The organism is Marinomonas foliarum (genome assembly GCF_003337275.1).
Classification (GTDB): Bacteria; Pseudomonadota; Gammaproteobacteria; order Pseudomonadales; family Marinomonadaceae; genus Marinomonas; species Marinomonas foliarum.
Window position 1 is genome coordinate 115,343 of sequence record NZ_QPJQ01000005.1, and the last position, 48,686, is coordinate 164,028.

The following is a 48,686-nucleotide window of genomic DNA, read 5'->3' on the forward strand; positions in this document are numbered from 1 at the left end:
GCTGACTCATGCCTTGCAGAGAAAAGTCCAAGCTCGCGTTTCAGATAAATTAACGCTTACTGGCTGCGCGGTGATTTGTCATGCCAGTCAAGTGCAATCTCATAGCAACAACATGAGTCGTGAAAATTATTTCGCCTTAACTCGAAACCCATTAACCAAAGACGGCAGTACGGCACCCTTTAATGAAGAAGGCAAAATGCGCATGGATGTATCGCTTTTGATCGAATTATCGGGCCCAACACCGCCTGATATAGAAGAGATGCTTGTCGAGTTTACTGAAGATGCTTTATTTACCTCAAGGGTTGCTGGTGGTGCGGTACACAGTATCGGTGATATTGAGCTTATTACAGACATTGGAGCCATTAATCGAGAGCGCACTACTCGAAAATCTTTCCTTCGCAAGTTACTTCCAGGATTCGCTTTAGTGAGTCGTGATGATGTTCTGCAAGATCATATGGATAAAAGTCAAAAATCGCCTTTGGATGCGTTTTTAGATTTTAGTATCCGCAAAATGTCATCTAAACCAAAAGGTGGCAAAGCAGAATGGACGACAGATCGCCTTGATTACACCGGATGGCTCAAACCTATTATGGTGGGTTATCAAGGCATATCCGATGTCTACGAAGCTGGACAAGTTGAGCATGTGCGAGATCGCTCTTGCCCAGTGCTATTTGTGGAATCGATTTATTCACTGGGTCAATGGATCAGTCCACATCGAATAGACGATTTGAAGCACCTTTTTTGGCATCAAGAACACCAAGCAGACAACGCACTTTATCTTTGTAAAAACGACTATAAACCAGAAGCACCTATCTTATTAAACGACGAAACAAACCAAACCATTGAGGAGAAATAGCATGGCAGCAGTAAAAACCGCATCAGTATTGGCATTCGAACGTAAACTGGCAAACTCAGATGGTTTGTTGTTCGCAGGGAATTGGGCTAAACCTGACGGAGAGTGGAAGCCGATAGCGTTACAAGAAAAATCGGTACGAGGCACTATCTCTAACCGACAAAAAAACGCCGTTTTGAATGATCCAGCAAAGTTAGACCAAGAAGTGAATAAAGCGAACTTACAAACCGTTGATACAGCGGCTTTACCATTTGACTGTGACACTTTGAAAGTCGTGTACAGTTTGCGAGTATTGGGAGACCTTCCAACGCCCTCTGCATGCAATAGCCCTGATTACCAAGAAGTATTGAGCACTACTATTAAATCCTATATTGAAGAACAATCTTTCGCTGTCTTGGCGCATCGTTATGCATCCAATATCGCGAGTGGTCGTTTTTTATGGCGCAACCGTGTCGGCGCAGAAGACATTTCTATTCGTGTGACGCAAAAGAATAAAGACGGCAACATCACTTGGGTTTTTAATGGGTACGATTTATCACTACGCGATTTTGATTATCAAAGTGATGATTTAACCGCCTTTGCCAATGAAATTCAAAAGGGACTGACTAGCGATACTTTTACCTATTTCCAAATAGAAGCCTTTGTAAAACTGGGAGAAGGGCAAGAAGTCTTTCCGTCTCAAGAGTTGGTATTAGATGGCAATTCCCGTAAGAGTAAAGTCTTGTATGACGTAGATGGCACAGCCGCATTACACTCGCAGAAAATCGGTAACGCCATCCGTACTGTGGACACTTGGTATCAAGGCTCGGAAGAGATAGGCCCAATTTCTGCTGAACCATTTGGCTCTGTTACTAGCCGCGGTAAGGCTTATCGTAGCAACAAAGACGATTTTTATACCTTATTTGATAAGTGGATGGAAAAAGGCCAAGCACCAGAGACAGAACAACAGCATTACGTAATGGCAAATTTGATCCGTGGTGGTGTATTTGGCGGAAAATCTGACGCTTAACAAGGAGTGGTTATGGACTATTATTTGGACATTACCCTATTGGAAGACCCAGAATTTACCAAGACTATCTTGATGAATGCCTTGTTTAGCAAGCTTCATCGCGCCTTGGTAGAAGTGTCTCAAAACGATATTGGCGTAAGTTTTCCAAGCGCAACCAAAAAAAGCCTAGGGGACAAACTCCGTCTACATGGTTCACAAGGTCGTTTAGAAGTACTGGAAGCCTTATCTTGGCGACGTGGTTTAGGGGATTTCACTGTGGTAACTAAGGTTACTCAAGTGCCGAGTACGAACGAGTTTTGTCTTGTTAAACGAGTTCATGTGAAAAGCAATGCTGACCGACTACGTCGTCGAGCAATGAAACGTCATGATCTCTCTTATGATGAAGCTGTGGAGCGCATTCCTGACGAGGTTGAAAAACAATTGGAGTTGCCTTTTGTCAGAATCAAGAGTCGATCAACAGGGGATCAACAGTTTCCCTTGTTTATTAAACAAACCTTGGGTGAAGCTAAAAAAGACGGAGTGAGTTTTTCCAAATACGGATTAAGTTCTACCAGTACCTTACCTTGGTTTTGACCCTTTTTTTTAGACCTAATGCCAAGCCCTTATAAATAGGGGCTTGGCATTTCTTGTTTAAAAAAGGGTATTTTCGTTAAAAAGATACAAAGCTCTTTAACAATCAGATACTTAATGCTAATTTTCTCTACTTCACCGCCGAATAGGCGGCTTAGAAAGACCTTTTCAGACTTGATTTCACTGACAGGAACTTCACCGCCGAATAGGCGGCTTAGAAATTCCTGCTGATAACGCGCCAACACTTCATACACTTCACCGCCGAATAGGCGGCTTAGAAAGTATAGGTGTTGTCAGACATAAGCACATTTGACTTCACCGCCGAATAGGCGGCTTAGAAAGAAAACTTCAACGAAATAAGCATTAATAAGGACTTCACCGCCGAATAGGCGGCTTAGAAAACTGATGGAACTTCACGTCCTCCGCTGCATTGCTTCACCGCCGAATAGGCGGCTTAGAAAGATATAGCTTAGGCTTAGTTAGCTTCTTATCTAGCTTCACCGCCGAATAGGCGGCTTAGAAATAAACCCTTATGTTTAAAGGGTTACATTGTTACTTCACCGCCGAATAGGCGGCTTAGAAATTGAAATACATCCTGACATTGCTTGGCAGTTACTTCACCGCCGAATAGGCGGCTTAGAAATCGCTCGTATTGGTCCCAACAAGGTAGGCACTCTTCACCGCCGAATAGGCGGCTTAGAAACAAGCCAAGAAGATATTCTGGGATGACCTAAACTTCACCGCCGAATAGGCGGCTTAGAAATGTGGGACGACTGGAGCGCCAAGGGGTCAAACCTTCACCGCCGAATAGGCGGCTTAGAAATTTGCAATACTCCTATGATTCTTCAATTGCAACTTCACCGCCGAATAGGCGGCTTAGAAAGAGCAGGGTAAACTAATGCGGGAAAACCCGACCTTCACCGCCGAATAGGCGGCTTAGAAACATTGCAATACATTTAAGATAAATAATTTAACCTTCACCGCCGAATAGGCGGCTTAGAAAAACACAAGCGGCCAAGTTATCAGCACAATCGCCTTCACCGCCGAATAGGCGGCTTAGAAAAGAACCTGACGCAGCAACGCCAAAGAAAATGGCTTCACCGCCGAATAGGCGGCTTAGAAAATGCTTTAGATTTCGTCCGCAGTGCTGACAGTCTTCACCGCCGAATAGGCGGCTTAGAAATAAATTCCGAGATAAAGAGGAGACCATTTCGACTTCACCGCCGAATAGGCGGCTTAGAAAAGATAGAACAAATGTTATGCGGTGGTTACTTGCTTCACCGCCGAATAGGCGGCTTAGAAATTTCGTAAATTTGGTTTCACTCATTTCTTTTCCTTCACCGCCGAATAGGCGGCTTAGAAATCGGCTTTTATATCCGCAAACTCGTCTATGCCCTTCACCGCCGAATAGGCGGCTTAGAAATTGTCGATCAAAGTATACCAGATTATACGACCCTTCACCGCCGAATAGGCGGCTTAGAAAATCTGGCACACCCAGACACCAGCACCAAGCTCCTTCACCGCCGAATAGGCGGCTTAGAAATGTCAGTCTGGCGAACTCGGCAAGACTCTTTACTTCACCGCCGAATAGGCGGCTTAGAAATTCCCCATCTATCTCAATGCCAATAGACTGCACTTCACCGCCGAATAGGCGGCTTAGAAACCAAAAGCACCACTACAGCCCAAAAAACCAACCTTCACCGCCGAATAGGCGGCTTAGAAAGCTTTCAGGCCGCAGGATATATTCGAGTACAACTTCACCGCCGAATAGGCGGCTTAGAAATAAACACGTACAACTATCAAGAATATAAAGGACTTCACCGCCGAATAGGCGGCTTAGAAATAGAGACGAAGACAGGAATAAGCAAGCCAGAGCTTCACCGCCGAATAGGCGGCTTAGAAATAAAAAAACAGCACTATAAAGCCTATTTACTCCTTCACCGCCGAATAGGCGGCTTAGAAACGTGCGGGGGCGCACGGTGGTTTATCTAGCAGGCTTCACCGCCGAATAGGCGGCTTAGAAACATGCCGCAGGAGATCACGCGCATAACATCCATCTTCACCGCCGAATAGGCGGCTTAGAAAATTAAACTTCAATGAACTAGCCTTACTTTCCTCTTCACCGCCGAATAGGCGGCTTAGAAAGTCGTGGAGAATTTCGCTTGCGAAACACCAAGCTTCACCGCCGAATAGGCGGCTTAGAAAGATCGCGCGATAAAAAAAACGATCCGGTGGCTCTTCACCGCCGAATAGGCGGCTTAGAAAAAGAGCCGAGGCTTTACGATCGTTACGCTTAGCTTCACCGCCGAATAGGCGGCTTAGAAAAACCACTTCGCCACTTAAAAAAGAACCGCCTGACTTCACCGCCGAATAGGCGGCTTAGAAAAAAGGCGTCGAAATGTACAACGCCAAAGCCAACTTCACCGCCGAATAGGCGGCTTAGAAAAAAGGCGTCGAAATGTACAACGCCAAAGCCAACTTCACCGCCGAATAGGCGGCTTAGAAAACACACCACACAACCAACCAGTATTTAAAATTCTTCACCGCCGAATAGGCGGCTTAGAAAAGTAGTGCGTCAACGCTTGAGCGGGATATCGTCTTCACCGCCGAATAGGCGGCTTAGAAAAGTGAAAGGGCAAATACATTCGCCAGTCACAACTTCACCGCCGAATAGGCGGCTTAGAAAGTGAAATGACCATGATGTCGTTGTTAACAGGCCTTCACCGCCGAATAGGCGGCTTAGAAATGGTCTAAATCATCTTTTTCAGCATAAGCAATCTTCACCGCCGAATAGGCGGCTTAGAAAAATTAATTGTCACATCACCGTCTTGTGGTTTTCTTCACCGCCGAATAGGCGGCTTAGAAAATGTACGTGGTGCGGTAACAGCCAGCGGTGAACTTCACCGCCGAATAGGCGGCTTAGAAAAAACTTAGTAGAACGGGTTTACATCATTACAGCTTCACCGCCGAATAGGCGGCTTAGAAAAAGCAGGAACACCAACAGCGATGAGCAAACCGCTTCACCGCCGAATAGGCGGCTTAGAAAAGAAATGGCGAATACTCGAAAGTAAGACAGTACTTCACCGCCGAATAGGCGGCTTAGAAAGCTGAGCTTGTCACCTTGCCGCTGATAATATCCTTCACCGCCGAATAGGCGGCTTAGAAAACTTCTTCCACGTCTTCGCGCGATACCTTTAGCTTCACCGCCGAATAGGCGGCTTAGAAAACCGCCCTAAAAACAATAAAAACTGTCAAATACTTCACCGCCGAATAGGCGGCTTAGAAATTATCGGCGGTTCAAGATTTTTACTGATAAATCTTCACCGCCGAATAGGCGGCTTAGAAAACGATGCCACGCCACATTGGCATATCATGGTTCTTCACCGCCGAATAGGCGGCTTAGAAATATAGCCCTAAAGATGGCGCGAATGCAAAAAACTTCACCGCCGAATAGGCGGCTTAGAAAAATAGCGGGTGTGGTAGATACGAACAATGTCACTTCACCGCCGAATAGGCGGCTTAGAAAGATGACGAGAAACGTGAATTCAAATTACAAGTCTTCACCGCCGAATAGGCGGCTTAGAAAGTGATGATTGAATGTACCCCTACCCCTTTATGCTTCACCGCCGAATAGGCGGCTTAGAAAGTATAGCATTGCGGCCACGTCGCGGCGCTTATCTTCACCGCCGAATAGGCGGCTTAGAAAACATACACCAATCAACCAGTATTTAAAATTTACTTCACCGCCGAATAGGCGGCTTAGAAAAATAAACAGACACCTTTGCACCTTCCATTTCTTCTTCACCGCCGAATAGGCGGCTTAGAAACATGCGTCGATGTTCTCCGCCGCGACCAAATTCTTCACCGCCGAATAGGCGGCTTAGAAAATAAAAGATCAACAAGCCAAGGATGATAAAGCCTTCACCGCCGAATAGGCGGCTTAGAAAATAGTCTGTACTGGTAACCGTGTTACCGTTTCCTTCACCGCCGAATAGGCGGCTTAGAAACCTTAGCCTAATAAGCCGTGAATTGTGACTTTCTTCACCGCCGAATAGGCGGCTTAGAAAACGTTCCCAGCGAACAAAGAGACGCTTATTAACTTCACCGCCGAATAGGCGGCTTAGAAATTTTCGGGATTACGAATTCATATAAACAGGAGCTTCACCGCCGAATAGGCGGCTTAGAAATAGAGATACGCCCTTGATAGACGCGCACAGCTCTTCACCGCCGAATAGGCGGCTTAGAAAAAGCATTACATGGAATAAGTACTGTTCGCGGACTTCACCGCCGAATAGGCGGCTTAGAAATCCAACTTAGCCGCCAACGAACAAGCGCGCTTCTTCACCGCCGAATAGGCGGCTTAGAAACGCTCGCCTGGAGACGGAAGCCCCGCCGCCGGCTTCACCGCCGAATAGGCGGCTTAGAAAGCAGAGGGCAAAGTTAAGTGATGCGATCAGTCCTTCACCGCCGAATAGGCGGCTTAGAAAGTTTTGCATCCAATAGTCGTTGGCAAGTTTACCTTCACCGCCGAATAGGCGGCTTAGAAAATCAGACCAGCCATGCCAGACATAAAGCCAATCTTCACCGCCGAATAGGCGGCTTAGAAAAATTACAACACCGCTAATCATTGCGAAATCGTCTTCACCGCCGAATAGGCGGCTTAGAAAGTATGAGTACGTTTTAAACGTCTCAAATGTCGCTTCACCGCCGAATAGGCGGCTTAGAAATAGTAAAAATGAGGCTTCCAGCGTTTCGGACGCTTCACCGCCGAATAGGCGGCTTAGAAACATCACCAACTGATCAGCCGCCAACGAATAAACTTCACCGCCGAATAGGCGGCTTAGAAATAGATAAAAAACTGACTAAACAACAACTTCAGCTTCACCGCCGAATAGGCGGCTTAGAAAAACCAGAAGTAGCGTTAATCGCTGAAATTTGTCTTCACCGCCGAATAGGCGGCTTAGAAAAACTATTAACCGTGAATGTAGCTACACCAATTCTTCACCGCCGAATAGGCGGCTTAGAAACAAATCCCCCTTATGCAATCTCGTCCCATCACCTTCACCGCCGAATAGGCGGCTTAGAAACTACGCCGCCAGCGACTAGGACAAGCTTGTTCCTTCACCGCCGAATAGGCGGCTTAGAAATGAAAAAAGCGCGTAAGGTGTCATCAGACAAGCTTCACCGCCGAATAGGCGGCTTAGAAATAAAGAGTGTCTATAACTGCCGAAACAACAGTCTTCACCGCCGAATAGGCGGCTTAGAAAACCAAGCGGAATTTTTAGTAAGTGGCGATGAGCTTCACCGCCGAATAGGCGGCTTAGAAAACTAATGAACCGTGTCCCGCGCTGGCTTCTATTCTTCACCGCCGAATAGGCGGCTTAGAAACTGCCCCCTTGCTTAGCGTGTATTCGATCCCTCTTCACCGCCGAATAGGCGGCTTAGAAATAGAGTTCTTGAAAATGAAGACCATTTATCCTACTTCACCGCCGAATAGGCGGCTTAGAAAGTTGCCGCGCTTCCAGTGGTAAAAATAAGAAACTTCACCGCCGAATAGGCGGCTTAGAAAAAGATTCTAAAAGACATTGAAACAAAGTATTCCTTCACCGCCGAATAGGCGGCTTAGAAAGCTGATAATATCTTCTCGATAGCGGCTTTCTTCTTCACCGCCGAATAGGCGGCTTAGAAATGTTTCATAGTGGCGCTTTTGTACTCGAATATCTTCACCGCCGAATAGGCGGCTTAGAAAATACATAAAAACACTAAAAAACACTAAAAAACCTTCACCGCCGAATAGGCGGCTTAGAAAGGGTACAAACATGGATGATCGTGAACGTAAAACTTCACCGCCGAATAGGCGGCTTAGAAACGTTGGGAATGAAAACGCCACAGCGCCGCCACCTTCACCGCCGAATAGGCGGCTTAGAAATATGATTGATCGCGGCATGAAAGTATCAGCAACTTCACCGCCGAATAGGCGGCTTAGAAATTGGTCAGATTCAAATCATTCGCGGTGTGCCACTTCACCGCCGAATAGGCGGCTTAGAAATGTTGTCATACGACGGCCGCTACAAAATCCAACTTCACCGCCGAATAGGCGGCTTAGAAATTATCACAAGAATAAAGCTTTCCTCTCCTTGCCTTCACCGCCGAATAGGCGGCTTAGAAATCCGTTTTCCAAATGTAGCCGCGACACTTGCACTTCACCGCCGAATAGGCGGCTTAGAAAATCATTGACAGCGTAGATTTTATAATCCGTCGCTTCACCGCCGAATAGGCGGCTTAGAAAATGCTGTTTAGCTTGGTGATTATCCCGTTGTCACTTCACCGCCGAATAGGCGGCTTAGAAAAGCAAGTTCAAAACTACTTAGCCGATAAAAAGCTTCACCGCCGAATAGGCGGCTTAGAAATGCCACGGGCTTGTCACGCATACCGCTTGGTACTTCACCGCCGAATAGGCGGCTTAGAAACTCTACGGAGGGTTTTTTATTGCCTAAAATTTCTTCACCGCCGAATAGGCGGCTTAGAAAATAACCACCCCCTAATAAACCATCTGCAAGCCCTTCACCGCCGAATAGGCGGCTTAGAAAAAACAGGCAAGCTAAACAAAGACGGCAAGCCGCTTCACCGCCGAATAGGCGGCTTAGAAATGAGTTTATCGAATTCCTGAAAGAACATAATGCTTCACCGCCGAATAGGCGGCTTAGAAACAAACATCGTGGCCGTGTGGGTCATGATTTGGCTTCACCGCCGAATAGGCGGCTTAGAAAGTCGATAATGGTTCGACGCCAAGTTCCTTCTTCTTCACCGCCGAATAGGCGGCTTAGAAATAAAGTGGCGCGCCTACGCACAGCAGAGGAATCTTCACCGCCGAATAGGCGGCTTAGAAAACCTCCTTAAAAAGTTACCGCTCACGCGATAACTTCACCGCCGAATAGGCGGCTTAGAAAGCTGACGATCCACGTCACCGAAACAATCTTGGCTTCACCGCCGAATAGGCGGCTTAGAAAAGCCTTGGAATCAGTTCTCAAGCCTTTGATAACTTCACCGCCGAATAGGCGGCTTAGAAAAACTATTGACCGTGAATGTAGCTACACCAATTCTTCACCGCCGAATAGGCGGCTTAGAAAAATCGGCTTAACGTATCACAATTTACTCGTTACTTCACCGCCGAATAGGCGGCTTAGAAAATCAGGGAGATGAGCATCATCGTAAGTAAGAGCTTCACCGCCGAATAGGCGGCTTAGAAAGGTAGCACCTGCATCACCGGTAGCACCTGCACTTCACCGCCGAATAGGCGGCTTAGAAACGCAACCCGCTGGCGGCGCTGTGAGCCCGGCCCTTCACCGCCGAATAGGCGGCTTAGAAATCACCTTTCTGATGATCAGTTAGATGACGAGTCTTCACCGCCGAATAGGCGGCTTAGAAATTAGACGCTTTTAGCTTTTGCCCTGCTTTAACCTTCACCGCCAAATAGGCGGCTTAGAAAACCATTCTGTGGTAATCATACGAGCCATAAAACTTCACCGCCGAATAGGCGGCTTAGAAAGTAAAAGATATTTTAGACGGCATAGAGCGTTACTTCACCGCCGAATAGGCGGCTTAGAAATATGGGAAGAAATGGGTTGTTCATCTGTTAACTCTTCACCGCCGAATAGGCGGCTTAGAAAGTAAGCCGTAGCACCCTGAGCGCCCTGAGTCGCTTCACCGCCGAATAGGCGGCTTAGAAAGTCCCCTCTTGGGGCTGATATAAATTGCTTTATCTTCACCGCCGAATAGGCGGCTTAGAAACTGTATCAAAAACTATGTATCAAAAAGGTGTCCTTCACCGCCGAATAGGCGGCTTAGAAATATACCAGCAAGCTAGATCATCATACAGCCCACTTCACCGCCGAATAGGCGGCTTAGAAAATCGAAACGGTCGGTGATCTTGTTGAGTTAACCTTCACCGCCGAATAGGCGGCTTAGAAAGCTTCCGGTTCGCTGATTTCCGAGGCCGAAACCTTCACCGCCGAATAGGCGGCTTAGAAAGTAGACATCACGATAAAACGCCCCGTCATAACCTTCACCGCCGAATAGGCGGCTTAGAAAGCATATTTTGCGGCTTTTCTTTATCTCTCAAACTTCACCGCCGAATAGGCGGCTTAGAAAACAATGGAAAAACCGAATAGTAGTACCAGTGTCTTCACCGCCGAATAGGCGGCTTAGAAATAGCGGTACAGCGCCTATTACCGGTGAATGGTCTTCACCGCCAAATAGGCGGCTTAGAAAGAACAAGGACACAGTGAAGACGGTATACTAAACTTCACCGCCGAATAGGCGGCTTAGAAATATCACCCAACCACATGATTGATGCGCTACAGCTTCACCGCCGAATAGGCGGCTTAGAAAGAGGACGACGTGATCGACATCATCCAAGTAATCTTCACCGCCGAATAGGCGGCTTAGAAATTTACCGCGATTTCCCGCGAGCTATCCATGTACTTCACCGCCGAATAGGCGGCTTAGAAAGTATGGAAACTTTCTTCTTTTTTGTTCCTAACCTTCACCGCCGAATAGGCGGCTTAGAAAGGGTATTGTTGTTTCTAAAGCTGGCGCAAACACTTCACCGCCGAATAGGCGGCTTAGAAAATGAAACCTGAACTAATAAGCGCGTTTCGTGACTTCACCGCCGAATAGGCGGCTTAGAAAAAAGGCGGTTGAATTAGCTTTTGAAACTAGAACTTCACCGCCGAATAGGCGGCTTAGAAACTTAGTGCCTTCGCGTTTGCGAGCAAGCTCTGGCTTCACCGCCGAATAGGCGGCTTAGAAATGCCAAACTTGGGTGTTTGTCGATGTATTCTTCTTCACCGCCGAATAGGCGGCTTAGAAAAAGAGGGTGAAGGTGTTTCAGTTGGGACGTATCTTCACCGCCGAATAGGCGGCTTAGAAATAATCGTAAAGCCTTACATCAATAAGCTCTTCCTTCACCGCCGAATAGGCGGCTTAGAAATAAACGCCTTCGCCACCATCAAGCGCAATGGACTTCACCACCGAATAGGCGGCTTAGAAAGATGAAGTCAGTTAACTGAGTCGTCAATGTATCTTCACCGCCGAATAGGCGGCTTAGAAAAACAACTCCTCAGGAACAGTCGCTAGGGTTGGCTTCACCGCCGAATAGGCGGCTTAGAAAGCTAAGCTGCTTTTCTTGATTGCTATGTATTGCTTCACCGCCGAATAGGCGGCTTAGAAAAATAAAAACCTACGCGCAAGAGCTGGCGGAATCTTCACCGCCGAATAGGCGGCTTAGAAACAGCCACACAAGAGCTTCTTGAGTTGGTTGCTCTTCACCGCCGAATAGGCGGCTTAGAAAAGAAGAAGCGGTAACAAATTCATCGGTTCTAGCTTCACCGCCGAATAGGCGGCTTAGAAAGTCTTCGCAATAGTGCTAAGCTTTGTTAGTTCCTTCACCGCCGAATAGGCGGCTTAGAAACAGGAGCAGTAGTACCGAGGGGCAAAGAAACACTTCACCGCCGAATAGGCGGCTTAGAAAATCCACGCGCAAAGCTGAAATTGTCGCTTTATCTTCACCGCCGAATAGGCGGCTTAGAAAAGATTGGTGATTAAATCCCACCTCTAGCTTAGCTTCACCGCCGAATAGGCGGCTTAGAAAAACTTTTACCGCTGTAACTGGCACCCACTATTCTTCACCGCCGAATAGGCGGCTTAGAAACGAATAAGTAACGAGTAAATTGTGGTAAGTTACTTCACCGCCGAATAGGCGGCTTAGAAAACCCAAACAGGCTGCAAGCCAGAATGGTAGTGCTTCACCGCCGAATAGGCGGCTTAGAAAAACACGCGCAGATTTTTCCCAGTTCACTTCTTCTTCACCGCCGAATAGGCGGCTTAGAAATCGAAAGCGCTGAATTTTCCGACGTGTCTGAACTTCACCGCCGAATAGGCGGCTTAGAAAACATCCGAAAACTCGGCGGCGCCATTGGTCTGCTTCACCGCCGAATAGGCGGCTTAGAAATCTGGCGCACCATCAAAAAGCGAATAGACGAACTTCACCGCCGAATAGGCGGCTTAGAAAACAAAGTTTATCTGTGAATATGGAGATCAAATCTTCACCGCCGAATAGGCGGCTTAGAAATTACAGACTTCAAAAAGTGGTTCTTAAAATACCTTCACCGCCGAAATAGGCGGCTTAGAAAGCATCCCGTCAGAGTACGCAGACGACACGATCCTTCACCGCCGAATAGGCGGCTTAGAAAACATCATCAAAGCCAGCTCGTTACCAGGTGATCTTCACCGCCGAATAGGCGGCTTAGAAACCGTAATTTCCTTTTGAAATACACCGGCGTTCACTTCACCGCCGAATAGGCGGCTTAGAAAACAGAACCACGCAGACCCAATGGGTCACCGTTCTTCACCGCCGAACAGGCGGCTTAGCTTTAATGGATTCCCGCCTTCGCGGGAATGACGGGGATACGCGGGAATGACGGGGATACGCGGGAATGACGGGGATACGCGGGAATGACGAGGATACGCGGGAATGATAGTTTGTGGTTTTGTCGACTATCGGATCGCCTGTTTGGGCTCCTGCCTCCGCGGGAATGACGAGGGTTTGCGGAAATGGCGGAGCAAAGGCTTTGATTGTGGTAATGGTTAATTGTGTGAGCTTTCAAGTATGATGAAATCGAACTGATTTTTTGGACGAATATAACATTAATGACAGGATGTCATTCCCGCGAAGGCGGGAATCTATAGGGAGGTGTATATGTCTAAACAGCCTTGCGTATATATTTTAGCAAGTAAACGAAATGGTACGTTCTATGTTGGTGTAACTAGCAATTTAATACAACGTATCTGGCAGCATAAAAATAAGCAAGTTCAAGGTTTTACTGAACGGTATGGTGTTGACCAGTTGGTGTATTTTGAATTGTATGAAGACATGAGCGAAGCCATTTTACGTGAGAAACGGATTAAAAAGTGGAATCGACAATGGAAGGTTAATTTGATTGAAAAGGATAACCTTCATTGGGAGGACTTATGGAGGCAAATTCAATAGCCATGAATTGAGTGATGATTCGGAGCACTTGTCGTCGAGTACGTATGGATTCCCGCCTTCGCGGGAATGACGAGGGAGTGCGGGAATGACGAGGGAGTGCGGGAATGACGAGGGAGTGCGGGAATGACGATGGGGCGCGAGAGTGGTAAATGGGATTGTTCACCCTCGAATATGCAGCTTAGACGTTTTTAAAGCCATCGAATGTGATGTGTTTAATCTTTGTTGTCGAGTAGCTATCCTAGAATCGACAGGCTTTCGTTTGGCTAAACCCGTTGAATTCGACTGGTTTAAGTTGAGATCATACTGGGCCGCTGTGGCAGATCACGGTCGTGCCTTCCTCATGCTGCCCTACGGTTTGGTGGTGTGGCGTTTGTGAGGCAGAAGGAGGACGGCAGGTCACGGTCGTTGCTCCCTCATACTGCCCTACGTTTTGTTGGGGTGCTGTTTGACTTGGTGGGGTTACACCAGGTCAAACAGTAGGGCTTTGACGCGTTTTTCGCTTAGTCTTTCAAAGTTAATTTCTGATACGTTTTCAATTTTTGCGCCGTCGCCGGGGCGCATGGTGATGTCATCGCCTAGTGACAGTTCGCCTTCGATCAGGTGCACATAGTAGTGGCGGTTTTTGTCCGCTTGCCATGTGGCTGTTTGCTGATCTTCAAGGATCAGTTGGATGAGTTGCATGTTTTGTTTAACGTGCAGTGTGCCATCCTTTCCATCAGGCGTGATGATGGTGGTGAAGCCTTGTGCTTGGCTAAATTCCTTTTGTTGGTAGCCTGGTTCTCCGCCTAGTTTATTTGGCATGATCCAAATCTGTAGGAATTTCAGCATGTCTGTTTTAGAGGCGTTGAATTCACTGTGGTAAACGCCTTTGCCTGCGGACATGAGCTGGTATTCACCTGCTGGTAATTCTTTTACGTTGCCCGCACTGTCTTTGTGGGCGATGGTACCTTCTAATACTAGGCTGAGTATTTCCATGTCTTTGTGACCATGAGTTTCAAAACCCGCGCCTGGGGTGACAGTATCATCATTGATGACGCGTAGGTCTGAGAAGCCCATATGCTGTGGGTCGTAGTAGCTACCAAAAGAAAAAGTATGATTGCTGCTTAACCAGCCAAAGTTAGCTTGTCCACGGTCTTGTGCGTTGCGAATAGTGATCATGTTGTTTCTCCTAATGGCTACCGAAGGCAAAGGTGCTTGCGGTGTATGAAGTGAGTGTAGGCGTCGAAGAAAAGAAAGAAAATCGGAAGGTTTTGAGCTAGTATTTCAAAAAATTTGAATGAAGGTTGAGCTATGGCATACGCGGTGACATTGGAAGCTTTACGGGTGTTGGAAGCAATTCATCAGTTGGGCAGCTTTGCGGCCGCGGCGGATGCTTTGTTTAAAGTGCCGTCCGCTTTGACTTACACAGTTAAAAAGCTGGAAGACGATTTGGGTGTGGCGTTGTTTGATCGCTCACGCCAAAAAGCCGTACTAACCCCAGCGGGTCACCTAGTGCTGGAGCAAGGTCGAACGATTTTGGAAGCGGCCATGCGTTTAGAAGATTCGATCAAGCAGTTAGAGTCTGGCTGGGAGCCAAAGCTGAGAATCGCAAGGGATACGGCATTGTTAGAGTCGCCTTTGATGTCGGTGGTAGGCGATTTTTTATCGCAGAATCGACCGGTGGAATTGACCTTGTCTGAAGAGGCTGTTGGTGGTGGTTGGGACGCATTACAAGATGATAGAGCGGATTTGGTGATCGGTGCGACAGGTGAATTGCCAAAGGGGAATGTTCATATTCGTGCTATTGGTGAAATAGAATTTGTCTTTGCTGTCGCGCCAACGCACCCGTTGGCATTGACCGATGGGCCAATTACCGCGGCGCAATTGCGCCAATATCCTTCTATTGTTGTTGCAGATAGTTCAAAAATTTTGCCAGCCCGTAGTAGTGGCATTTTTGAGAGTCGTCAGGTGCTTAGGGTGGATACCATGCGCAGTAAAATTCAAGCGCAATGTTTAGGCTTGGGCGTGGGGTATTTACCGAAACATCGCATCGCCGATGAGTTAAGTTCTGGTCGCTTGGTACTACGACAGTGTGAGTTGCCAAGGCCGAATCAGATGGCGTACTTGGCATGGCGTAAAGATGATCCGGGCAAAGGCTTGTCGTGGTTTGTAGAGCATTTGGCAATTCAGGATTGGAAACTTTGCCATTCCCGCGAAGGCGGGAACCCAGTGGTGTCGTCTAAATAGGGTTATTTTCGATGACCATAAGGGCTTGATTCCCTCCTTTGAGGCTGTCGCAAAACCCCCTCCCAGCCTCCCCCTTAGCAGGGGGAGGAGCAGGCTGGTTTTATTCCCTCCCCTTGTGTCTTTGAAGGGGAGGGCTAGGGTGGGGTTTTAGGGCTTAATACAGACCTACAAAACATGCTCGTTACCTTTAGCGACAATGTCCTTCGAGGGAATGACGTATGAAGAAGGTTTGGGATTGTTCAAATAACAGACTGATACCTCGTGCTTTCAGGCTGAGGATATTTGAGACTATTTTTAAGGGGTATGTGTGTTTTCTCTCTCTCTTTCTGTGTTGCCGGTATTTTTGCTGTTGATGGCTGGGGCTGTGTGTCAGCGTTGGCGTTTTCCGATGGAAGGTTTTTGGTCTGGTGTCGATAAGTTTACTTATTGGGTGTTATTTCCTGCTTTGTTGTTTAGTAAAACGTCACAGATCGATTTCAGCAATCCAATGCTGCCAAAGTATGCGCTTATTTTGTTGTTTGCCTTGTTTGTGACGGCGGTGTTTGTATTTGCTATTACTTGGCTGATGAAGGTGGTCGCACCGACGGCGTCGTCTATGTTGCAAGCCGGTGTGAGGTTTAACACTTTTGTTATGTTGGCCTTGGCGGGCAGTTTGTATGGTAATGATGGTTTGGTGTTGGCGGCGCTAGGTGCGTCTGTGTTGATTCCTTCTGTTAATGTTTTTTTAGTTGTATCCATGACCTTGATGCATGGGCCGTCTTCGGTTGATAGATCGTCAGCCAATTCCTTGCCTCGTTTGTTAAGTGGTGCTTTGATTCGCAACCCTTTGATCGTGTCTATTGTGCTGGGTAGTAGTTTGAATTTATTAGGGTTAACACCGATTATTTTGGTGTCCGATGTGCTGGGTATGTTGTCTCAAGCGGCGTTACCTCTGGTATTGTTGGCTGTCGGCGCAAGTGTGCGTTTTGAGACGATTCGCTCTGTCGGCATGACTTTTGTGATGTCTGCTGTGGCGCGCTTTGTGGTGTTTCCTTTGGTGATTGGCTTAATGTGCTGGTGGCTAGATGTGCGAGGCTTACCGGCGTTAGTTGCTGTGTTATTTGGGGTGGTGCCAACGGCAACATCGGCTTACGCTTTAGCCCGTCAGTTAGGCGGTGATGCCGATAGGATGTCAGCTTATATCACGATGCAGACTTTATTATCTGTGGTTACTTTACCTGTTAGTGTGTGGTTAAGTCAGTTGTATTTGATGTGATGTAAAAACCTATTAAATGGCTGAAAAAATACCATATGGTGAATGAAAAAGTCATATTAGGGTGTTTTTTCATATCAGTATTGATATGAGGTTTGCTGTAACTTGCATTTGAAAGGTAAGAGTAGGGGATATATTGTGAATCGTAGGGTGTTAACTTGTCAGCAATGACAGGTATGTGACGCTCAATATAGATCACAACAAAAACAAAAAGGAATCTAGTATGCAAGCTCTCTCTGTTCGTCCGTCGTTGCCATGGCTGGGTGCATTTAAACGCAAGGCTGTGTTAACTACTTTCTCTGTATTACTTCCTGTGTTGTCGGCTTCAGCTATGGCAGCAGACCTCACAATAGGCTTCTCGCAGATCGGCTCGGAAAGTGGCTGGAGAACGTCTGAAACCCAATCTATAAAGGCTGAGGCTGAACGCCGTGGCTATGATCTAAAATTCTCTGATGCTCAACAAAAGCAAGAAAACCAAATTAAGGCAGTGCGTTCGTTTATTGCGCAAGGCGTTGATGGCATTTTGCTTGCACCTGTGGTGGAAACTGGCTGGGATCAGGTATTGAAAGAAGCACAACGTGCAAAAATCCCTGTTGTCCTAATTGACCGTGGCGTGGCGGCAGATCCGAGCTTGTATCTAACGAAAGTCGCTTCTGATTTTAAAGAAGAAGGCTCTTTGGCGGCATCTTGGTTGGCGGCGAAAACCAATGGCCGTTGTAACATTGTAGAGTTGCAAGGCTCCGTTGGTTCTTCTGCAGCAATCGACCGTAAGACAGGTTTTGATGCAGTTATTGGTAATTTCCCTAATATGACGATTACCCGCTCTCAGTCTGGCTCGTTTACTCGTGCAGGCGGTAAAGAAGTCATGGAAAGTTTCTTGAAAGCAGAAGGCGGCGCGAAGAATATCTGTGCCTTGTTTGCTCACAATGATGACATGGCATTGGGCGCGATCTTGGCCATGAAAGAAGCTGGCGTGAAACCTACCAAAGATATTTTGGTTGTGTCTATCGATGCTGTGCCTGATATATTTAAAGCCATGGCTGACGGTGAAGCTAATGCGACTATCGAGTTGAATCCTCATCTTGGTGGTCCTGCATTTGATGCCATTCTAGCGTCTCAGGATGGTAAAAAAGTCGACAAGTGGATCAAAGCAAACGGTCCTTTGTACCTACCTGATACAGCGGCTGCGGAATACGCGAAGCGTAAATAATAGAGCGACACACCTAGGAGCAAGGCGCTTCTAGGTGTGGATTATTGTTTTATGTTAGCGAAACGGAGACGGCGACATGTCGGACTTAGTCAAAGATGCTTTGGAAGTCAAAGAAACCTCAGCAGTCAAAGAAACGGTCGAAGCGGCGCAGAGCGCAGTTCGCCCCTTGCTCGAAATCAAACACCTATCTAAATCTTTTACCGGCGTTCAAGCTCTAAATGATGTGTCTTTACAGATTCAACAGGGGGAGATTCGCGCCTTGCTGGGTGAAAATGGTGCGGGTAAATCTACTCTGATAAAAGTACTGACCGGTGTTTATCCGCGTGACAGCGGTGAGATTCTGTTAGATGGTAGCCTGATTAGTGCATCGGATAGCGGCCATGCTCAGCGTTTGGGGATCAGTACGGTTTATCAAGAAGTGAACCTTATTCCGACCATGTCTGTGATGGAAAATTTAACATTACAGCATCAAGAAAAAACCTTTGGTTTGATTAGCTGGAAGAAAGCCGAAATCCGCGCTAGAGAATTATTAGCGCAAGTGGGTTTAGACATAGATCCATTACGTCAGTTAGATACTTATTCCATTGCGATTCAGCAACTTGTTGCCATTGCTCGTGCGTTAAGTACTCAAGCCAAGATGCTGATTTTAGATGAGCCGACGGCCAGTTTAGACAGTGACGAGATCAAGCAGCTGTTTGACCTAATGGCACGGCTGAAATCCGAAGGCTTAGGTATTATTTTCGTAACGCACTTTTTGGATCAGGTTTACAGCATTACCGATAGCATCACTGTGTTACGCAATGGGGAGTGCATTGGCACTTTTAAAACCGCGGAGCTGTCTCGCTCCGATTTGGTCAGCCACATGGTGGGCAAGTCTCTAGAAGACTTAGCGCCAACTGCTCACGATCATTCCATCAAACGAGAGCGTACAGAGCTTCTGCAGTTAAATAATGTCGGTAAGCAGCGCTATCTTCAGCCGTTGGATTTGAATATCGCCGCTGGGGAAATTGTTGGTGTGGCGGGCTTGTTAGGCTCTGGTCGTACCGAGCTTTGCGAATTGGCCTATGGCTCAGTGAAGCCCGATCAAGGGGAAGTGACGCTAAGTAATCATTCACTAACAAAATCGTCTCTGCGTCGAGCTATTCAGGTCGGAATGGGATATTGCCCAGAAGATCGCAAACAAGATGGCATCGTGGCGGAGTTGAGCGTTAGGGAAAACATGATCCTTGCGCTGCAGGCGAGTAAAGGTTGGTGGTCACCAATCTCTATAGCGGAGCAACAAAAGCTAGTAGAAGAAATGATCCAGCGTTTGGCAATAAAAACACCTGATATGGACAAGCCGATTGGTGAACTAAGCGGCGGCAATCAGCAGAAGGTGATTCTGGCTCGTTGGTTGATCACGCACCCTGCCTTGTTGATCTTAGACGAGCCAACCCGGGGCATTGATATTGGTGCGCATCACGAAATAATTCAAATTATTAAAGAGCTGTGTGAGCAAGGCATGGGGTTATTAGTCGCGTCTTCTGAGTTGGAAGAGTTGGTGATGTTTGCCCATCGCGTGGTGGTGATGAAAGACCATCACAAGGTATCTGAACTTCATGGGAATGAGGTTTCTGAACAAGCCATATTGCGCACCATTGCTAGTTAGTCATTTTTTAAGTATTCAAAGTAGCTGTTCATATGAAAAAGAATAACTTTCTGCATAAACATCAAAAAACACTCGCGCCTTTGTTGTCACTTGTACTGATCATTTTGATCACAGCATCGGTGACGCCTGGGTTTCTGAGTATTCGAATGGTCGATGGGCACCTGTTTGGTAGCCTGTTGGATATTCTTCATCGCGCAACGCCAACAGCCTTGGTGGCTTTGGGGATGGCGGTAGTAATTGGTACTCGCGGTATTGATTTGTCCGTGGGGGCTGTGATTGCGATTTCCGGTGCGGTTACGGCGGTATTGACGGTCAATACCGATTGGCCTGTCTGGGTGGTAATTTTATGCGCTTTAGGCACGGGTATGTTGTGCGGTTTGTGGAATGGCATCTTGGTGTCGGTGTTTAATATTCAACCCATTGTCGCCACGTTAATCTTGATGGTGGCAGGGCGTGGTATTGCGCAGATGATTACGGAAGGCCAAATCGTCACCTTCCATTCTGATGTATTGGATGCCATTGGTAACGGTTATTTCTTGGCGTTTCCTATTCGCGTGTGGATTGCGATAGGCATGATTGCTTTAACCGTTTTGGTGATGCGTAAAACCGCGCTGGGTTTGTTTATTGAAGCGGTTGGTGCCAACGTGCGAGCCAGCCGTTTGGTGGGCATCGAAGCACGCTTGTTGGTGTTGTCAGCCTACGTTTTTTCGGGTCTTTGTGCTGCGATGAGCGGCATTATCCTTGCGGCCGATATTCGCGGGGCCGATGCTAACAATGCCGGATTATGGTTAGAGCTGGACGCGATTTTGGCGGTGGTATTGGCCGGAGCTTCGTTAGCGGGCGGACGTATTTATTTGCTGCTGACGATTGTTGGCGTGTTAATTATTCAAACTTTAACCACGGCGATTCTGACCAGTGGTTTGCCTGTTCAATATAATTTGGTAGTAAAAGCAACCATTATTCTCGCGGTATTGTTGGTTCAATCACCAAAGACTCGTCAATGGATATCTGATTTTTTCACGAAAAAGAAGCGTGCAGCTAATAGTAGTACTGGTAAAGCGGATACCGGTAAAGGGAGCGAAAAACCATGATTAACGAACGTAATTTGCCGATATTGGCGACTTTACTAGTTTTCATTATGCTGTACGGTTTTGGCATGTACGAATACAAGGGCTTTCGCGACACCTTGGTGTTCTCAAATTTATTGACGGATAACGCTTTCTTGATCATCACCGCGATCGGTATGACCTTTGTGATCCTGTCTGGTGGCATCGATTTATCAGTCGGATCGATGATCGCGTTTATCGGCGTGCTGATGGCGTATTTAATTTCCAATACGGGTATGCATCCTTTGTTTGCGATTGGTATTGCTTTAGTGGTCGGTGTGGCCTTTGGCGCGATAATGGGTGTCATTATTGCGTTCTTCGAGATTCAGGCATTTATCGTTACTTTGGCGGGGATGTTTTTGTTTCGTGGTTTGGCGTATTTGATAAATCTAGACGCAGTGCCGATTGATCATCCGTTTATTACTGGCTTGTACGATATTTATGTGCCGTTACCAGGGCGTGGTGGTTTGACCTTTATCGCTATGGCCATGTTGGTATTACTGGCGCTGGGAATATTGATTGCTCGTAGAACACGTTTTGGTATGAGTGTGTATGCTTTGGGTGGAGACAGTCATTCCGCTGCCTTGCTGGGCGTACCAGTGAAAAAGACCATTATTAAAATCTATGCCTTGAGCGGTTTTTATAGTGCCATGTCTGGGGTGATTTTTGCGATTTACACCGGCTCGGCGTATCCATTAGCAGCGGTTGGGGTAGAGCTAGATGCCATTGCAGCGGTGGTTATCGGTGGAACCTTGTTAACAGGTGGTGTGGGCTATGTGTTTGGAACTTTTTTGGGCGGAATGATCCAGGGCATTATTCAAACCTTAATTACCTTTGATGGTTCGTTAAACAGCTGGTGGACAAAACTTGCGGTGGGTGGCTTGTTGTTGTTCTTTATCTTGCTGCAAAAAGGTATTGTGTACTGGGTGAAAAAACGCTCGGCGGCTTAGGGTTTTACTCTCAGTTTGCTCGTGTCATCAGGCATAAAAAAACCAGTACTTTTGAAGTACTGGTTTTTTCGACCTGTTTTGGTGCGTTTGCTAGAGCGTTACGCTTCCGTTGGATCTTGGTAAATGTTTTTGTAGCAGTAGTTGGTTGCTTCAACGAAGCCGTCAACGCTACCACAGTCAAAGCGTTTGCCTTTGAATTTATAGGCTAGTACGCAACCTTCTTGAGCTTGTTGCAAAATAGCGTCGGTGATTTGTACTTCACCGTTGCGGCCCGCTGGCGTGTTACGGATCTTATCAAAAATATCTGGTGTTAGGATGTAACGGCCGATAATAGCAAGGTTTGATGGCGCGTCTTCTTTTGCCGGTTTTTCCACCATGTCGGTAACACGGTATAGGCCGTCCATCATGGATTCGCCTTTGATGACGCCATATTTGTGCACTTCGTCTTCTGGTACTTCTTCAATCGCAACGATAGTGCAACGGAATTGGTTATACAGTTTAACCATTTGTGCCATTACACCATCATCTTCACCGAAGCAAAGGTCATCTGCTAGTACCACACCAAAGGCTTCATCGCCAATAAGTGGTTCACCCGTTAGGATGGCATGGCCTAGACCTAACATGTTGTTTTGGCGAGTAAAAGAGAAGTTCACGTTGTCGATCAGGTGGCGTATGCCATCTAGGTATTTTTCTTTATTGGTACCAGCAATTTGATGCTCTAGCTCATAACTGATGTCGAAATGGTCGGCAATGGCACGTTTACCACGACCCGTTACGAAGGTGACATTGTCCAAGCCCGCTTTGACCGCTTCTTCTACGCCGTACTGAACCAAAGGCTTGTTTACAATAGGTAGCATTTCTTTGGGCATGGATTTAGTGGCAGGCAAAAAACGGGTGCCATAACCAGCAACAGGGAATAGACATTTGCGAATCATAAATTTTCCTTAAAAAATGGCGTTAATCTTTGTTTAATGGCTGGCTAAAATTATACCGTATAGTCAGCCTGTTTCATTTCTGTGGTGAATTTAATTTAAAGCATCTTTCGTGACGCTTTTTATCACCTTAGTTAATCGATCTAGTACTGGTGAGCTGAGTTTGTACCAATGCCAGTAAAGAGGCAAGGCTAGCCGTCTATTTGGGAGCAAGGATACCAATTTCTTGCTTTTTATTTCCGGTTTGATTTGAATACTAGGAATTAAAGCACAGACTGTGCCACCCATTACGAGCTCAACAAAGCCATGGGGGGATGGGTACCAATGACTGTGACTAATGTCAGTTTTTACCTTTAAACACTCATTTTGATAACGGACCCAAAGTTCATCATGTTCGTCATAAATTAAAGACGGGGATTTTAGTACCGCTTCGGCACTAAGGTCGCCTTTTAAATGCTTTTCGATAAAACTCGGCGTAGCGACCAGCTCGTAATACATATTGCCGAGAAAGATAGAGTCTCCACCCGCTACTGGGGTGCCAATTTGACTAATACAAGCCACCACTTCGCCCGTTTGTAATAAAGCACGAGTATTGGCTTGGTCGGCAGCTTTAATATGCAGTTTGGTCGTATCCGTCGTAGAGAACTGACTGACGACTTCGGTAAACCAAGTCGCGAGCACATCGTTGTTGACCGCAATGCTTATCGGTTGAGTGGCTTGGTTGCCTTGGATGGCTTCTTGTAAACCTTCTTCGAGCATGGTGACTTTGTTGAAATGCGCTAGTAGCTGCTCGCCAAGTGGTGTGGCAACCACAGGCCTGGCGCGAATCAGTAAGGGGCGGCCGCAGACTTGTTCTAAGCGTTTGATATTTTGTGACACCGCAGATTGTGTCAGGTGAAGATACTCCGCTGCTTTGTCAAAACTTTGGAACTTCAAAACGGCGTGAAGAGAGGACAGCGCTTTATAATCCAACATAATTTTATCTAATATAACTTTAGTTTAATTAATTTCAATTTAATGGTTGCCTTGCGTAAGATCAAGTCTCTTTAAAGAACACTGATATACTGGAGAAGGTTGTGTTGGCATTTGCGAGTGGCGCGATTACTGGTGGCGGTTTGATTATTGCTGTTGGGGCGCAGAATAGTTTTTTATTGGAGCAGGCACTAAAGCGACATTATGCCTTTCCAATTGCCGTGCTGTTTATATTAAGTGATGCTATTTCCATTGCACTAGGGGCGTTTGGTTTAGGTTTGATTTTGCAAAGTCATGACTGGCTTTTGTCGGTCTCCCGTTGGGCGGGCGTGGCTTTCTTGGTGTGGTTTGCCTTGGGTAAATGGCGTGCGTCGTTTCAAGAAGAGCATTTAATTTTAGAGCAATATAGTAAGCGTTTAGCCTTGTGGCCGTTGGTGATGATGGGGTTTGCGGTGACGTGGCTTAATCCGCATTTTTACTTAGATACCATGATTTTGATGGGGAGTTTGGCGAACCAGTGGCAAGGAGCAAAGTGGGAGTTTGTTTTCGGTGGTGTGTGCGCATCTGTGTTGTGGTTTTTGTCTTTGGCTTTCGTCGGAAAACTGTGTGCCAAGTGGCTAGAAAAAGCGGCTTTCTGGCGTTGGTTTAATCGTGTGAATGCTATCTTGATTTGGAGTATTGCGCTTAAAATTGCAACACAGCCCTTATCGTAAAAGGGCTGTGTTGTTTATGATCGCCAGTTATAGAATGGACTAAAGTTTGATTTCAACCTCGTGAGAGGTTTCTTCAGTCACTGTTGAAGAATCTGCTTCAACTAACATTTCCGCTGTAGCAACAGATGAAACGGTCAATGCCACTGGGATTTGATCTCCTTGCTCTTCGATGATCATCGCTGGCTGATGCTTGATTCGATACACAGCAAACAATGCTACGGAGATGTTTAAACCGGCAACGAACCAGAACAAAGCATCTATGCGCATGGTGTCCATTAGGGCTGCTGCAACCAGAGGCCCTAACATACCACCAATACCATTTAGCAATATCATGCCGCTACTGGCAGAGAGAATTTGTTCTGGGCGAAGTTGGTCATTCATGTGAGAGGAAGCGAGCGAGTACATTGGGAAGGTAAATGCGCCCACTGCAAACATGCCAATCATCATTAATATTTGGTTGTTCATCGTGCCGCCGAGCGGCACGATGAAAGCGGCAATGGCGCCAACAACGCCAACCCAAAGAATGGTGACACGACGGTCTTGGCGGTCAGATAGTTTACCAATTGGCCATTGCAGTAACATCCCACCGACGTAACTGGCACCGATAAAGAATGAAATTTCAACAATGTCCATGCCGATGCTTTTTGCATAAAGCGCACCCAGCCCCAGTAAGGCACCAGAGGTTGCCCCTGCAATGGTGACACCGGTGACACCAAGCGGAGCGGTTCTAATTAAACCAATAATATTGAGTTTTTCTGGAATATTAATGGTTGGAGAAGGAGTACGCACTAATAATAGAGGAACCACTGCCAAGGAGATTAGTACCGAGGTCAAAATAAACAGGCCGTATCCACTAGGAGAGGATAAGTTTAATAAGAACTGACTAATTGTTTGGCTTGCCCAGATTTCGATAATATAAATCGAAAATAAACGGCCACGAGTCTTGTTGGTTGCAATGTCGTTTAGCCAGCTTTCGGTAACAATAAAGAGACCCGCATAACACAAGCCCGTCCCCATCCGCATAAGCATCCAGAACCATGGGTTAACGACCATGGATTGCATTAGGATAGTAACGGATGCTAATGATGCAACTGCAGCAAACACGCGAATATGACCAACATTTTTGACCCAATTTGGTACTAAAAGGGAGCCCAAAATAAAGCCAAGGTAATATGCCGACATGATTAAACCTGTCGCAGTTGTATTAAACCCCTCAATAGAAGCTCTAATACCAATAAGTGAACTTTGCAAAGCACTTGCCATAGTGAGTACGGCAATACCTATAAGTAGGCTCCAAATTGGAATCAGGGTTTGCTTTAACATTCAGTGTCCTTTATGTGTTTTAGCTGGCAATAAAAAGTTAAATAATGACCTAGATTGATCAATATTTCGGCTGACTATACCGACAGAATTCTTGATTGCAATCACTAATCTTAGACTTAAAAGATAGCAGATTAAAATGCTTGTTTCTTAGGTCATTAGGCCGTTTGATTTAATGCTTTGAGTCATTAAATTTGAGATGCAAACAACGTACCTTTCTGGTTGGATTCTTTTTTCGAACCACTTTTCATGCTTAAAGCCCATAACCTTAATCAAATACACTCAGCATATTGCTCCTTGATGTAAAACGACTTAAACAGAGGGTTACTATAAATAAGAAAGGCCAGATGTTTCCATCTAGCCTTTTAACTTTATTTTAGCTAGAGCACATTATCATGCTGCGGCTTCTTCACGGCCAAAATGCTTACCAAGTAGCGCATGGTAAAAATTATGATCGTTGAGAATGCCGATGCATTGACCTGCTTCTTCCAATACTAATAAGTGATTAGAGTGGTAACGGATCTCGACGGCATCACGCATGGCGATGTTGGCAGGGACAATAAAAACCGTGTTATCTGACACATTGGCGATGATGGTTTCAGGTGTCCAGCGAGCTGTTGGGATTTCGCCTTGTGATCCTTGTACTGAAGTCAATTTACCATTTTCTAGTGTCATTGAAATATCATCACTGATGATGATTTTGCCATCTTTCACTGCCAAATCAGCCAAAGGCGTCATTAGTGATTGGCCGCGTAGTACGTTTAAAGGGTTGGTATGCGCAACAAATCTTTCTACGTACTCAGTAGCTGGATTTAGGACGATTTGCTCTGGGGCATCTTCCTGAATGATCCTAGCCGATTCCATAATGGCAATCTTGGAGCCGATTTTTAAGGCTTCGTCTAGGTCATGGCTCACAAAAATGATGGTTTTATTAAGGCGTTTCTGCAGCTCGATGAGTTCGTCTTGCAGCTGAGAACGAATTAGAGGGTCAAGCGCTGAAAAGGGTTCGTCCATTAGTAATACGTCTGTATCCATGACAAAGGCTCTTGCTAAACCAACCCGCTGACGCATCCCGCCAGAAAGCTCATCGGGTTTTTTGTCTGCCCATTTATCTAGGCTCACCATTTTGAGCTGTTCACGTGCTTTTTCAAGTCGTTCTGCTTTCGGCATACCTTGCATTTCTAAACCAAAAGCAACGTTTTCGAGCACTGTGAGCCAAGGCATTAAAGCAAAGCTTTGAAATACCATGGAGACTCTATGGGTTCTCATGTGGCGTAGTTTTGTTTCATCACATTTGGCCATATCGACCATTTTGTCGCCATCTCTTACAAGGCAACGACCACGGGCGATTTTATTCAAGCCATTGACGGCGCGCAGTAGGGTAGATTTACCTGACCCTGACAACCCCATCAAGACACAGATTTCACCTTCATTTACTTCTATGTTGGCATTTTGTACACCAACTACGTCGCCAGTTATTCCTAGAATTTCATCACGAGAGTGACCTTTGTCCATCAGTGGGAGTGTTTTTGCTTTATTGTCACCGAAGACGATGTCTACGTTTTCAATTGTTACAACAGCCATAAATTACCCCTCGTTCTTAGATGATGGCGACTTACAAATACGGTCTAGCATAATGGCAACCAATACAATGGCGACACCTGCTTCAAAGCCTTGGGAAATGTTTACCGTGTTTAGTGCTCTGACAACTGGCTTACCTAAACCATCTGCTCCGACCAAGGCTGCAACCACCACCATGGATAAAGACAGCATAATACATTGGGTGACACCGGCCATGATGTTTGGCATGGCAGCGGGTAGTTCAACTTTGTAAAGCAGCTTTGATTTCGTACAGCCAAACGCCAAACCAGCTTCAATGAGCTCATTAGGAACCTTACTGACACCTAGGTAGGTCAATCGAATTGGTGCGGCAATGGCGAATATAATGGTCGATATTAACCCTGGGACATAGCCCAAGCCGAAAAGAATCAATGTTGGGATCAGGTAAACAAAGGTTGGGATTGTCTGCATTAAATCCAACACCGGGCGTAATATGGTGTATAGCCAAGGACGATGGGCAGCAGCAATACCAATAGGAACACCAATCAAAACGCTCATTGCGGTCGCTGAGATAACCAGCACTAAGGTTTGTATTGTTTCGATCCAATAGCCCATATTTATGATTAGTAATAGGGATAAGGTGACGAAGATGATTAAGCTAATACTACGATGTAGGAACCAAACACCCACTAGAATGATGGCAATCACTGCGAGTGGGTGAAGATATTCAATCGCATCGACCATGTTAACGATCATGGTTTCTAGGGTGAGGGAGACAAGGTCAAAAAACACGGAAGCCGCACTCACCAGCCAGTCGACAAAGTTTTCCATCCAAGCGCCAAGAGGGATTTTATTATCCGTCAGCCAATTCATATGTGTGTTCTCCCGATAGGTTGATGACGCATTCTTAGCCGTGTGTGACTAAGAATGCGATGTTATGCAAGTGATGTATTACAGGCCTAGATGTGATTTCACAGCGCTAAGGCCGTTATCACCAGAGGCAGTAGTAACCCCTTTAAGCCAATTATCGAGGACGTCTGGGTTGGCTTTTAACCATTCTTTTGCTGCGATATTAGGCTTTTTGCCGTCGTCTAAGATGGCGCCCATGATTTCGTTTTCCATAGGTAAAGAGAAGGTTAGGTTAGTAATAAGTTTGCCGACATTTGGGCATTCTTGGATGAAACCTTTACGGATGTTGGTATGAACATTGGCACCACCAAAGTCTGGACCAAAGTAGTCATCGCCACCGGATAGGTATTCCATTTTGAAGTTGGCATTCATTGGATGTGGCGCCCAACCTAGGAAGGCGATCCATTTATTGCGGCGAGTATTTCGGTTTACTTGAGAAAGCATGCCGGCTTCGCTTGATTCGACTAGTTGGAAGTCACCTAAGTCAAACGCATTGGAATCGATCATGTCTTGGATGATGCGGTTGCCGTCATTACCCGGTTCAATGCCGTAGATGCGACCAGAAAACTCTTTGCGGTGTTTGGCTATGTCTGAAAAGTGTGTAACACCAGCATCAAAAGCATCTTTACTTACTGCTAGCGTGTATTTAGCGCCGACTAGGTTGGGACCAAGGTCTTCAACAGTGCCAGCTTTAAGATAAGGTTCGATATCCGCTTGCATGGTAGGCATCCAGTTGCCTAGGAAGACATCAATGTCACCGTTTGCAAGTGATGTATAAGTCACGGGAACCGATAATAGTTGCGTTTTGGCTTTGTAACCTAAGCCTTCGACGATTTCGCTGGTTACGGCGGTTGTCGCTGTAATGTCTGTCCAGCCCACGTCTGAAAAGCGTACAGTAGAACACTCTGCGGCTATTGTTAGCCCCGAAACGCTTACCATACTAATGGCGATAGCGGTCTTTTTTGCCTTATTTAACATAACCTTATCCTCTTTCTATTGAACTCAAAATCAATGAGCGAATACAGTGTTTAATAGCAACACTGAGTGTGAACTCCTAAAACGTTAAGCAGCGAATAAATGAAGGCTGCTCAAAAATGTATGATGTAAATATAGGTATTAAGGTGTTCAGTGATGACTTTTGAACACCAAATCCAAATAATTTAGTATTTGTTCAGAGGCTTCTTTTTTATCAATTCCGCCTGCAAGTGAGCCCCTTAGCCACATGCCGTCAATTAATGCAGCGACTGTGAGGGCAATGCTACGTGCTTCTTGTAATTCGAATTCTTCTTTTAGCACACACACAAGCGAGGTATTTAGTCGCTTTGAATAAACGTTTTGTAACCGATATAAAGAAGGTGTGTGCATTGCTGACGCCCAAAACCCCATCCAAGCTTTAACGACTTGAGGGTGAGTCTGAGACTGACTAAAACTGGCTTTTACAATGGCCATTACTTTATATTTTGCTGACTTGTTTTTTGTTTTTGTTATTTCTACTGATAACCCGTCAAAAAATTCACGGATTAGGCTTTTCATTGTTGCTTCATACAAACCATCTTTACCACCAAAGTAGTGATTAATGATGGCGGGTGATACACCTGCTTTTTTACCAATAACACTGACTGTCGCTCCCGCAAAACCATATTTATCTATGGCTTTTATTGCGGCCTCGATGAGCTGAGGTTTTCGTATTTCAGGCATTCCAACTTTTGGCATTCTGGATCCTTTTTTATTAAACAGCCGTTTAATGAAAACTATACTAGGCCGATTGTGCAATTTAGGTCAACCCTTGACAAATCTAAAACTTAGTACTCTAATAAATTTAACGCTTTGATTTTAAAAGCTTTTTAGCCATTTAAAATTTTTTTAGTCTTTTTTGACTGCTAATGTGTCGCTTTAAGATAAGAAATAAGGATTTTTAGGCTTATTTCTTCTGATTTTTGGGCGTGTCTATCTTATTTACTCGTCAGATTATTACTGGAGTTTGTCTCTTAGGTTATGTTAATTATAAAACGAAATATATGACTGGAGTGTTATTTAATGGCTGTCTCTTCTTCTACTTTTGATACTGTAATAGATCGATTTAATACCAGCAGTGATAAATGGTCTAAATACCCTGAAACCGTTCTCCCAATGTGGGTGGCTGATATGGATTTTGATTCACCTGACTGTATAAAATATTCATTAAATCAAAGGGTTAGTGAAGGTGTTTATGGTTATACCCATACACCTAAGGCGTTAGAGAAAGCCATACAGTCACATCTTTTACATCGTTATAATTGGAACGTTTCCGCGTCAAATTTGGTGCATTTACCTGGTTTGGTATGTGCTCTACATCTAAGTGTTCAAGTTTTTTCTAAAGAGGGTGAGGGGGTCGTTGTACCTGGGCCTGTTTATTACCATTTAACCAAGGCGCCACAATGGTCTGGGCGTGACTTATTGCATGTGGATATGTGTACCCAAGATGGCCGTTGGGTGCCTGATATGGCGCAACTCGAAGCCGCTTGTGCGAATCCGAAAAGTAAAATGATTTTGTTATGCAATCCACATAATCCAGGTGGAACTGTCTATACAAAAGCTGAGTTATTGAGCATTCATGCACTGGCTGAAAAGTATGATTTGCTGATTGTTAGTGATGAAATTCATTGCGATTTGATCTTGGACGATTTGCCACATGTGCCTTTTGCGAGTCTAAATAAGGATGCTGCAAATCGTACGATTACCTTAATGGCGCCAAGTAAAACATTCAATATTGCAGGGTTAGGTTATGCCTTTGCCGTCATAGACAACGCAGAATTACGTCAGGCTTTTAATAAAAAAAGAGCAGGTCTTATTCCATCACCCAATATGCTTGGCTTAACGGCCGCTACGGCTGCTTATGAGACGGGGCAAGAATGGCATAAAGCTCTGCTCACGTATTTGAAAGGAAATCGAGATTTATTGGCTCAAAGACTCACAGCAACACCATTAAAAATGTTGCATTTGGAAGCGACATATTTGGCTTGGATAGATGTTTCTGCTTTGGCGTTGGATGATCCATATCAATTTTTCGTTGATGCGGGCGTTGGTGTTTCAAATGGTAAAGATTTTGGTAATCCGAACTATGTTCGCCTAAACTTTGGATGTCCCCAATCGATTCTGACCCAAGCGATAACTCGTATTGAAGAAGCACTAATAACGCATAAGTTTATGTAATTTATCATGCTTTTCAAGTGGTTAAGTCTTCATGGTTGAGGTCCTTTTTATTTTTTTAATGTAAAGAGAGGCTTTTATGTTGACCTTAGCATCGAGTGATTTTGTAAAACAGTATATTCAGCATAGCTCTCCTGCAATGCGGGCAGATTTGTTGGAAATAATTGATATGATGGAGTTAATTGCACCTGACGCCGAGTTGCTTGGTGATTTAGGAATTCCGTATTTTCAGCAGAACTCAAGTTGGCTCTATGGTGTGGCCGCACGGTCAGATCATTTGTGTATATATTTTTCTGACTTAAGTGTTTTGTATCCTTTTGTCGAACGATTACCGCATGTTCAATTTGGTGATAATTGCCTTATTATTCATCGGCTGGATGAGATTAACCTCAATGTATTAGCAGAGCTTTTTGGGCAAATCAAAGTCCATTTTTTGCTGAACCATCGAGATCCTCCAGATCTTGTTCAATAACAGTAAAGGTAGATTTTTCTATTTGGTTTTATAACAGTTTTTTAACTAGGTTACTTGCTGAATGATAGATTTCACTGTTCGGATTGGTGTGTTTTTTCTTGCATTCAGTGTTTTGGTTTTGTGGCAGTGGCTGAGACCAAGGAGCCCGCTGTTACAGTGGCGTCAGCGTTGGCGTCACAATGTGTGTTTATTTGCGTTAGGTACGCTTTGTGTTCGAGTAATTCAGCCGTTATTACTGTCTGTTATTGCCTTCTTCAGCACGGAGTTTGGTGTGCTCTGGTGGTTGGGTTTGCCTTTTTGGGCAGTGTTCTTATTAAGTATTTTATGGCTGGATTGCCTTATTTATTGGCAACATCGGTTGTTTCACCGTATTCCTATTTTATGGCGAATTCATCGTGTCCATCATTCGGATCCAGAACTAGACGTCAGCTCAGCAGTCCGTTTTCACCCTATCGAGATTGTATTGTCATTATTTATTAAGGGGCTGGCTGTTTGGTTACTGGGTGTTCCTGTGGAAGCTGTGTTGGCGTTTGATATTTTATTGAATGCGTCGGCTATGTTTAATCACACCAATGTAAGATTGCCTGTTATTATCGAAGTATGGACTAAGAAGTTGCTGGTCACTCCTGACATGCATCGCATACATCATTCAAGAGTGAGCCTTGAAGCAAACAGTAATTACGGTTTTTTCCTCAGTATTTGGGATGCGCTTTTTAGAAGTAAAAGAAATAACGCCTTAGAAGGAGATGAGCACTTAAAAATAGGACTGCCGGATACAAAAACGTATCAACCCACATCGTTAAAAGACGTATTGGTGATGCCTTTTGCCGTATTAAAAAAGCATCGTTAAAGACGAAAAATAAGAAGCAGTTAGGGAACCCTATGAGTTATCACGAAGTAAATTTTATCGAAATGCGTGTTATTGGTTGCCTTATGGAAAAAGAGATAACCACGCCAGATCAGTATCCTCTTAGTTTGAATGCCCTTGTTAATGCTTGTAATCAAAAGTCCAATCGCGAGCCTGTGACTCAACTGTCAGAACTGGACGTTCAAGATGCCTTGGATGCTCTAGTGACTCGTGGCTTAGTCACTGAAATTAACGCTTCCCATAGTCGCGTTAGTAAATACCAGCACAGGTTTTGTAATACGGAGTTTTCAGACTTACAGTTATCGCCACCAGAAACAGCGATCATTTGTCTGATGTTTGTTCGAGGTGCACAAACGCCGGGAGAGCTTCGTTCACGCAGTGGTAGGTTACATACTTTCCAGTCTCGTGATGAAGTGGAATTGGCCTTGCAGTCGCTACAAACTAAAAGGGGTGGCCCTTATGTTTGCCAGTTAGCAAAAGAGCCTGGAAAGCGTGAACAACGCTACCAAGAGTGTTTTTGTTCCGAGTCTGAGTATCCACTAAGTGGAGATGTTGCAGGTTCAATAGCATCAAGCAAAAATGACGAGAACACCCTGCAATTGGAAGCTCGAATAGTTGAATTAGAGGTGCAAATACAAGAATTAAATGAATATATTCAACAGCTTGAAAATGCGAGTGGACTATAAACTTTTTTAGCGTCAAACTTAGCGAGATATTTGCGCGATTACTTCGGGCGCTAATGCTTTATTAAGTTAATGGGGAGAATCCTATGAAGAAGGTACGCTGGGGTATTATTGGTACAGGTCAAATCGCGCATTTATTTGCCAGTGATTTTTGTCATGTCAAAGCAGGCGAACTTCGTGCGGTTGCTTCTCGTGATAAGGCGTCTGCAGATGCTTTTTCTGCTGAGTTCGATATTGAGTTAGCGTTTGTCGACTATTTCTCCTTGATTAACAGCAATGAGGTTGATGCTATTTATATTGCCACTCCTCATGTGTATCACTACGATTTGACCAAAGCCTGTATTTTGGCGGGTAAAGCGGTATTGTGTGAAAAGCCTTTCACTATCAATGAGGCGCAATCTAAGGACCTTTACGATTTAGCTTTAGAACATAACGTGTTTGTTATGGAAGCTATGTGGACACGCTTTAACCCTGTTATAGAGCAAGTAGTAGAGTGGGTTGAAGAGGGCGAAATTGGCGATTTAAACAGCATTCAAGCAAGTTTTAATTTTATTGGCCCGACTGATCCTAATCATCGATTGATGAATCTTGAGCTCGGCGGCGGCGCTTTATTGGATATTGGTATTTATCCGGTGTTCTTAGCACAATTATTTTTCGGTAAGCCGGACTTTGTGCAGAACCAAGCCGTTATTGGCGACACAGAAGTGGATCTGTTCGAGCAGATACTATTAGGGTGGGAAAGTGGGCAGCTCGCTTCTTTGGATGCGTCTTTGATTTCATGTAACCCGAACCGCGCTATGCTTTCTGGTTCTAAAGGCTATATTGAGATCGATTCTGAATGGTTCAAAGCAAAATCCTGTCGCGTTGTTAGTGCAGATAATAAAGAACGAGTTGTAGAATTTGACTTTCCTGGAAATGGTTACCAATTTGAAGTGGATGAAGTGAACCGCTGTCTTGAAGAAGGGTTAATTCAAAGCCCTAATCATAGCTGGCAGAACAGTTTAGAATTGATTGCAACCCTAGATGAGATTCGTCAAGACATAGGTTTGTACTATCCGGGTGAAGAGAGTGAAGGCCATCCCCATGATGAAGAAGATTTACATGAACATCATCATGAGCATAGCCATCATCATAAGCATTGATTATTGAAAACAAGTGCTAAATAAAAAAGGCTCTTTTCATCGCTGAAAAGAGCCTTTTTTTGTCCGTTTTATGAGCTAAGGGTAAGTCTTAGTTCAGGTGCTTATTAAGCGTTGGTAGCAGTACTTTGAACAAACGTGGCGCAGCACATAATACGTCGCCTTTTTCAAGGCTTGGAGAGCCATCAAAGCCAGCGAATAGGCAACCTGCTTCTTTTGCGATAAATAGCGGTGCTTGCATCTCCCACTCTTGAAGTTTGATACCCCAAGCGGCGTCAAGGCGACCAGCAGCTACGTTAGCAAGCATCAATGCTGGAGAGTCTTGCATAACGGCACGAGCGCCTTGCTCTGCAATGTCAGTGAGCACGGCAAATTGACCAGACAAATATGGTGTTAGACGGTCAGTTGCAGGGAATTGAGCTGCGACAGTTACATTTTCTAATGTACGTGCAGAGCTGCTACGAATGCGTGAATTGTTTAGGTAAGCACCACGACCTTTACTCGCGTAAAACTCGTCTTTAGTGTGAGGGTTTAGTACAAGAGCGTGCTCCACTTTACCGGCAACTAGGTAGCTCATAGTAATAACGTTACCAGTTAGGCCACGTGAAAATAAGTGCTGACCTTGAATCGCATCAATAATCCATTCACCTTCCTCACCATTTTGTACAGAGCCTTGAAGGCGAGTAGTAATAGTGTCTGCTGGGTAGGCTTTTTCTAGGTGGTAAACAATGCTACGTTCAGCGCCAGAGCAAACAGTCTGATAAACCTGTTCTGCTGATTGGCCTTGTTCTTTGTCAAAAAGCAGTTTCTCTTGAGAGTGAACTATATATTCTGCAGCGGCACGAGCTGCTTTTAGTGCGACATTGATTCTAGGTTGCATAATTTACCGTCAATTATTCCGTCATTAAAATGCACATACCGTCCACAAGACGATAAGTTGCCAAATAAAGTGTTAAAGAGCGGGCAGTCTCCGTTTTATCTATTAAAACCGAGCGCCTAAATAAGAGCGCGAATTCTATCTTAATCGTCTGCATTTTACTAGGAAATATTTGTTCGAAAATTGATCGATTTGCGGCTTTGGCATAAATATCTGTTAAGATACGTGGCATTGTCCCACTGCTACTATTGGTACCTCATAAAATGCAAAACAAAGTAAGAATAGTCCTTGTTAATACATCGCACCCAGGCAACATTGGTGGCGCTGCTCGTGCAATGAAAAATATGGGGTTAGCAGAGCTTTATCTTGTGGCACCGAAGCAATACCCTAGCGATGAGGCGGTAAGCCGAGCCTCTGGTGCAACCGATATTTTGGAGAATGCGGTTGTCGTTGAAACGTTAGAAGAGGCGTTGGCGGATTGTCAGCTGGTGATTGGTACTAGTGCGCGTGAACGCAATATTCCTTGGCCTTTGGTTGATCCAAGACAAGCAGCAGATTTGGTGTTTGATGAAGGCTTGGTCACGGCGTTTGTGTTTGGTCGTGAAGATCGAGGTTTGACGAATGAAGAATTGCAGCGCTGTAACTATCATGTGCATATTCCGTCTGTTGAGACCTTTAGTTCTTTGAATCTAGGCGCAGCAGTGCAAGTTATCGCGTACGAGCTACGAATGAAATCTTTGTTGATGAAAGATGCTCCTGTGGTAGCAAGTAAATGGGATGTGCCAGCGGCGAACGTAGAGCAAATCGATTATCTGCTTGAGCATCTAGAAAAAGTGCTAGTACAGACAGAATTTCTTGATCCAGAAGTGCCGATGCAGGTCATGACGCGTTTTCGTCGTATGTTTCAGCGCTCTCGGTTGGATCAGCAGGAGGTTGGTATGCTGAGAGGTATGTTGTCTTCTATGGAAAAGAAAATGAAGTCATGACGACTGTGCTCGACAATACTTTGTTAAAAACAGAAGCCAGAATCTTAAGCTGAAACAAAAAACGCTGACTTATAACTAAGTCAGCGTTTTTTTTGAACTATGTGTTGGTCTTAAGCTTTGCGCTCAGGACGACCTTCTTCTTGCCAATGGGTATGGAATTTTTGGCCTGGCTCTGCGTCCACTCGTTCATAGGTGTGAGCACCAAAATAATCACGCTGCGCTTGTAGTAAGTTGGCAGGCAATACTTCAGAACGGTAACCATCGAAGTAAGCCAAGGCAGAGAAGAAAGACGGAGTTGGAATGCCTGACTGTGCGGCAAGAACAACGGCTTTACGAAGACCTGCTTGTTTACTTGCCATTGCGTCTGCGAAGTAATCGCTTAGCAATAAGTTTTCAAGCTCTGGGTTTTCTGTAAATGCGTCAGCAATCTTTTGTAGGAAAGAAGCACGAATGATACAGCCGCCACGCCAGATTTTCGCGATATCACTGAAGTTGAATTTCCAGTCATATTCTTTTTCAGCCGCACGCATGAGTTGGAAGCCTTGAGCATAAGCACAGATTTTTGCGCAGTAAAGCGCTTCTTCTATCGCTTTTTCTACTTCTTCTGCCTCGATTTCACCACTGTCTAAGTCGGCAACAAGTTTGCTGGCAGCGAGCTCACGTTCGCCTGTTAATGTGCTTAGCGCTCGAGCGTAAACGGATTCGCTAATAATACCAGCAGGGACACCCATTTGAGTTGCGCTTATCGATGTCCAGCGACCTGTGCCTTTTTGACCTGCGCTGTCCAAAATCATATCAACCAGTGGTGCGCCTGTTTTTTGATCGTATTGTTGAAGAATATCTGCTGAGATTTCAACAAGGTAGCTGTTTAGAACACCTTGGTTCCATTTTTCAAACAGTTTACCGATTTCTTCAGGTTCGTAACCAAGTAAAGAGCGTAACAAATGGTAGGCTTCACAAATAAGCTGCATGTCAGCGTATTCAATACCGTTATGAACCATTTTTACATAGTGACCTGCACCGTTTGGTCCAAGGTAAGCAGTACAAGGTTCGCCTTCTGTAACAGGTTTGCCAGGAGTATTGCTAACAATAGGTTTGCCATTTGCGTCTACTTTAGCAGCAACGGCTTCCCACATTGGCTGTAGGTATTTCCAAGAGTCTGCGTCACCGCCTGGCATAAGTGATGGGCCAAACCGAGCACCCACTTCACCACCAGAAACGGCGGTACCAAAGAATTTGAATTTTTCTTTGTAGTCCGCCTCGCGGCGGATGGTGTCCGTCCATTGGCTGTTACCACAGTCTACAACGATGTCATCTGGCTCTAGACCCGCTTTAATTAAGCCGTCGCAAACAGCGTCTACAGGGCTTCCCGCAGGAACGAGAACAACAATAACGCGAGGCTTGATAAGGTTGGATAGCATGTCTTCCATGCTTGAACTACCAATGATACGAGCTTCTGTTGATGAAGCGGGACGTTCAGCGGCTTCCGTATCAAGAACGTCTTGCACTTTATGTGTGTCAAGATCAAAACCTGCAACTCGGTAGCCATGGTCAGCTAAATTTAAGGCCAAGTTTTTACCCATGACACCCAGGCCGACAAATCCAATATTGCAGTTCTGATTTGTTTTTAACATAAATATCGATCAACCTTTTGAACAATTGGGGAAATTTAAGAAAGAATCTTACCACGAAGCGCGATGATTCAGGACATACTAGAGGCAAGAAAAATTCAAAAAATTGTATTTTTTTGAGGTTTCTTAATAGAAACCTTACAAGTTAGATGGTTTTGTCGTTCATAGATATGCGGTTGGTTTGATGATTATTGTAGGTATGTGAGTCAGTAAGAAGATTTCTATTTAGTCGTAAGGTGACAAAAAAGAAAGAAAACTACATAAATTTGGCGCTCAACAAACAGTACCTGAGTATATTTTGTTAGGAAAGCTCGTCTAATTTCATATAAAACATTAGATAACAATGACTTATGTGATATTTAAAAGTTTCAAAATGGTAATAAAATAACATATTGTTATAACAATATTTTTTTTTAGATTGTTTTGTTACTATGTTTTTCACCGAAAAAAACTTCCTATAACTGAGTGTTTTATATGACGCAATATTTGGTGTTGTCGTATAGAGGCATTTTTTATAAGAGTGATCAGACAATCTTTATCGTTCAGAGGATTTAGCAAAATGAACTCCGCATTAGACGTAGCGACTATTCATACAAATTTAACCACGCCGCAGTTGGTGGAAAAAGCCCTGCAGAATGGCGAAGGGGTTCTTGCCGATAACGGTGCGCTTGTTGTTGAAACTGGCGCTCGTACAGGTCGTTCACCTATGGATCGTTTTATTGTGGAAGAGACATCCAGTAAAGACAGCATCCATTGGGGACCAGTTAACCGTCCATTCCCTGAAGCAAAATTTGCTCCGCTTTGGGATCGTGTGGCTGCTTACCTTGATGGTCAAGAATCGTTCTTATCTAACATTCATGTTGGTGCTGGTGATGAGTATTATTTACCTGTAATAATGCGCACTGAAACAGCTTGGCATCAGTTGTTCGGTCGTAATTTATTTATCCGTCCTGACGTCTATAACCCGTCAAGTAAAGGTGAGTGGCAGATTCTTAATGCGCCAAACTTTGTTTGTGACCCTGAGCGCGATGGCACCAATTCAGATGGTTGTGTGATTCTGAACTTTGCTGAGCGTAAGGTACTTATTGCGGGTATGCGTTACGCTGGTGAAATGAAAAAAGCTATGTTCTCTGTGCAGAACTATTTGTTGCCAGCTTATGAAGTGTTGCCAATGCACTGCGCTGCGAACGTAGGTACAGAAGACGATGTGACTTTATTCTTCGGTTTGTCTGGCACGGGTAAAACCACTTTATCTGCAGATCCTGAGCGCTTTTTGATTGGTGATGATGAACATGGTTGGGGTAAAGACACAGTTTTTAATATTGAAGGTGGTTGCTACGCTAAAACGATTGACCTTTCTCAAAAGAATGAACCGATCATTTGGGATGCGATTAAATTTGGTACTATCGTTGAAAACGTTGTTCTAGATCCTAATACACGTGTTGCTGATTACGCTGATACGTCTTTGACGCAGAATGGCCGTGCTGGTTATCCTCGTGAGCATATTGAGAAGCGCGCTGCAGATAACCGTGCTGGTGAGCCAAATGCGATTATATTTTTAACCTGTGATTTGACTGGTGTTCTTCCTCCAGTGTCTATTCTGACAAAAGAAGCGGCGGCGTATCATTTCTTGAGTGGTTACACTGCGCTTGTTGGTTCCACCGAGATGGGGGCTGGCACAGGTATTAAGTCAACATTCTCTACTTGTTTTGGTGCGCCTTTCTTCCCGCGTTCTGCTGATGTCTATGCAGATCTTTTGATAAAACGTATCGAAGAGTTTGGTAGTAAAGTTTATCTAGTCAATACTGGTTGGACTGGTGGTGCTCATGGTCAAGGTGGGAAGCGTTTTAGTATTCCAACGACTCGTGCTGTAATTTCTGCCATTCAATCTGGTGTATTGGCTGATGCTGAAACTGAGCATTTAGCAGATGTTAACCTAGATGTGCCAACTCAGGTTCCTGGTGTTGATAGTGTTTTGTTGAACCCTCGTAAAACATGGGCTGATCAGTCGGCATATGAGGTTCAAGCGAAGAACTTGATCTCTCAATTTGTTGAGAACTTTAAGAAATTCGAAACCGTATCTGATGCTATCGTGAAGGCTGGTCCAACACTTTAAGCTTGTTTTTATTAGGCTTCCTATAAAGCCGTGCGTTTTTGCACGGCTTTTTTGTTTTTGTCGATTTTATAAAATAGTGCTTTATTCCTTAAATCATGTAATCTTTTGTGTATGTATATAGATAGTCATTGCCATTTTGATTTTGATGTATTTGATGATCAGCGTGACGCTTTAATGTCGCGTTGTCTAGCAAGTGGCGTCGGCGGCTTTTTAGTACCGGCGACCACGCATTCCAGTTGGTCTAAATTAGCGTCACTCATTGTGAATTATCCCGAGTGGCGAGCGGCATATGGTCTGCACCCTTATTTCTTGCGGAATGCTGAATTAGCTCAGGTTGATCTGCTTGGCGAGCAATGTGAAAGTAGCCGAGTGGTTGCTGTTGGTGAAATCGGGTTGGACTGCTGGCCTGATGCTGTTGATATGGCGGTACAGATTGATTTTTTTTCTAGGCAATTGAGTGTGGCTAAATCTTTGCAATTGCCTGTTATTGTACATTCCAGGAAAAGCTATGACTTAGTACTGAAATGTTTGAGAAATGTGAAGTTTCAAGAGGGTGGCGTGATTCATGCCTTTAATGGCAGCCTTGAGCAGGCGAAGCGATTTTTAGACCTTGGTTTTGTGCTTGGTATTGGCGGTACAATTACTTATCCAAGGGCGAAAAAAGCCCATCGTGTTCTGGCTGCTTTGGACAGTCGGGCATTTGTTCTTGAGACGGATTCACCTGATATGCCTCTTAATGGTTTTCAGGGAGAAATAAATACACCACTTTCTATTCCCTTGATTGCGCAGTGCGTGGCAACGATAAGAGCAGAAAATGTTGAGCTGATCGCTATGCAGACATGTGATAATCTACTTAGAGTTTTGCCTAAGTGGAATGAGGGTTCGTTGTGAATACTACATCTGATATTAATGCTCCTATACGCATTCTCCTGTTGGGGAGTGGAACGGAAGTAGGGTCGTCATTATTAAGTTTATCAAAAGAAAAGAGTGAATTTTTATGGCTATGCCCAGACGAGTCATTATTGCTGGATGTTGCTAGAAGGGAAGAACTAGATGCAATGCAGTTTGATGTTGTTATTGATGCATTAAGTTTGCGTTATGCCTTGCAGAGTGATGATGTAAAATTGCAAGCGACTTTGCGTTACTTTAATGAGCAAGCCAGTGCGCCTTTGATAATGATTAGTAGCGCTAGAGTTTTTTCGGGCAATAAAGATGCACCATATGCTGAAACGGATGAACCTGATAGCACAGAGCCTTATGCTCAAGCCCTGATTGCGGCAGAGTCTATTGTGCTTAGTAATCCAGATAATATTGTGTTGCGAACAGGTTGGCTCTTTAGTGGTCAAGGTGATGACTTTGTATGTAGAACACTTGGTTTGATTCAGGATGGTGTTAATCTTGCCTACAAAGATGATCTAATTGGTAGCCCGACTCCGGTATCGGATTTGGTCCGCGTTATTTTATCTATGGTGAATCAGGGATATTACGGTGCGCAAAATAAAGGTGTTTACCATTATTGTTGTGCGGAAGAAATCAGTTGGATTCGTTTGGTTGAGGCTATTCTTGCGACTTCTGGGCAGTTTGATCCTAAAGCGCAAGTGGAAGTTGAGGCAATCGGTGATTCGTTTCCGGAAGCTCAAGAATCTTCTTCGATGCAGCGTCAGTCGTTATCTTGTCGAAAGGTGTTTAATCACTTTGGGATAAAGCAGCGACCATGGCGATCAAAATTACGAAATCTAGTGAAGGAATTATACAAAACCAGTTAACAGCGTGTGAGCTGGAATTAATAAGTGAAAGGGGCTGATGTGTACAAGGTAAATAAAAAAGCGGTTATGTTGGTGTTTATCCTTCAGGTTATCCTTGGAGGTGTTTGGTATGTGTCAGCACCTTCTTCATTTTTAGACCGCTTTGCATGGGATATGGAGTCTAGTCAGCTAGCTATTGGCTTGATATTAGCATTTGTCATATCTTCCCTTGTGTACTTAAGCTTTACGGTTTGGCTATTAAGCCGAGTGAAGGGCTTTTCTGGAGGAGGGCGCTTTTTCTTGGTGATAGGTTTGTGGCTGTTTGGGGTTTTACCTAATACTGCTTTCCTCTGTATCTACTTAGAGCTTGGTTTGTCTGATACCTTATATCTATTGTCATATGGGGCAGCAAATAGCGCCATAGCAGCAATCATATTGCCTTTATGGCGCGCTTCGCGTTCGATATTTAAGGACTAAATCGCTTTTAGTATAGGCTGCTTTCTGGCCAAACTAGCCACAAGCAAAATCCACTCACTAAAAGGCTGATTACACCTTGAATGAAAATTACGCCGATGCTCTGTTTGTTGGTCAACTCTGAACTGAATCTTACTGCAATTGGTGTAATAAATACGCTTGCTGTGATGAGTAAGATGACGCTAAGAGGGATGTCTGCAAGTACGTGGCTCTGCGTGATTAATCCTCCTAACAGTAATGACGCAGGGATACAGCTAAACACTTGTGTGGCTTTTGTTAGATAACTAACAACCACATAAGCAAAAAGAGCTGCTCCTAGTGCACCTAATAATTGTCCAATTAGTAAGCTGCCGCCAATAGAAATGACTGGTGCGGCTGCGCCTGCCACAATCATGAGTCCAACTGTTGGTAAAAGAACAGACAGTTTGCATTCAGCCTTGTCATTGCCTAATTTCAATTCTTTCGGTTGCACCTGCAGTAGGTTATAAACTAGGGTGACGATCGCACTTGTCGCAGCCCAACTTAGACTAAGAAGTAATCCCGTATGTTTAAGGACTGGGTTTAGTAGTAAGTAAAAGGATAAGCCAAATAGCACTAGCCCTAGGATGTTGCGTGATATCGTCTGTCGAATATTGGTAAAGCAAAGTACAGACACTGTTCCGATTAATGCTGTGATGCTGTAATAGTCAATGGCTTGGGCTGGCGGGAAACTCAAGCCTGAGTGAATCAGGCTGAGTCCGGCAATAAAGCCACCAATGTAACCAAGGTAAGACGATGCACGTAGTAATTTAGCAGCAATAACGCTGATTATTAGTGCGGCGAGAAAAGGGTAAACTGCCGTATGTAATAACATAAGCACCGATGAGTTGCTGGCTTCTTCGTACATGATCGTTCTGCTTCCTTAATGAGTTACAGTTACTGGCGAATACCTTCGATAAACACTTCAATTTCTGTTTGATCTGTAACGCCTGGAATGAAGTAAGTGATACCAAAGTCACTGCGTTGGATTACCGCTTTTGCTTCAAAACCGGCACGGTAGCCACCCCATGGGTCTTTGCCTTCGCCAATTTGGTTAACGTCAAAGCTCACCGGCTTAGTCACACCGTGTAGAGTCAAATCACCTGTTAATGTCTTGCCGTCAAATTGTGTGCTTTTGAAGGTCAATGTAGGGAATTGCTTGGCATCTAGAAAGTCTGGGCTGCGCAGGTGTTTATCACGCGCTTCATGATTAGTGTCGACACTAGCTGTCTTGATGGAAAAAGAGGCGCTTCCTGATGTTTTGTCTTCTGTGTATGAAAAGTCGCCTTCAAATTCATTGAAGCGACCTGGTGTTGTGCTAACGCCTAGGTGTCCAACTTTGAAGGTGACAGCGGAATGGGCTGGGTCAATCTTATAATCAGCTGCCATAGTTACGCTGGAAGCCAGTACCAATGCACTTATAGTAATCATTTTCATTTTTTAGTTCCTCGATTTGATTCAACAATATGAGTAGTGTAATTTGTTTTTATTAATAAATAATCGGCCTAAAATACAATTCAATATTTCTTAATAAGAAATGATTTAGGTGGAACTTTTTTTGGAGAAAAGAATGAATGGATAAGCTTCAAGGTATGAAGGTATTTTGCCGAGTTTTTGAGGCGGAAAGTTTTAAGTTGGCTAGCGATTCACTTGGGATATCTAGGCCTATGGTGACGCGCTATATTAATTCTATAGAGGAGGAGCTAGGCACTAAGCTTTTACAACGTAATACTCGAAATATTAGTGTTACAGATGCGGGGCGCAAATATTATCAGCACTGCATTGCCATAATGGAGGCGATTGAAGAGGCGGAAGGTGAAATTGGTGAATTAACTAAAAAGCCTAAAGGTCTACTTAAGGTGAGTGTACCGATGGATTTTGGGTTGTCGCACCTTGTGCCTTTACTGGATGAATTCAGTAAAATGTACTCTCAAATCGAGCTAGATGTTGATTTCAGTGATAAGCGTGTTGATATGACAGAATCCGGGGTGGATATCGCGATTCGTGGTGGTCATTTAGGTGGCGATCAGTTTGTTGCAAGACCGCTTTGCTATTCAACCGGGTTTGTGTGCGCCTCGCCTGAATATGTCGCTGCACACGGCTCACTTAGTGTTGTGGCAGATCTAGAAAAACACTCTTGCCTAATATATCGCAACGCCCCAATACCAAATAGATGGACGTTGACGAATGAGGTCGGTGAGTCTCAAACAGTGTCTGTTTCTGGTGGTTTTTCTGCCAATAACGGCGGTGCTTTGACGCGATTCGCTGTGGCTGGCCTGGGGATTATTTATCAACCAGATTTTTTGGTGGCGAAATACATTGAGTCAGGCGAACTGATTAATCTATTGCCGCATTGTAAGGGGTATGAAATTGGGTTTTATGCTATCTACCCACAAAGAAAACTAATGTCTAGAAAAACGCGGTTGCTCTTAGATTTCTTACAAGAAAAACTAACCAACATACAGTTTTAGCTGTTTGTTGGTTAGTTTTTATCTCAGAGTTGCATTATTTTAAGTCGCTAAACTCATTTTCTATGCTGAGGTTTACCGGCATGTCATAGCCAGGTAAGCGAATTTCTTGATCAGTGATGTGAAGTTCTTCACCACCTAGAACATTAAATCCGAACTTATAGATTGGAAGAACTTCGCCACGAATGCTAGATTGGTTATATTCTTCAGCGGCCGCTGCAACCTCTGCGTTCTTAGCTGTGTATGTGTTAATCTCTTCTACACTGTAGCGCTTTTTCAGCATCTTCATTGTTTGCTGAGGCGATAATAGTACGGCTGTGGCGTTATTGCCTCCAAAGCCTTTAGAGTTAAGCAGAGCTGCATCAAAATAATCTTTCCCATAAGCTTCATGCTTAAGTTGAAACTTCAAACCATCACGGTATACATCATCGGCAATAGCGTGTGATGTTGTAATACCAGGCAGAATGCCATCTTTCCAAACCCCTAAAGATAGGTGGAGTTGATCGCCGCCAGCTGTGCCTTGAGAGTGTCCAAGAAACGCTTTCATAGCGATAACTGGCATTTCTGTTGCGCCAAAACTGACGGCTGCTTTGCTAAGTACATGAGACTCAGTAATGCGATTTTGTGGTGTGCTTGTACCGTGAGCCTGAATGAAGGTGCGCTGTGTTAAGCCATCATTACCTATAATGTTTTGTAGGTAAGCCATGGCTTTGCTCATGGTTAAATAGTTGCCGATACCAGGTGCAGATATGGATTTTTTGTGTCCGTCAGCGTGTGAGAAAACGGCAGGGATTGCACCAAAAATTTCAGCGCCTAACTGAATCGCCAGTTCGTCATCCATTAGGAGTGTCCATTGGCTGGATTCTCCGATGGTGAAACCACAGTTTTGCGCGAATGGACGACAGCTACGTGTATGGTCTGGCTCTTCTTGATTGCTAATTTGGTCTAGAGCAAGCAGTGCAGTATCTTCCGCTAGGGCTCCCATTGTTCTGAAGCCTTCAATAATTTCTGGTGTGATAGGGGCGTCACTACCGCCAACCATAGCTACTCGGAATTTACCGGATTTGATGCCTTCTATGGCTTTCTCTAAATTGAAAAAGTAGGTTGCGCAGGCACCAATTGCAGTACCAACATTTCCTACGCTGCCAAGGATATAAGCGTTAACAAAGTCAGCAGGCATTTGCGCATAGCCAAGCGGCAAATGCTTTGATGTAGTTCGTTTTCCCATCAATGCAGATTTAAGCATACCGCCAAAGCCTAGGTCATCCATTTGACCAATAGAGTTGGCAGCATAGACGGCCATTTGGTCAGGGGACACCTTGCTACGAATAACTTCCCAATCTATCCCGCTGCTTTTGATGGCATCTGAGGCGCCATAAACAGTCATTTGTAAGCCACGAGGATGGTTTCGGCTTTGGTACAACTTTGATGGGTCAAAACCTGTTGGCAATTGTCCTGCCGCTTTTACAGAGAGTGGACGAGTATCTTTAATGAATGCTTCTAGATTTCCATCGACAGTGACTTCACTTAATGTGCTGGATAGCTCGACTACGTGCCAGTTCGTCGGGCGCTCATTTGGTAAAGAGCGAGTTTTAATTGTGAAGCTTAATTTTTCATCGCTTTGGTTTGATTGCAGTGTCGTTGACTTGTGAAGAACCACATGGTCAACGTCAAATAAACTTGGATGAATGCGGCGAATTAAAGTGCGAGCAAGGAGAGATTCGCCAATGCTATCAACCAATGCTGCGGCGTCTAATGCTTCCCCACCGTCGGTATACCACAGGCCATTTTTGTGTTCGGCCATGTTGGTGATAGTGGCGAGGTCGAGTAAAACATCCTGCTGTATTGAACTTGGCAAGAGGTCAAAGACAATACGGCGATATGCTTGATGTGAAGAGGTACGACCAGCCGAATTGATTCCGCCAAAGCCAACAATAACAGGTAAACGGGCCAATTGAATTTCCTCGTTTTATGAGTGGGTAAAATATTACGGTATTGTAATGAAGGGGGTGACGCTTAGCCACCCCGCATTAAGGTAATTTCGCAACAATACATTGAAATTTAGACAATTTGCGAATTATTTGAACGGTTACTGTGGCTCTTGATTTGGCTGAACTCGATTGAATCGCCAAAGTTTATTGTAATTTATAAGGCCTTCAATTTCCTCTACGTAGGCGAGGCCGCGTTGTGAGTAGAGCTCTAGCCCATGCACAAGCGCAAGACCTGTGATTATTTCTTTGTCTTGTCTGAGCTCTTCTCGTGACGATCTAAGTGCTTTATAAGCAGCGTTTGTATTTAGGTTATCTATGTAAGCAAAAACAGATTCGCGGGCATCATTGAATTTTCGCACTTCGTGATCTGCATCTTCGTCTCGGGATTCAGGGACTAAGCCACAACCTTTTCTAAAGCACCACTGACCAAAAAAGTTGTTTCCTTTTGTGGCGAAGCGAGAGGTTCCCCATGCTGATTCATTGGCTGCTTGTGCTAGTACTAGTGATACAGGAATGATATCGAGCCTCTTAAGTAATGCTTTTAAGTCATCTTTTGAATAGTTATCTAGCTTGATCATTTTGTGGTCTTCGCGAAGAGTAGAAACCCACTTTTTGTTTTTTGTTGATAACTTTTTGTTGCTGTTTAATAGGCTGGTTAAGCGCTCACGGTCTTTGAGTATCAGAGTGTTTTTCTCATTGACAAAGGGTGTTAAGAATTCAAAAAAGGCTTGTTTACGCTCTTTAACGTCTGTGATTGCTGCGAAATCAGGGGTCTCTTTAGATATTGGGTGAGACTTAAAGTAGCTTTTTTCGTCCGCAGTGGCTTCGCCTGACTCTTCATTTGAGGTTGAGGCGCTGTCATTTTTAGAGCCTTCTTCAGTGCTTTGAAATGGACCTGCTTTTATCCATAATATGAACAGCAGTGCAAACGAAATAATCCAAAGTATTTTTTTGTTCATAAATAACCACAAGTCCTAAGCGTTTTTATTTAGATCAGCGCCTTCATTAGGGGGCACCGATCTTAATAAATTGGATAAAAAGTAAGTCTATTATCCTTAAAAAAGGATGACTTTAATAGACTTTAGCTTAGGCTTCTTTAATTTACCTTAATTCCTTTGCTTCTAGTAAAGATGCTATAGGAAAAGTTTGGTTGGTCCGACAGGAACAACTTGGGTTGGGTTAATGTTTTTATGGCTAAAGTAGTAATGTCGTTTTATGTGTTGCATGTTGATAGTGCTAGCAATATTTGGGGTTTCATAAAGACGCTTTAGATACGCATTTAGTTTCGGGAAGTCCAAAATACGCTTTAAGTTACATTTGAAGTGGCCAAAATACACGGCATCAAAGCGGATGAGTGTTGTGAAAAGTCGCCAGTCTGCTTCGGTTTGTTCCTCACCGAGCAAATAAGTATTGCTAGAAAGTTTTTCTTCTAAAAAATCCAATGTATCAAATAAGGGCAGTAGTGCTTCTTCGTATGCATCCTGAGTGGTTGCAAAACCACACTTATAAACGCCATTGTTCAAGGTATTGTAAATGCGCTCATTAATTTCATCTATTTCTAGGGCTTGGCTTTCTGGATAGAAGTCGAGTTGGTTGTTGGTAATCTCATTGAAAGCTCGATTGAATATGCGAATTATCTCAGACGATTCGTTAGGGAAACTGCGATTAAGTCCCCAATATGAGACAATGCCGATCTGACCATTACCTCAAGACCGAATGACATGAATCAGCTTTCCTTCGCCGATACCG

The 48,686-nt window shown here is 44.6% G+C and carries 38 protein-coding genes and 1 CRISPR repeat array (1 of these 39 cut by a window edge); of the genes, 23 read left to right on the forward strand and 15 right to left on the reverse strand.

All coding sequences use genetic code 11. The features are described 5' to 3' along the window. The 5 genes from csy2 to DFP77_RS04185 form a co-directional block, all read left to right on the forward strand. Positions 1-856: the 3' portion of a type I-F CRISPR-associated protein Csy2 gene (gene csy2, locus DFP77_RS04165; protein ID WP_114411032.1), read on the forward strand. It extends 98 nt beyond the left edge of the window; the window shows 856 of its 954 coding nt (coding positions 99-954); the start codon falls outside the window, past its left edge; it ends in the stop codon at positions 854-856. A gap of 1 nt (position 857) precedes the next feature. After that, positions 858-1,862, forward strand: a complete 1,005-nt coding sequence (gene csy3 / locus DFP77_RS04170; RefSeq protein ID WP_114411033.1) for a type I-F CRISPR-associated protein Csy3 — start codon at positions 858-860, stop codon at positions 1,860-1,862. A gap of 12 nt (positions 1,863-1,874) precedes the next feature. After that, positions 1,875-2,435: a type I-F CRISPR-associated endoribonuclease Cas6/Csy4 gene (gene cas6f, locus DFP77_RS04175; RefSeq protein WP_114411034.1), complete on the forward strand. Its 561-nt coding sequence runs from the start codon at positions 1,875-1,877 to the stop codon at positions 2,433-2,435. 130 nt (positions 2,436-2,565) lie between these two features. Further along, positions 2,566-12,565: a CRISPR direct-repeat array (repeat unit 28 nt; unit sequence CTTCACCGCCGAATAGGCGGCTTAGAAA). Positions 12,566-13,191: 626 nt separating this feature from the next. Further along, positions 13,192-13,482, forward strand: coding sequence for a GIY-YIG nuclease family protein (locus DFP77_RS04180; RefSeq protein ID WP_114411035.1), 291 nt, complete (start codon positions 13,192-13,194; stop codon positions 13,480-13,482). A 142-nt stretch (positions 13,483-13,624) separates the two neighbouring features. Then, positions 13,625-13,858 carry a hypothetical protein gene (locus tag DFP77_RS04185; RefSeq protein ID WP_114411036.1) on the forward strand — a complete coding sequence of 78 codons (234 nt, stop codon included), beginning with the start codon at positions 13,625-13,627 and terminating at the stop codon, positions 13,856-13,858. 83 nt (positions 13,859-13,941) lie between these two features. Here DFP77_RS04185 and DFP77_RS04190 read toward each other — a convergent pair whose 3' ends face one another. Continuing rightward, positions 13,942-14,640, reverse strand: a complete 699-nt coding sequence (locus tag DFP77_RS04190; protein ID WP_114411037.1) for a pirin family protein — start codon at positions 14,638-14,640, stop codon at positions 13,942-13,944. A 132-nt stretch (positions 14,641-14,772) separates the two neighbouring features. Here DFP77_RS04190 and DFP77_RS04195 point away from each other — a divergent pair, with 132 nt between their 5' ends. From DFP77_RS04195 to yjfF, 6 genes are all read left to right on the forward strand, one after another. Then, a complete protein-coding gene (locus DFP77_RS04195; RefSeq protein WP_114411038.1) occupies positions 14,773-15,708 on the forward strand; it encodes a LysR family transcriptional regulator in 936 nt (311 codons plus the stop codon). Between the two features lie 307 nt (positions 15,709-16,015). Then, positions 16,016-16,963 carry an AEC family transporter gene (locus DFP77_RS04200; RefSeq protein ID WP_114411039.1) on the forward strand — a complete coding sequence of 316 codons (948 nt, stop codon included), beginning with the start codon at positions 16,016-16,018 and terminating at the stop codon, positions 16,961-16,963. Positions 16,964-17,183: 220 nt separating this feature from the next. Continuing rightward, complete coding sequence (locus DFP77_RS04205) at positions 17,184-18,170, forward strand: ABC transporter substrate-binding protein (RefSeq protein WP_114411040.1); 987 nt, start codon at positions 17,184-17,186, stop codon at positions 18,168-18,170. Between the two features lie 76 nt (positions 18,171-18,246). Next, the gene (locus DFP77_RS04210) at positions 18,247-19,818 is read left to right on the forward strand and encodes a sugar ABC transporter ATP-binding protein (protein ID WP_114411041.1); all 1,572 of its coding nucleotides are present in this window, start codon (positions 18,247-18,249) and stop codon (positions 19,816-19,818) included. A 32-nt stretch (positions 19,819-19,850) separates the two neighbouring features. Beyond that, positions 19,851-20,909 (forward strand): ABC transporter permease, encoded by a 1,059-nt coding sequence (locus DFP77_RS04215; RefSeq protein ID WP_114411042.1) that lies wholly within the window; start codon positions 19,851-19,853, stop codon positions 20,907-20,909. Further along, the gene (gene yjfF, locus DFP77_RS04220) at positions 20,906-21,874 is read left to right on the forward strand and encodes a galactofuranose ABC transporter, permease protein YjfF (protein ID WP_114411043.1); all 969 of its coding nucleotides are present in this window, start codon (positions 20,906-20,908) and stop codon (positions 21,872-21,874) included. Before DFP77_RS04215 ends, yjfF begins: the two co-directional genes overlap by 4 nt. A 98-nt stretch (positions 21,875-21,972) precedes the next feature. On the opposite strand, the gene galU is transcribed toward yjfF, so the two are convergent. Both galU and DFP77_RS04230 read right to left on the reverse strand, forming a co-directional pair. After that, positions 21,973-22,809: a UTP--glucose-1-phosphate uridylyltransferase GalU gene (galU, locus tag DFP77_RS04225; RefSeq protein WP_114411044.1), complete on the reverse strand. Its 837-nt coding sequence runs from the start codon at positions 22,807-22,809 to the stop codon at positions 21,973-21,975. A gap of 90 nt (positions 22,810-22,899) precedes the next feature. After that, a complete protein-coding gene (locus tag DFP77_RS04230) occupies positions 22,900-23,781 on the reverse strand; it encodes an ArgP/LysG family DNA-binding transcriptional regulator (protein ID WP_114411045.1) in 882 nt (293 codons plus the stop codon). A 101-nt stretch (positions 23,782-23,882) separates the two neighbouring features. On the opposite strand from DFP77_RS04230, the gene DFP77_RS04235 reads away from it, so the two are divergent. Further along, on the forward strand, positions 23,883-24,491 hold the full coding sequence (locus tag DFP77_RS04235) for a LysE/ArgO family amino acid transporter (protein WP_114411046.1): 609 nt from the start codon (positions 23,883-23,885) through the stop codon (positions 24,489-24,491). A 39-nt stretch (positions 24,492-24,530) separates the two neighbouring features. Here DFP77_RS04235 and DFP77_RS04240 read toward each other — a convergent pair whose 3' ends face one another. The 5 genes from DFP77_RS04240 to betI all read right to left on the reverse strand — a co-directional run bounded on the left by DFP77_RS04240 (position 24,531) and on the right by betI (position 29,993). After that, positions 24,531-25,814, reverse strand: a complete 1,284-nt coding sequence (locus DFP77_RS04240) for an MFS transporter (RefSeq protein WP_114411047.1) — start codon at positions 25,812-25,814, stop codon at positions 24,531-24,533. A 390-nt stretch (positions 25,815-26,204) separates the two neighbouring features. Then, a complete protein-coding gene (choV, locus tag DFP77_RS04245) occupies positions 26,205-27,395 on the reverse strand; it encodes a choline ABC transporter ATP-binding protein (protein WP_114411048.1) in 1,191 nt (396 codons plus the stop codon). 3 nt (positions 27,396-27,398) lie between these two features. Beyond that, positions 27,399-28,244 carry a choline ABC transporter permease subunit gene (gene choW / locus DFP77_RS04250; RefSeq protein WP_114411049.1) on the reverse strand — a complete coding sequence of 282 codons (846 nt, stop codon included), beginning with the start codon at positions 28,242-28,244 and terminating at the stop codon, positions 27,399-27,401. 78 nt (positions 28,245-28,322) lie between these two features. Further along, positions 28,323-29,258: a choline ABC transporter substrate-binding protein gene (locus tag DFP77_RS04255; protein WP_114411050.1), complete on the reverse strand. Its 936-nt coding sequence runs from the start codon at positions 29,256-29,258 to the stop codon at positions 28,323-28,325. A gap of 147 nt (positions 29,259-29,405) precedes the next feature. Then, complete coding sequence (gene betI / locus DFP77_RS04260; protein WP_114411051.1) at positions 29,406-29,993, reverse strand: transcriptional regulator BetI; 588 nt, start codon at positions 29,991-29,993, stop codon at positions 29,406-29,408. Positions 29,994-30,317: 324 nt separating this feature from the next. Here betI and DFP77_RS04265 point away from each other — a divergent pair, with 324 nt between their 5' ends. The 5 genes from DFP77_RS04265 (at position 30,318) to DFP77_RS04285 (ending at position 34,634) form a co-directional block, all read left to right on the forward strand. Further along, positions 30,318-31,472, forward strand: coding sequence for a MalY/PatB family protein (locus DFP77_RS04265; protein ID WP_114411052.1), 1,155 nt, complete (start codon positions 30,318-30,320; stop codon positions 31,470-31,472). 76 nt (positions 31,473-31,548) lie between these two features. Next, entirely contained in the window at positions 31,549-31,941 is a 393-nt protein-coding gene (locus tag DFP77_RS04270) for a DUF1801 domain-containing protein (RefSeq protein WP_114411053.1), read from the forward strand. A gap of 61 nt (positions 31,942-32,002) precedes the next feature. After that, the gene (locus DFP77_RS04275) at positions 32,003-32,791 is read left to right on the forward strand and encodes a sterol desaturase family protein (protein ID WP_114411054.1); all 789 of its coding nucleotides are present in this window, start codon (positions 32,003-32,005) and stop codon (positions 32,789-32,791) included. Positions 32,792-32,823: 32 nt separating this feature from the next. Further along, a complete protein-coding gene (locus tag DFP77_RS04280; protein WP_114411055.1) occupies positions 32,824-33,495 on the forward strand; it encodes a YceH family protein in 672 nt (223 codons plus the stop codon). 83 nt (positions 33,496-33,578) lie between these two features. Further along, positions 33,579-34,634, forward strand: coding sequence for a Gfo/Idh/MocA family protein (locus DFP77_RS04285; protein ID WP_114411056.1), 1,056 nt, complete (start codon positions 33,579-33,581; stop codon positions 34,632-34,634). A gap of 88 nt (positions 34,635-34,722) precedes the next feature. Here DFP77_RS04285 and DFP77_RS04290 read toward each other — a convergent pair whose 3' ends face one another. Then, complete coding sequence (locus DFP77_RS04290) at positions 34,723-35,511, reverse strand: inositol monophosphatase family protein (protein WP_114411057.1); 789 nt, start codon at positions 35,509-35,511, stop codon at positions 34,723-34,725. Positions 35,512-35,771: 260 nt separating this feature from the next. Here DFP77_RS04290 and DFP77_RS04295 point away from each other — a divergent pair, with 260 nt between their 5' ends. Beyond that, positions 35,772-36,494, forward strand: a complete 723-nt coding sequence (locus DFP77_RS04295; RefSeq protein ID WP_114411058.1) for an RNA methyltransferase — start codon at positions 35,772-35,774, stop codon at positions 36,492-36,494. Between the two features lie 110 nt (positions 36,495-36,604). Here the strand turns inward: DFP77_RS04295 and gnd are convergent, their stop codons facing one another. Then, the gene (gene gnd / locus DFP77_RS04300) at positions 36,605-38,128 is read right to left on the reverse strand and encodes an NADP-dependent phosphogluconate dehydrogenase (RefSeq protein ID WP_114411059.1); all 1,524 of its coding nucleotides are present in this window, start codon (positions 38,126-38,128) and stop codon (positions 36,605-36,607) included. Between the two features lie 556 nt (positions 38,129-38,684). On the opposite strand from gnd, the gene DFP77_RS04305 reads away from it, so the two are divergent. From DFP77_RS04305 to DFP77_RS04320, 4 genes are all read left to right on the forward strand, one after another. Further along, a complete protein-coding gene (locus DFP77_RS04305; RefSeq protein WP_114411060.1) occupies positions 38,685-40,241 on the forward strand; it encodes a phosphoenolpyruvate carboxykinase in 1,557 nt (518 codons plus the stop codon). Between the two features lie 111 nt (positions 40,242-40,352). Beyond that, positions 40,353-41,132 carry a TatD family hydrolase gene (locus DFP77_RS04310; protein ID WP_114411061.1) on the forward strand — a complete coding sequence of 260 codons (780 nt, stop codon included), beginning with the start codon at positions 40,353-40,355 and terminating at the stop codon, positions 41,130-41,132. Then, positions 41,129-42,007: an SDR family oxidoreductase gene (locus tag DFP77_RS04315; RefSeq protein ID WP_114411062.1), complete on the forward strand. Its 879-nt coding sequence runs from the start codon at positions 41,129-41,131 to the stop codon at positions 42,005-42,007. Before DFP77_RS04310 ends, DFP77_RS04315 begins: the two co-directional genes overlap by 4 nt. A 39-nt stretch (positions 42,008-42,046) precedes the next feature. After that, complete coding sequence (locus DFP77_RS04320; RefSeq protein ID WP_114411074.1) at positions 42,047-42,463, forward strand: hypothetical protein; 417 nt, start codon at positions 42,047-42,049, stop codon at positions 42,461-42,463. A 7-nt stretch (positions 42,464-42,470) separates the two neighbouring features. Here DFP77_RS04320 and DFP77_RS04325 read toward each other — a convergent pair whose 3' ends face one another. After that, a complete protein-coding gene (locus tag DFP77_RS04325; protein WP_114411063.1) occupies positions 42,471-43,346 on the reverse strand; it encodes a hypothetical protein in 876 nt (291 codons plus the stop codon). Between the two features lie 29 nt (positions 43,347-43,375). Then, complete coding sequence (locus tag DFP77_RS04330; RefSeq protein WP_114411064.1) at positions 43,376-43,915, reverse strand: YceI family protein; 540 nt, start codon at positions 43,913-43,915, stop codon at positions 43,376-43,378. A 137-nt stretch (positions 43,916-44,052) separates the two neighbouring features. On the opposite strand from DFP77_RS04330, the gene DFP77_RS04335 reads away from it, so the two are divergent. Further along, positions 44,053-44,949 (forward strand): LysR family transcriptional regulator, encoded by an 897-nt coding sequence (locus DFP77_RS04335; RefSeq protein WP_114411065.1) that lies wholly within the window; start codon positions 44,053-44,055, stop codon positions 44,947-44,949. A gap of 34 nt (positions 44,950-44,983) precedes the next feature. On the opposite strand, the gene DFP77_RS04340 is transcribed toward DFP77_RS04335, so the two are convergent. From DFP77_RS04340 to DFP77_RS04350, 3 genes are all read right to left on the reverse strand, one after another. Beyond that, the gene (locus DFP77_RS04340; protein ID WP_114411066.1) at positions 44,984-46,900 is read right to left on the reverse strand and encodes a beta-ketoacyl synthase; all 1,917 of its coding nucleotides are present in this window, start codon (positions 46,898-46,900) and stop codon (positions 44,984-44,986) included. A gap of 135 nt (positions 46,901-47,035) precedes the next feature. Next, positions 47,036-47,896, reverse strand: coding sequence for a glucosaminidase domain-containing protein (locus DFP77_RS04345; RefSeq protein WP_114411067.1), 861 nt, complete (start codon positions 47,894-47,896; stop codon positions 47,036-47,038). 174 nt (positions 47,897-48,070) lie between these two features. Next, positions 48,071-48,460, reverse strand: a complete 390-nt coding sequence (locus DFP77_RS04350) for a glutathione S-transferase C-terminal domain-containing protein (RefSeq protein WP_309477156.1) — start codon at positions 48,458-48,460, stop codon at positions 48,071-48,073. Between the last annotated feature and the right edge of the window lie 226 nt (positions 48,461-48,686).

What these genes read in the sequence shown, in the direction of transcription:
- csy3 (WP_114411033.1), top strand. Translation starts at nt 858, where the DNA reads ATGGCAGCAGTAAAAACCGCATCAGTATTGGCATTCGAACGTAAACTG.
- cas6f (WP_114411034.1), top strand. Translation starts at nt 1,875, where the DNA reads ATGGACTATTATTTGGACATTACCCTATTGGAAGACCCAGAATTTACC.
- DFP77_RS04180 (WP_114411035.1), top strand. Translation starts at nt 13,192, where the DNA reads ATGTCTAAACAGCCTTGCGTATATATTTTAGCAAGTAAACGAAATGGT.
- DFP77_RS04190 (WP_114411037.1), bottom strand. Translation starts at nt 14,640, where the DNA reads ATGATCACTATTCGCAACGCACAAGACCGTGGACAAGCTAACTTTGGC.
- DFP77_RS04195 (WP_114411038.1), top strand. Translation starts at nt 14,773, where the DNA reads ATGGCATACGCGGTGACATTGGAAGCTTTACGGGTGTTGGAAGCAATT.
- DFP77_RS04205 (WP_114411040.1), top strand. Translation starts at nt 17,184, where the DNA reads ATGCAAGCTCTCTCTGTTCGTCCGTCGTTGCCATGGCTGGGTGCATTT.
- DFP77_RS04210 (WP_114411041.1), top strand. Translation starts at nt 18,247, where the DNA reads ATGTCGGACTTAGTCAAAGATGCTTTGGAAGTCAAAGAAACCTCAGCA.
- DFP77_RS04215 (WP_114411042.1), top strand. Translation starts at nt 19,851, where the DNA reads ATGAAAAAGAATAACTTTCTGCATAAACATCAAAAAACACTCGCGCCT.
- yjfF (WP_114411043.1), top strand. Translation starts at nt 20,906, where the DNA reads ATGATTAACGAACGTAATTTGCCGATATTGGCGACTTTACTAGTTTTC.
- galU (WP_114411044.1), bottom strand. Translation starts at nt 22,809, where the DNA reads ATGATTCGCAAATGTCTATTCCCTGTTGCTGGTTATGGCACCCGTTTT.
- DFP77_RS04230 (WP_114411045.1), bottom strand. Translation starts at nt 23,781, where the DNA reads ATGTTGGATTATAAAGCGCTGTCCTCTCTTCACGCCGTTTTGAAGTTC.
- DFP77_RS04240 (WP_114411047.1), bottom strand. Translation starts at nt 25,814, where the DNA reads ATGTTAAAGCAAACCCTGATTCCAATTTGGAGCCTACTTATAGGTATT.
- choV (WP_114411048.1), bottom strand. Translation starts at nt 27,395, where the DNA reads ATGGCTGTTGTAACAATTGAAAACGTAGACATCGTCTTCGGTGACAAT.
- choW (WP_114411049.1), bottom strand. Translation starts at nt 28,244, where the DNA reads ATGAATTGGCTGACGGATAATAAAATCCCTCTTGGCGCTTGGATGGAA.
- DFP77_RS04255 (WP_114411050.1), bottom strand. Translation starts at nt 29,258, where the DNA reads ATGTTAAATAAGGCAAAAAAGACCGCTATCGCCATTAGTATGGTAAGC.
- betI (WP_114411051.1), bottom strand. Translation starts at nt 29,993, where the DNA reads ATGCCAAAAGTTGGAATGCCTGAAATACGAAAACCTCAGCTCATCGAG.
- DFP77_RS04265 (WP_114411052.1), top strand. Translation starts at nt 30,318, where the DNA reads ATGGCTGTCTCTTCTTCTACTTTTGATACTGTAATAGATCGATTTAAT.
- DFP77_RS04270 (WP_114411053.1), top strand. Translation starts at nt 31,549, where the DNA reads ATGTTGACCTTAGCATCGAGTGATTTTGTAAAACAGTATATTCAGCAT.
- DFP77_RS04275 (WP_114411054.1), top strand. Translation starts at nt 32,003, where the DNA reads ATGATAGATTTCACTGTTCGGATTGGTGTGTTTTTTCTTGCATTCAGT.
- DFP77_RS04280 (WP_114411055.1), top strand. Translation starts at nt 32,824, where the DNA reads ATGAGTTATCACGAAGTAAATTTTATCGAAATGCGTGTTATTGGTTGC.
- DFP77_RS04285 (WP_114411056.1), top strand. Translation starts at nt 33,579, where the DNA reads ATGAAGAAGGTACGCTGGGGTATTATTGGTACAGGTCAAATCGCGCAT.
- DFP77_RS04290 (WP_114411057.1), bottom strand. Translation starts at nt 35,511, where the DNA reads ATGCAACCTAGAATCAATGTCGCACTAAAAGCAGCTCGTGCCGCTGCA.
- DFP77_RS04295 (WP_114411058.1), top strand. Translation starts at nt 35,772, where the DNA reads ATGCAAAACAAAGTAAGAATAGTCCTTGTTAATACATCGCACCCAGGC.
- gnd (WP_114411059.1), bottom strand. Translation starts at nt 38,128, where the DNA reads ATGTTAAAAACAAATCAGAACTGCAATATTGGATTTGTCGGCCTGGGT.
- DFP77_RS04305 (WP_114411060.1), top strand. Translation starts at nt 38,685, where the DNA reads ATGAACTCCGCATTAGACGTAGCGACTATTCATACAAATTTAACCACG.
- DFP77_RS04310 (WP_114411061.1), top strand. Translation starts at nt 40,353, where the DNA reads ATGTATATAGATAGTCATTGCCATTTTGATTTTGATGTATTTGATGAT.
- DFP77_RS04325 (WP_114411063.1), bottom strand. Translation starts at nt 43,346, where the DNA reads ATGTACGAAGAAGCCAGCAACTCATCGGTGCTTATGTTATTACATACG.
- DFP77_RS04330 (WP_114411064.1), bottom strand. Translation starts at nt 43,915, where the DNA reads ATGAAAATGATTACTATAAGTGCATTGGTACTGGCTTCCAGCGTAACT.
- DFP77_RS04335 (WP_114411065.1), top strand. Translation starts at nt 44,053, where the DNA reads ATGGATAAGCTTCAAGGTATGAAGGTATTTTGCCGAGTTTTTGAGGCG.
- DFP77_RS04345 (WP_114411067.1), bottom strand. Translation starts at nt 47,896, where the DNA reads ATGAACAAAAAAATACTTTGGATTATTTCGTTTGCACTGCTGTTCATA.